The sequence below is a fragment of the Oculatella sp. FACHB-28 genome (assembly GCF_014696015.1).
GTDB lineage: Bacteria > Cyanobacteriota > Cyanobacteriia > Elainellales > Elainellaceae > JAAUTN01.
Window position 1 is genome coordinate 173,015 of sequence record NZ_JACJPJ010000047.1, and the last position, 57,671, is coordinate 230,685.

Here is a 57,671-nt window from a genome sequence, read left to right on the forward strand (position 1 = left end):
GGTTTGGGCAGCAGTCAACATCATCTGGAAAACTTGACGCGCTGCTGTAGAGGAATTTCAATTACAAATTCTGTACCTTGACCAGGAGATGAAATAAAGCCGAGCGAGCCGTCGTGATTTTTTGTCACAATTTGATAGCTAATTGACATACCCATACCTGTTCCCTTATCAGCAGATTTGGTAGTGAAGAAGGGATCAAAAATGTGATGCTTTACTTTTTCTGACATTCCTGAACCGTTATCAGCAATTTTAATAGTAACTTGATTATTATCAGTGAGTTTAGTGCGTATATGAATATAACCTTGAGAACTTTTGCTCTCACGGGAAGCGCATTGTTGGTTTTGCTCCTCTAAAGCGTCAATGGCATTGGTCAGGACATTCATAAACACTTGATTTAGCTGTCCTGCATAGCATTCAACTAGCGGTAACTCTCCATACTCCTTAATTACTTTAATAGCTGGACAGTCAGGTTTAGCTTTGAGGCGATGCTCCAAAATGATCAAAGTGTTTTCAATTCCCTCATGAATATCAACTGCTTTAAATTCAGCTTCATCTAAGCGAGAAAAGTTACGTAGGGAAAGAACAATTTGGCGAATACGTTCGGCTCCCATCTGCATGGATGACAACAATTTAGGTAGATCTTCCTTTAAAAACTCAAGTTCGATTTCCTCAAGTTTTGCTTGGATAATTGGTGACGAATTGGGATAATATTCTTGATACAAATCAATTAGATTAAATAGATCTTCAACATAATTACTAGCAGGTTCGATATTGCCATAAATAAAGTTAACTGGGTTATTAATTTCATGGGCAACTCCTGCAACAAGTTGGCCCATACTAGACATTTTTTCACTTTGAATAAGCTGAGTTTGCGTTTGTCTTAATTCCTCTAGTGTGTTTTCTAAGTCTTGAGTTTGCTGGCGAAGTTGTAAAATAACTTGCTTGAGCTGGTTAGTTCGCTCTTCAACCTGAATCTCTAAGTTGCGGTTATGCTCAGCTAACAAGTTTTCTGTTCTCTGCAAATCAGCATTCTTAGCTTCTAATTGTTGAGTGTAGGCTTCCAACCTTTGAAGTAGAGTGCGGTTTTCACCAAAAATGTAAGAAATTCTTTCAAACCAGGGCTGCCAAATTTTAGGCACCTCTAATTCATCAGAGATAATTCCTTGGCTCTCGGTTTCAATGTGTTCTACTAATTTTCGAGCGGGTAAGATAAATCTTTTGCGAGTGAGATGATTAGCAACGATAAGAATTAAACCTAGTCCAGGTAGGAGAGCTAGAAATAGCCAATTCGTTCCAGATAAAGCCTTTAAAGTAATTGCTGTTTTAGGAACCCACAGAACTAGCTTCCACGGTGCATTGTCTAGTTGATGGTGAAGTAATATATAGGAATTGACGGAGTTGATTTGGTCGGCAGGAGTTTGTAGAAGTTGCTTAAATTGGTTTTGTAAATCTTCTGGCAATGCAGCTTGAATAGACTTTACTTTAGCATCGGTTGAGTTAACTAAGTCGGGATGAGCTAATAGTTGATCGTATTGATTAATAATAAATGTATTTATTTGGCGATCGCGCTCAATCGCAGAGTTTTTGATCGTTTCATTCAGTACATCTAATGTAAAATCTAAAGCAATGGTACCTAAGAAATTATCTTTGTCATAGATTGGGGCGGAAATGGTAACCATCAACCCTTTGCCTGCTGTATCGGTATAGGCGTGAGTCCAAAAAATTTGGCGTTGAGGATTGTTCTCTGGTAGTCCAAGTTGATAAAAATCTTGATCGTAATCACTCTCCTTAATCAAGTACTCACTGCTTGAAACCCAGGGATAAATATTAACGAATCTGCTTTCTGATATGTAATATACCCAAGCGAGATTAGGTATATTTTCTCTGGACGCTTGAAAAAGAGGGTTGAGTGATAACGCCATCTCAATCTCTCGCTTGACATCGGGTGAAATCTGCTCCACTGAGCCTATTCCAGTCACGTTACCAACCATGTCCTTAGTAAAAGGAGGCTGAATCTGATCTAAGACGTAGTAATCTTCTTCTGGTAGATTCTGTAACTGAGAGAGGAGTAGGGAAGGTGTCTCCTCAGAAGAATGAGTTGCTAGATAAAACTCGGCTTCAGTTTTAAGGCTATGGACATGGTCAGAGGCTCCTTTCACAAGATAGTTTAGACTGGATGCCTCCTGTAGAAATCTTGCTTGCAGCTGCTCTAATTCATTTTGGTAGCGCGAACGGAATTGCAAGTAAAATAAGCTGGATGATACGACAGTGACTAACGAGAACGTGGCGAAGATGATACGAGTGTATCCCTCAAAGAAGTTTGTGCTAGGCAGTACTGCTTGGCTCTTCTGTCGCATAGGTTAAAGCTATTACTCTTCCATTCTTAGAATTCCCAGTCATCAAGTGCTCACACCTAAAACGACACAACTTAACCCTGTGCAGAAACAGTTAAGGATGTAAGTTCATCCAAAGCCAATTTGGACTACACAAATACTGTTAGTTCAGTGACTGGGTAATTGTTCTGCTGATAGCTGCAGTCACATACAATCCCAGCACTAAGCCCAGCGCATTTCTAACGATATGATACTTGCGCCCTTTTACCTGATTGAATTCATTAAAACCTTATTCCTCTTTCTTGTCCAAGTTGCAACGACTGACTATCGAGGTCAACTCAACTCGATTGGGTTTGCTGTCCTTCCTGAACCGTACCATTCTCATCAAACGGTACTGACCTAAGCAGATGCTGTCAGGTCTGCAACTTCCTGAAGAAGTCGTAGACCTGAGCTAAGCTTGTTCTAACCCGTTCACTTCCTATGGTCTGGGCACAAATAGCATTCGAGTGTAGTTAATGCCGCCGTCGTTGTCGCTGGCAAGCCAATAACCCTGCTCGGTTACGGCTAGACTTTCGATTTTTTCCTCGATCCAGTCGTAATCGGAGAGCAAATCCAGCACCAGGGTTTTCTCTAGCGTTGCGCCAGGTTCTGCGTCGGCTAGAGAAACGCGGTAGATGCGCTTGATTCGAGCATTGGCTGAGCCATTCTCACCGCCCTGATTGTCTCGCTCAACGATCAAGAAACTGCCGTCGGTGTCGCGGGCAATTTCGCTCAAGCCAACCCAGCTTTCTTCTACGTTGTCTGTGTCGAGCGGGTAGAAATAGTAATTCCAGGTTTGGTTTTCCAGGTCATATTCGGCAATTCGCACGGTGTTTTCTGGGTCGCCCTCAAACTCGCGCTGAATTGCGACATAGACTTTGGTGCCTTCGGCGTTGGTTGCGACTCCTTCGAAGCCAAAGCGGGTGATTGTGCCTGCTGCCGCTTCGGGTAGCGGAATTTCTTGCTGCACTTCGCCCATGCCGTTGACATAGCTGAGTAAGTTGGGGGCTTCTTGACCTTCACGATCATCTCCTTCGCTGACCACCCAGAAACCACCAGGAGGATGAAGGGTTACGCCTTCCAGGTCATAGCTGACAGGTTCGCCATCCTTGGTAATTGGCAGCGCACTGACAACTGTAGCGACTGAATTCTCCATTTCAATTCGATAAATGCGAGAAGGTGACACCGCGTTGTCGGGTACGGCGTACAGGGCATTCGGGTTATAGCGTACCTGATGTAGTCCACTAATGGCGCTAAAAGGTAAACCTAACCCTGTGCTGGTGATCAGCGGCTCAGTTGGGCTATAGGCTGATGCAGCTGGGTCAGTTGAAGCTTGAAAGAAGTCGATTGTACCATCGTCTTCATTGGAGGTTAGCAGCAGATTGCGCTGTGGAATTGCCAAAACTCCCTCGGGGGCCAGTCCAGTAGGCAGGAAGCTTAGCAGTTCAGGTTCCTCGACGTTGCTAATGTCGTAAGCGACGACAAAGCTACCCCGCTCAGAGGCGACGAAAGCAATGGGCTGTCCATCAAAGTCGGCCATGGTGCCACCTTCCATTTCAAGTCCACGATCTTCGGAGCGATCGTCAGGATATTGCCCTCTGGTAACTGCGAGTTCCTCAACGCTGCTGCCACTGTCGTAAACGACATTGCCTTCCAGGTCAAAGATTGTCCAGCCGCGTCCACCTGACCAAATGTTGTCGCCAAAGCTTTCTAACTCGGTGTCCCCTTCGTTGACGGTAAGAAGGTATTGACCATCAGGGGTGAAGGCAATCGCATCCGGCTCTCTGCGTCCTTCAAACTCTTCAGTGACAGTAATCTCACCATCCTCAGTCAGGTCAGCTAAATGGATGGAGTTGCCAGTAGAGAAGATACGAGTGATTTCTTCGGAAGCAACGTCGATTAGGGCGATCGCATTATTCTCTTGAATCGTTACAGCGGCCGTGCTGCCATCGGGACTGAATTTGACATACTCTGGCTGCGGGTCTTCGATATAGTTCACGCCTTCCACACCGCTTAGATCGATTTCTACTGCCGAAACGGTAGACTCACTCGGGTTGTCATAGTTAATCGTGACAAAGTTAATCGAGCCAGGACGAGAGCCAGGCAGGTTGTCAGTGTCTTCCTCGTCCTCAAGCGCCACAATTACTTTGCTGCCGTCGGGGGAAATGTCAATGCTGTCAGGTCCAATGCCCAGAAGCTGCACCTGTCCGACGATTTCGCGAGTCATCAGGTCAATGAAGACGAGGTTGCCGGGTTGCTGATCGGCGATCGTTTGCCCGGCATCTTCGTCAATGAGGGAAAGGACAGCGGCGATCGCATACTTACCGTCAGGCGTAACCGCAACCGAAGTCGGCTCCCCAGCCACCTCAATGATTCCAAGCGGCTGCGGATTTGTGGGATCGGTGATATCAACAAAGCCAACTTGCTGGTCGCCTGAGTTGGTGAAAACCAGCGTGTTTCCATCGGGGCTAGCGTCAATAATTTCCGCCACTGCGCCACCGACTACGTAGCGATTGAGCGGCACAAAGCTACGAATCTGCGCTTGAGCAACTCCAGCACTGCCCAACAGCACCGTTGAGACTAAAGATGCAGAAATAAGAGCATGAATTGAGAACTTCACCATAAACCCAGCACTCCTCACCAAGATGTCGATGTGACAGTTAATTCCAATCGATGGGAGTATAAAACGATGCAGATGGTGGCTGGTTTATGAGAAGGTTAAGCTCTCATTGAGCAGTGGTTGCAAAGAATGGTTAGTTAGAAATTCGATCTAGCTCAAGCTTAAATCCAGGCAGTACTTAAGCATCAGAACGCGATCGCTACTCTGCTTCGCAATCTCGATTGGAGAGGGAGCCATCGGGCATGACCGTTCGACAAAATTTGGCTTGCTCCATCAAAGCGCCTCTTAAACTTGCACCTTCAAAGGACGCTTCTGTGAGGTCTGCTCCGGTAAAATCAACTCCTTCTAGCCCCTCTTCACCGACTGGAGTAAATCCCACGACTCTGAAATCGGCGCGGGTAAGATTAGCATTTCTAAAGCTGGTGCCTGAAAGCCCAGTGCAGGTGCCCGCGCCACAGCGAAACTCCGCAGAGGTCAGGTCTGCACCATCAAAAACTGTGTTGTACAATTCAGCTTGCCGTAAAACTGCAAACCTGAGATTTGCTCCAGACAAATCAGCAGAACTCAGCTTCGCAGCTCCTAGAATTGCACCCTCAAGGTTAGCCTTTGATAAATCGGCTTCCTCTAATTCTGCAAAGGATAAATCTTCATTTGACAAATCACAGCCTGGGCAGTCACGCAGGACTCCTTCCAGGAATTTTTCTTGCCTAACTTCGGGAGTGTTGACCCATAAAATCACCGCAAGGGGAAGTGTGGCAAATCCAGCAATGTAACCGAAACCACCAACGATGAGGGAGCGGCGATTGATCCACAGTCGCCAGCCTGAACGTTGAGACGGTTGTTCTGTTTGCTCCATGTTTTGATCAAGGTTTGACATAGCTTCAGAAATACAACGCTATAAGGAAATGTCACTGATATAAGACCCTGGCTTATCTAAGGAACTCAGAATCTCGTCACTGTCATTCTGCTTAGGGATGTTTGAGACGTAGCGAATGTCTCCGTGAGGGCGTAGCATTCGGGCAAGAATCTTTGATCAACTCCAAAGACTGCTTGCCGAATGCTACGCCCCTACGTGTTGAACTCGGACTAGAGGCAAACATCCCTACAGTTTCTTCAAGCCCTGGCTGGATTATTTCTGAGAAATGGCTGGCGATCGCCCTCCAAAAATTCCCTTTACAGTTGGTACGCTAGAAAAGCTGTGGTGTGCTGCATCCGGCGATAACTGTTGTGTTGGGTGGGGAGAATGGTGTGTTTTTCAGCGTTGTGATTCCGACGTACAACCGTAAGCCAATTTTGGAGAAGTGCCTGAAAGCGCTGGAAAACCAACAGTTGGCAGCAAATACGATCCTTGAAGGTTATGAAGTGGTGCTAGTCGATGATGGTTCGACCGATGGCACGGTAGACTGGCTGCGATCGCCCACTACCCATTTTCCCCATGTACACCTGTTTCAGCAGGACCATCAAGGACCAGCAGCAGCGCGGAATCTGGGTGTGGAAAAGGCGGTCGGCGACACGATTATCTTTATTGATAGTGATCTGGTCGTGACGGAGAGCTTTTTACAGGCTCATGCCGATGCGCTGATTGAGGGAGAGAAGAAACTGAGAAGCGATCGCCTCTTTACCTACGGGGCTGTGATCAACACCAGCAACTTTGATCAGCCCACTTCCGAACCGTATAAGCTAACGGACTTTTCAGCAGCGTATTTTGCCACGGGAAATGTGGCGATCGCTCGCAAATGGCTCGACCAGTCCGGGCTGTTTGACACTCGCTTTCAGCTTTATGGCTGGGAAGATCTGGAGTTGGGCGTGCGGCTGAAGCAGCTTGGATTGAAGCTGGTCAAATGTCCTGAAGCCCCAGGCTATCACTGGCATCCCCCTTTCTCGCTTGACCAGATTCCGCTCATGATTGACCGTGAAATTCAGCGGGGACGTATGGGCGTGCTGTTTTACCAAAAACACCCAACCTGGGATGTGCGACTGATGATCCAGATGACCTGGCTGCACCGGGTTCTTTGGGGACTACTTTCCCTAGGCGGCAGGCTAAACGAACGCACCATGGCACCTTTTCTGCAATGGCTGATCGACAGCGGTAAACCCCAACTGGCACTCGAAGCCGCCCGCATTTTTCTCAACTGGTACAACGTACAGGGCGTGTATGCCGCCTATGCGGACGCTTTGAAAGATGAAGGATGAGGGGGGAACATCTTCTTCCCTAGCCCCCAGCCCCCAGCCCCTACACAGCTCAAGGTTTTTCGTCGGGCGCAATGCCGTCTTCAGGAAATACCCATTGCGGCGATTGCATTGCTTTTTTGCGAATGGCTTCTTCGGCGATCGCAATCATGTCATCCAACGATGTTTCTTGAACAAACTTTGCGGCCTGTTCTTTGTATTCCAGGTTGGGGCACTGATCGCCCAACACACACCCATTCACGCAAGCAACTGTGCAGTCAATTTGGCTAGGTTCCATTAGACACCTCTCCTCAGTTCTCATTCATCAAAGCGATTGGCAGACCTTTTCTGCTGTAGCTGCCAACTTGAGTCAGCATTTGTGCCCAGCTTTACAAAGTCTAAAAAAATGGTAGCGCAATCCGAATCAAAGGCATTCAGCAAAAGATTTCACCGAGTCCTAACTCCCAATCCCAAACTCCTAATCCTCAAAAAACGTCTCTGCCAACCCCAGATAGCGAATTCCGGCTGGGCTAATGTCAAAGCGGCAGGGAAGAACCTGTAAGCCGAGGGCGATCGCCTCCCTCAGCAGCTTTCCGTAAGTCGGATCAGCGCTGTCACCTGGGGCGAAATGGGTGCAGTCGCCGCGATTGATGAAATAGAGCATTACCGCTTTGGCTTTGGGCAAGAGGGCGGTTAGCTCAATCAGATGTTTTTGCCCGCGTGTGGTGACGGTATCAGGAAACAGCGCCAGTTTTCCCTGTGTCCAGGTGGTGTTTTTCACTTCTACGTAAATGGGTGGAGCGGATTCGTCACCCATCAGCAAAAAATCGACTCGGCTTTTTTGGTCTGCCCCATAGCGCACTTCTGGCAAAATCTGGCTGTAGTCGCTCAGGGGAAAGAGCTTTGCTTCTAGTGCCGATTTGATGACGCGATTGGGCAAGGCAGTATTGACTCCTGCCCAGGTTAGTGTGTCTTCAACCTGAATCAGTTCCCAGGTGTAAGGGAGCTTGCGAGTTGGGCTGTCGCTGCGAGACACCTGAACCCGGCTGCCAATCTTGCAAACGCCCGTCATGGGTCCGGTGTTGGGACAATGAGCAGTGATAGTTTCGCCCGAATCTAGCTCAATGTCAGCAAAAAAGCGCTTGTAGCGCTTCAATAAGATACCTGGATAAAGAGTTGGGTAAGGATAAAACCAATCGCTCGTTGTATCAGCTTGTTGCACGTTTACCAAAGTAGGGTTGTAGAGTAACTCTTGAATTCATCGTCTTTTGTTACCACGGGAATATTCTCGTCAAGCTTTGCGCGAGTATGAGTCGATCAAATGGATCTCTGTGATGAAAAGGCAGTTTCGTTAGCTCATCCAAGTGTTCTGGCTGTATTTCAAGCAGCTCAATGGCGTTACCATACACTTCTCGTTTAACTAGCTCAGTCAGTGTCATCTTGAGTTCTAGTTTGCCAATGCTACTCTTAATCGCTATTTCCCAAAGACTTGCAACACTCAAAAATCTCTGATTTGCCTGTTCCTCAATCAGATTTCTTGCCAGCTCACTGAGAGTAGAATTGCCTTCGATAAACCACAGAAACGCATGTGTATCGAGCAAGAGATTCACGGAGCATATTCCTCAAAGTCCTCCAGTGGCTGATCAAAATCCTCTGCCATCTTTACCAATCCTCTAGCACTACCAAATTTTGGAATTGCCCTTACAGTGCTGATTGGCATAATTTTAAAAGAGGTACCGTCGCTGCGGGTTATGATCACTTCTTCTCCATTTGCCGCTTCTTCAATTAGCTTTGCCAATTGAGTTTCAGCTTCTTTTAAGTTGACTTGATGCATGGGTGATTCCTAAAAAGAACCAGTCTCCTAATATAGTCGATGCTTGCTGTGATAAGCGTCTTTCTTGCCCAAACACTCCGTGCAAGGAATTGGAATGAAACTAAATGTTCATGGATTAGGGGCTTCTAGCTTGAAGAGTTCTAGCTCCTTTCCGTAATACTGTTGAGTGCGTCCGAGGGGAGACATACCTAGTCGTTGGGTGACCTGGATAGAGGCGGTGTTTTCGGGGTTGACGACAGCGTAGATGACGGGCAGTTTCAGCACGTTAAATCCGTAGTTCAGGACAGCCTGCCCTGCTTCAGTAGCGTATCCTTTGCCCCAGGCGGCTTTTTTAAGGTGCCAGCCGACTTCAATTTCCGAGGTGGGGTTTCCGTCGTTGTCGGGCAGTTGTTTGAGGATAACGGTTCCAAAGATTTCGCCAGTTTCTTTGTCGGCGATCGCCCAAAATCCAGTTCCGTTATTTAGAGCAGCAGTGCGGTCGGTTCTTTGTTGTAGCGATCGCCGCTGAGTTTCAACGTTCTCCTCTTTGCCGCCGCCAATAAAACGCATTACTTCAGGATCGCCATAAATCTCAAAAGCTTGCTCTGCGTCATCCTGGGGTATCCAATTCCGAATAACCAGACGCTCAGTCTCAGTCAAGACAGCCATTGTTTCTCACTCCCAACCCCTAATCTCCAAACCCCAATTCCCCTAAGCCAACAATTGAATAATTGCTTCAACTAACCGCTGAGGCTCAATTGGCTTTGCCAGGTGCATTTGGAATCCAGCAGATATTGCCCGTTGCTGATCATATTCTGCGGCGTAGGCAGTGAGCGCGATCGCTGGAATGTTTCCGCCTTGTTCTGGCGATCGCGCTCTGATTTGCTCGATCAACATGTATCCGTCCATTTCGGGCATTCCAATGTCACTTAACAGAATGTGAGGTTGAGCTTTGGGGGGGCACTGGTCTAGAATCTCCAGAGCGGACCCGGCAGAAGCGGTGGCGATCGCCGTTGCCCCTGCCTGCCTGAGCAGGAAAACCAGCACTTCTCGCGTGTCTGGCTCATCATCTACAATCAGCACTCGGATACCTGCCAAAGCAGTGGTAAAAGTTGGAATAGGTCCCTCCGAGTACGGGGTGGAATAGAGTCCTAGATTGGCTGGCGGGGTTGGTGCTGCACCTGAAGTTGCTTCGTCCTGCCACAACGGTAGTTTGACCTTGAAGGTAGCACCCTGTCCTTCTCCTGAGCTTTCGGCATGAACGGTGCCGCCGTGTAGCTCGACCAGATGACGCACGATCGCTAACCCTAATCCCAGCCCGCCAAATTTGCGTGTGGTAGCGCTATCAGCCTGACGGAAGTAGTCAAAGATGTAGGGGACAAACTCAGGGTTGATGCCAATGCCACTGTCGCTGACGGTGATTTGAGCGTATGGGTAGGCGATCGCTTCTTCCGTCTGCACCTGTTCCAGGCGGATTTCTACCCTGCCGTCGTTAGGGGTAAATTTGACCGCATTGGACAGCAGATTCCAAACAATTTGCTGGAGTCTGGCCGGGTTCCCCGAGACTTGAAAGTGCGAGCTTTGCGGTGGTTCGCTCAGGACGGTGAGGTTGGGCTGAGTTGCCGGATTGGTTGGGGTAGCTGCATCCGTTTCGACTGCTTGTGACTGAATGGGGGAAGGGAGGGCGATCGCCTCAGCCTCGGCTTGATCAGAGCCCGCATCCATCAGGTGAAAGCTAAGCTGGATAAATTTAGCTTCAGCAGAGAGACGCACCGTTTCGATTGCCGCTTCAATCACAGAAGCCAGGTTGACCGGACAGAAGTTGAGCTTGAGCTTTCCTTGCAAAATCCGCGATACATCCAGCAAATCTTCGATCAGTTGGGTTTGCAGTTTGGCGTTGCGCTCAATTGTATCCAGGGCACGGGCAACGGTTTGAGCGTCAAGTTTGCGGTTTTTGAGCAGCTGAGTCCAGCCTAAAATTGGGTTGAGCGGCGTGCGTAATTCGTGGGAAAGCACAGCGAGAAATTCGTCTTTGACTCGGTTAGCTGATTCGGCAGCACTGCGAGCAGCTTGCTCGGCTGCATAAAGCTGGGCGCGGGCGATCGCTTGGGCACACTGCTGTCCCAGAGTCAGCATAAAGGCTCGATCTTCTTCGTTAAAAGACTGGGCAGTTCTAAAGCTTAAGCCCATTGCACCCAGTGTGCGTCCCTCAACATTCAGCGGAATACAGGTGAATGCTTGATTGCCAGTTGTGGCGATCGCATCAGCAAGGTGAGGATAGTCTGCCAGCAATGCCTCTGCGTTTTCCAGAAAAATGGCTTCTCCCGTTCGCACCGTTTTTGCCAGGGGCGTGGAGGCTGTTACGGAAAAGCTTTGCCAGGGCTGCACGACCTCTGACGGATAGCCGATCGCATTCACCACCCGAATTGACAATCCCTGATCTGCCAATAGCGCCACCGAGCCAGCAGTAGCTCCTAGGGCCGCAATTCCCTGATTCATGACGACATCAGCGACTTGGTGAGGGGTTAGTGCTTCTGAAAGCGCCGCCGTAATTTTTTGCAGTCGAGCGGTGCGATTAGCCGTTTGTTCTGTAGCCCGCTGAGCTTCCTGGGTAGCGCGATATAGTCTGGCATTGTCGATCGCCAGGGCTGCTCGACGGGCTAAATCTTCTGCCAGAGACAGGTCGTCCATACTATAGCGTCGCTCTGATGCGGCTATAGCGAGTGAGAGGGTTCCTAAAATTTGCTGACGGGCAATCAGCGGCACAATCATTGCAGACTTAAGGGACAACGATTCGATTATTTGCAGATGCTCAGCGTTATGGCTTAACTGTTTTATCAGCGCATCAGGGATTTTGGCTAACAGAACAGACTCACCTGTTTTTAAGACCTGGGCGATCGGATTTTTCCCTTGTGGGTCGGGGGGATAGTGCTGAAGTTGCTGTGCCCATACTGCCTTTGTTGAGTCTGCATGAGCAATAGGCAGGCGAGAAATTGTGCCGTCAAGGTTGAGCAGGTCTACCGTGCACCAGTCTGCCATCTCTGGAACGGCAATCTGGGCAACCCGCTGTAGCGTAGTTTGGTAGTCGAGAGAGGTGGACAGGTCAATGCTGGTTTCGGCAAGGTAGCGCAGGGTTTGCTCAATTCGCTTGCGCTCTGTCAGGTCTACGATAAACCCAATTCCTGTCTTGGAATCTTCTAGCCGAGCGCCTGCAACCAGGACAGACACGCGGCTCCCGTCTTTACGAATGTATTCTTTTTCGTAAGGAGCGCAGGCATCAGAGGAAAGGCTTTGACGTCCAGCCTGTTCGTCCAGATGGTGATATTCAGGTGGAGTAATGGCCTCAAGCTGGAGCTGTCCCGCCTGCAAGTCTGCTCGCGTGTAGCCAATCAAGTTTAAGAAGGCATCGTTGGCATCGAGGATGTTGCCCTGCAGGTCGCCAAAGTTAATGCCAATAATGTTGGATTCAAACAGCCGCCGAAAGCGAGATTCGCTGGCTCGAAGGGCATCTTCAGACTGTTTGCGATCGCTAATATCGGTCAGCATGGTTAACGTTCCAGCAAACTCACCACGCTGATTCAAAATTGGGCTAGCCGAAACTAGCACCCATAGATTTGAGCCATCTTTGCGAAGAACGCGAAAGTCAAATTGCTCTTTAATTCCCTGCTTGCGGCGTTCGATGCGATATTCAGCCTCAACCCGCCCTGTCTGATCCATAAAATCAAACAAAGAGCGGTTTTGCATTTCTTCCAGGCTGTAGCCCAGCATTTCAGCTAACCGTTGATTAGCGTACTCGGTGCGTAAGTTGGCATCCAGTAACCAAATTCCCTCATAGGAGGTATCCAGGATTTGCCGATACCGATCCTCACTCGTTTGCAATTGAGCCAGAGCGGTTTTAGCTCTTTGCTTAGAATTTCGTAAATCGGCATTTAAGCTGCTGATCAGAAGTCCAACCAGCCCAAACGTGATTAGCTGAAAGCGGTCAGCCTGGTTGTCAACGACGAATGAATAGAGGGGTGGAATAAAGAAAAAGGCGATCGCCAGACAAGATAATATCGTTGCAGTCAGTCCACCCGTCAGCCCGCCAAACCAGGCACTCACCGTCACTGCCGCAAAAAACAAAATCAGAATTTTAGGCTGAATCAACGCTCCCAGCCAGATTGTGAGCACCAAAGCCAGCCCAACGGACAAAGCAGCTACGCCACAGCGCTGGAGTGGGGAACGGGTGACATTGAGCATAGTGACGAGTTGCCTAGTCCTCAAACTGTGGACGGGTGTAGCTTTGCTTACCTTAAGGGGGATGACAGGTTTTACACAGCGTTCCGAGGAAACATTTATCGATTTAACTCATAAGCACCCCTTCAGCCCGTAAGCCTGGTAACACGTTCGTTTAGCCGAGGTTTACCGAAGCGTCTCCAGGCACTGCCGCCGCGCAAAAATAGCTCCATCCAGCGGGTCGGTTTACCGTCGGAGCTTGACCATCCAGAGCTTCCTGGCGAAAAGGCTAACGTTCCTTCTGGTACTTTAAAGCTGCCATCTGAGTAAATTGCATCACTCACAACATCCCCAATCCGAATTACAACTTTTGTTTGGGGTTCCAAGTTAATGCTGTAATTGGGAATGGTGGTTTTGATGTTGCCGTAGCCGTCTACCCAAGCGATGCGATCGAGGGGAGCATCTGGCAACTGAGCAGGGTTGAGCGGCTCGCCCAACACGCTAAAGTCTTCCTGGGCGATCGCCGCTGCCGCTGGAGGAAACACATCTCGCGAGCGAAATTGCGACCCACCCCGTGACACGTTTACTGTCTGCAACACCTTGGCGTGATTCTTGATGAAGGAGAGGGTATAGCCTGCATTCACTCCAACTACTTTTACGCCATTGGGCAACAATGCATAGGTTAACCCTTCTCCTTCGTTGTCTTGCCGCGCATCTGGGTCATCTTGACGTGGCGCACAGTTGTGATAGATCAGACGCTCAGCCGGTCCAGGATTGAGCCCCAGTTGGGCAATCCAAAACCCGGTAGACAGCGTGTTAAACGGAGGCACTGAAAGAGGATGAATTTGAGCTTGTGGTAGCGATTGGAGTAACCGCTGTGTCACTTCGGTAAAGGCCGGATCGCCCGTACCATAATCTGCAATTAAGCAGATAAACATACTCCTCTCCTTTTGTCTCAAGTGATAACAAGTTTACTTGGGCAGTACGAACATAGAACAGACATATCAGCCGGTTGCAGCGCTATGTTCTGGCTTGAGCACCGTAACACAAATTGCTGCGACTAAAAGAGAAATTAGCCCAAGCCAAATTCCAGTCGTAACAGACAGTGCTTCTGGCTTGCCAAAGAATATACTAAATGCACTGGCAGTGGCTGCCGCTCCACCAAAAAACAAGCCGATCGCTAACCCTGCGTGCCTCGGAGAAACAACCGACAACACTAGGGGGAATGTTCCGTTGGATACCAGACTGTAAGCAATTCCTAAGCCGATCGCCAGGACGATTGCCATAGGAGAACTGACGGTGAGTCTGAGCAACACCAGCAAGGCCGCGATCGCCCCCAGTCCAACCAACATGGCTCTAGAATTGCCTATCCGAGCAGCAATTAAACCCGCTGGAATGGCAAAAGCGGCGATCGCCAGGAAAACCAAGCCAATGAAGAAAGGTGGATCGCTATCGGGCAGTTGTGCTTTGAGCACTTTAGGAAAAATTTCGATCGCCAGTCGAAACACTAACGTCACCGTTGCACCGATGCCAAAAATGAGTCCCAAAGAGAGCAGTGAAGGACGGATTGCAGCCGTATTTCTCAAGCCCGAGATTGCCATTGAAGGTGGGTTGAAAAACCTCAAACACGCTACCGTCACCAACAGCAGAATTGCTACAGCAATAAAGGTTGTCCCATAACCCAACTCACGCAGGGCTGCGCTTCCCAGTGGTGTTACGGCTCCGGCCAGCCCTGCTGCCAAGGTGAGTAAACTTGCTGCTTGAGGCAGGCGCACCGTAGCAGCATAGTGTCTCAGCAGCGCCAAGGCTGGACTGCGAAGGATGCCAATGGCGATCGCCCATAAAATTAACAGCACGGGCACCAACCAGCGGATAGAACCATTGGGTTGAGTTGCTCCTATGTTGGTCACAAGTAAGGGAATGATCGCAAATAGGGCTGCGGTCAACGCAGCGCCAACCCAAATCAATGGAAAGCGGTTACGTTGACGTTGTTGAGTTTGATCAGAGAGTCGTCCCGCTAGGGGTTCTAGGGCGATCGCCAGCAAAGTTTCAATTAACAGCAGTTGTGGCGCAAAGGTAGGCGCAAACCCCAATTGCGTCACAAGCTCTGCTAAATGCACGCGATACACAACCCAGCTTAAGGTAATTGAGCCATATACAGTAGCCAGTGCAGCCACAGGTAGCCATAAAACAACAGCTTGTGATTGAGCTAAAGAAAGTTGGTTCGCTTTCATAGTCTTGCACCATGTATTCCTCAAAGTATTTCTCAAAAAAGAGAGTGACGATCTATAAAAGGGTGCTACAAGTTGACCACACCTTATCACCGATTCATTGCTGTAAATATTACCTTTTACATTTTTCTGACCTAGTCGTTTAAAAAGCATCTGACCTTTTCTGACTTTCTCATGCTGATCAAATCAAAAAGGTGCCCTAACTTGTATTCATGGGTTAAACGAACCCGATGAACAAGCCTTCCACAGAGAGAACCTTCGAACAACATGGCAAATTACTCAGAAAAGTTTCTGAAACGAATTCGCTAACTAATGTTTGATTCTCTAATCTGCAAACGGTTTAGTCGAGAAATACCTTCAAATCCTATTTGTTCCTCTCACTCTCATCGTTAGCAGATATCTAAACGCTCTTTCCCCCAACGAAAGACCTGCAATCTCAGGGCAACTGTTGCCCACAGACTGACTTGCTTTCCTAACCCGACTAAATGTGAAAAGGAGAAACCGACATGACTATTAAAGGCACCAACAACGGCGAAACCATTATTGGAACTGATCTGGCTGATGTAATCTTGGCGTACGGTGGCAACGATACTGTTTATGCCAAAGGAGGCAATGATATCGTCAGAGGTGGCAAAGGAAACGACAAGATTTACGGTGGAGATGGCAAAGATGCCCTTTACGGAGAGTACGGAAATGATGTTGTCATAGGCAATCGCGGTGACGACAAAATGTATGGTCAAGCAGGCAACGATGTTCTCGTTTGGAACAATGGCGACGGCAGCGACCTGATGAACGGTGGTACTGGTTATGACGTGATTCAGGTGAATGGCGCACGTGAGCAGGGAGATGAGTTCACACTGAAAGCACAAGGTGGCAAAGCCATCTTTGACCGAGTTAACTTAGTTCCGTTCACACTCACTGTTGACGAAGCGGAAGCCTTCCATATCAATGGTTTGGGTGGCAATGACAGCTTGGATGTCGATAGCCTCACAGGTACTGATGTCAAACTGGTGAAATTTTCTGGAGGTGACGGCTATGATAAGTTAGATGCAAGTGATTCTGAAACCAAAGTCATCGCCTATGGGGATGCAGGTAATGATTTGCTGATTGGTAGTGGTGTTCACGACTACCTCTATGGGGGCAAAGGTCACGACGTAGTAGTGGGCGATCGCGGCAATGACAGAATGTATGGTCAGCAAGGCAACGACCGTCTCGTTTGGAACAATGGTGACGGTAGCGACCTGATGGACGGTGGAGTTGGCTACGATGTAATCGAAGTCAATGGCGCACGCCAGCAGGGAGATGAGTTCACCCTGAAAGCAGAAGGCGGCAAAGCTATCTTTGACCGAATTAACTTAGTCCCTTTCACACTCACCGTTGATAATGCTGAAGCCTTCAAAGTGAGTGGATTGGGCGGCGATGACAGCTTCGTCGTCGATGACCTCACAGGCACCGATGTAAGATCGGTAAGATTCTATGGGGGAGAAGGCAACGATACGTTTGACGGCAAGAATACCAAAACTCCGCTCACTCTTTACGGTGATGCAGGTGATGATACCCTGACTGGCGGCAAATACCACGACACCATCAAAGGTGGAGATGGAAAAGACTGGCTCACAGGTGGTGGTGGTGCTGACAAATTTGTCTACGACAATCCCTTCCAAGGAATTGACACCATCACTGACTTCGTAGCGGGCAAAGATACCATCGTTGTCTCTGCTGCGGGCTTCCGGGGTGGTCTAGTCGCAAATACGGTGCTTGCTGCGTCTCAGTTTACGTTAGGTTCGTCCGCTGGAGATGCGAGCGATCGCTTCATCTACAACAACAACACAGGTGCTCTGTACTGGGATTTGGATGGTACAGGAGCTGTCGGACAGATTAAACTCGCAACGCTGTCTGGCAAACCTGCTCTCAACTACACTGACATCTCTGTTGTAGCCTAAAGCGCAGACTAACTAATCACATTATCCTCTTGTGTAGGGGCTTGGCGATGCCAAGCCCCTATTTCTGTAAGTCAGATCTATATGTAGTCTTAACCTACACATCGTAGAAAGTAATTAACATAACTTTGAAGGAAACTTGTGTAAGTGAAGACTATTCTCAATAAGTAAGGTTTAGAATAGCTCAGACAAGTTTGCTGAGCCGTTGGTGTATATCAGGAAATAAAGAATGAGTAACCAAAATCTTCGAAATTTGTTGATTGGCGCAGGAGTTGTAGCAGTGGGTGCGATCGGCACTAAAGTTGCTACCGACTATCTGAGAAATCGTGGCAAGGAAGAAACACGAGATGAAAAAGAGGGTGATGTTGAAGCACAGTCTCCCCAAGAAGTTAGTTATGTCAATGTAGAGCAAAATTCAGTCCAGCAATTTCTAGATGCTAGCTTTGGCAAAGCTGGACGCTATGTACCAACCCGTCCCCCTAAAGTGTTTGATTACCAAAACAAACAATATATGGTGATTTGGGCACATGACAACGAGCAAAACAAAGACCAGATGCTAGCGTTCGTCTATACGGGGCAAGGGCGCGAAATGATTGCCAGTGTGGGATATACCTCTAGCAAGACGGACTATAACCTGGAGCTAGACGGGACTCCATTTGCGATTGAGGTAAATAACAACCAAATTAAATCTGGTAAGGGTGAAACCAGCGGCACCAATGAGGTTGACCTGGTTTTAGCAGCCTAAATTTTTAGCATCCTACTCCTTTCTTACCAAAAGATTAGGGATGTACCCCGCAACGCGGGGTACATCCCTAATCTTTTGGTACATAGTCTTTGGACGGGAAGGGAGTAACTACTTGTGGGATGAGCAAACGTTGCTTTGCCCATCCTACCTTTGGGCTAATTTAATAGCCAGAAAAATGATGAGTGACGGGTTCAAGCAACTGGTGCAAGTTCAACAGAAACAGGGGGGGTTGACCTTGAATCGACGTGACGAGAGCATGGACACAGCGAATTCCACCCTCGGCAAAGTGATTGGGAGGCAAGGGCGAAAAGGCTGACTGAGGCACTCGGCGTAGGCTAGGCTGTGAGTTTAAGAGAAGTCCTACAGGCTCTCCATGAAAGCTATCCACAATGACTAAATAGCGTTGCTGATTAACAAACTGAATTTGAGTAGTGGTGTGGTTAGGAGCAAGTGGTTCGTCGGGATTAGCTGCTTTGGCGATCGCCTCCCCAAAAATTCGCCGCCCCATATCTAACACTACCAGTTCTTCTTCTTGATAGAAAGCAACACTAGCCCCTGTGTTAAACAGTGAATCGTGTAACTTATCCAACAGAATGACTTTTTGAGCCACCAAAATAGGCAGCGCAAACCACTCATGATGAATCCGAAAGGCAATGAGCTGTTGGCTGGGCTCAACCTTGCGGCTGGCGCGGCGGTAAGCGAACGACGAAGGGAGTGCCATAGAGAAGGCGAAATGAGGAATGAAGGATGAGGAATGAGGGATGAACGATTTGTAGAGTGGACAGCGCCCACCATGCTGAGTTTCACCGTGATTAATTCACCATCATTTCATCGCCTCCTTGCCCGTTTAGCTAACTGCTCTGAAAGGTATCTGTCAGGTCAATGTTGGCTTCTTTGTTGCATTAGCGTTGAGCCGTTGGAGTATTGATCAGTTGTTCTAAGGTCCGCAGTAGGGCTTGTTCGTTATAAGGCTTGGAGAAGTATGCCGTTGCGCCTAAACTCATCGCAAGCTGGCGATGTTTGTCGCCACTGCGGGAGGTAAGCATGGCAATGGGGATGCGATCGCACGCCGGATTCGCCTTCACCTTCGCCAAAAATCCATAGCCATCTAACCGAGGCATTTCAATGTCACAAATCACTGCCTGCACCTGGAGTCCAGCCGCCAGTTTTTCCAGAGCATCTTGACCATCTTTGGCTTGCTCGACCCGGTATCCAGCCTTCTCTAACGTCAGCGCTAGGAAGCGGCGAACGTTAATCGAGTCATCCACAATCAGGATGGTTGGCTTAGAGGGTGGCATAGAGGGCGCAGTCGGAATCGGCAGCGCGGGTTCTGTCAGGGCTGCATAGTTAGACGAAAGCGCAGAAGCAGGGTAAGCCGGGCGTTGCACCGCAGGATAAGACGGCTGAGCCGGAACCGAGATCGCAGGCGGTTGAACGGGCTGGACAGGAGCCGCCGGAAGTTGAGAAGGCGGGTGAGCAGGTTGAGTCGGTGCAGCCGGAAGTTGAGAAGGGAAATGAGACGGCGTATAGGATTGAGGATACGCCGAGGGATAGGAAGGCTGCGACGTAAACAGATTGGGGGAGGAGGGAGGCACAGGCTGCTGAAAAGTGGGTTCTGCCACCGGCACAATGCTAGAGCGCTCGTAGCTGGTAATCCAGTGCAACAGTTCTGGAATATTAACCAGGGGAACGACACGACCATCGCCCAAAATCGTACAGTTGGTGAAACCACTGGGCATGGGCAGATTCCCCTCAACCTGCCGAATCGCAACTTCCTGTTCACCCCAACAGCGGTCTACTTGGATGCCAATAATTTGGCTTCCCTGGCTGACCATGAGAATGGTGGGCGAGTTGATGGTTGGGGGCGCTTCCAGCCGACTGATTTGACGGGGACAGCGAAACTCTAGCCAGCGGAACAGGCGAATCAGTTGCACCATGCTGCCTTGCCACTCAAAGGCTTCACTGCCTGCGGCGGAAATCACTTGCTCAGACTGGAGTGCCAGCATTTCCTCCACCGCATCTGTGGGGAATGCCAGCAGCATACCGTTGCTCTCGGCTAGCAGCACTCGTGCCACTGAGAGCGTGAATGGAACGGAGAGTGTAAAGGTGGTACCAACGTTTGCCTGTGTGTTGACGGTAATTTCGCCGCGCACCTGCTTCAGGTTGTCGCGCACTACATCCATGCCAACGCCGCGACCAGAGAGCGCTGTAACGCGATCGGTGGTGCTAAAGCCCGGTTCAAAGATGAGAGAGAGCAGTTCTTCGTCGCTGGCTGCCGCTAGCAGCATTGGGTCTAACCCCATTTGACGGGCACGAGCCCGAATCTTATCGAGCGGAATGCCACCACCATCGTCGCTAATCGTGATGATGGTGCGGTTGCTGCGGTGAGCGGCAGTAATTTCGATGATGCCCTGCTCTGATTTGCCGTGTCGTTTGCGAGTTTCAGGATCTTCGATGCCGTGATCAAAGGCATTTCGCAACAGGTGCATGAGCGGATCGTTGAGCGCTTCGAGAATGTTGCGATCGATCAGAGTGCTGCTACCCTGCAGTTTTAGCTCAACCTGTTTGCCGTACTGGAGTGAGAGTTCGCGCAAGGCTCTGGGGAAGCGATCGACTACATCTGAAAGCGGACGCATCCGCACCTGCGTCAGGCTAGTCTGAAGCTGACGGGAAGTTTTGTTGAGTTCGCGGGTGGTCTGTTCGGTGTCCTCTAGCCCTAGCTCAATGTCGCTGGTCACTTCCTGAATCTGGACGATGGTTTCCATCACTTCCTGAGACAGCAGGTGCAGGTCGCTGTAGCGATCCATTTCCAGTACGTCAAAGTTGCTATTGATGTCTGAGGAATCGGTGCTTTCATGGCGATCGCCCTCTTCCCTAAAACTACCGTCACCGCTATTTGACAAACCGCTATTTGACAAGTAGTTATCCAGATCACTGTAGCCATTCTGTTTAGCCCAACTGTTGGCTCCGACCAGTGACGGCGCGGCTTCAGAGGCGATCGCCTGCGTTGCAACCTTATCGTAAGCCGTCCGCAGTTGAGCATTTGACTGCTCCAAAACCTGTACTCGATGGCTGAGTGTTCGCACCAAAGCCCGCATCCGCTTCATATGCATATCCAGACCATTCCGTTCGATGGTCAGTTCGCCAAACAGGTCATTCAGTTGATTTAACTGCTTGAGCGGCACCCGCACCGTGTTTTCCTGGCTTTCTCGAATGGGGGGTGGCGTGGTGTCTGCCTTTGCCTCCAGCGCTCGAAAATTCATCGGCCGTGCTTCCGGCTCGGGTGCGGTCGGACGAGGTCGAACGACTTGAGTCTTAGGCTCGACAACAGATTCAGCAGAGCGGGGCTGACGCAGTGGGGGACGGGAACTCGGAGACTGTGACTGAATTGGTTGCGGTTGAGTGATTTGGGGCTGAACAGGCTGCGTCCGAACAGGCTCCAGTCGAGTAGGCTGCGTTCGAGTAGGCTGTGTTGAGAACTGAGTTGAATCAGATTGAGGTTGACTAAATCGCGCTTGTTCAACTCTCGGCTGTACGGGTTGAACCTCTGGGGAGGACTGGGTGGGACGATTAGGCTGAATGGGCTGGGTAGGCTGAGTGGGCTGGGTAGGTTGAATAGATTGAGCCTGATCCAACTGCGACGGAATGGACTCTGTCTGCATAAACGGCAGTTGAACGCTTTCATCTGCCGCCGTTAGTCCATTTCCTGCATTGTTAAATGCTTCTTCAAAAGAGGATTGGTCAAAATCAGCCTGCTCAAAACTCTGGTCAAAGGCAGCCTGTTCTGCGATCGCTTGATTAAAGGCAGCAAAATCAGCCTGCTCAAAACCAGCTTGGTCAAAATCAGCCTGAGCAAAACTCTGGTCAAAATCAGCTTGGTCAAAATCAGCCTGCTCAAAATCGGCTTGAGCAAAACCAGCTTGGTCAAAATCAGTTTGAGCAAAATCAGCTTGTTCAGAATCAGCCTGGTTAAAATCGGTTTGAGCAAAACCAGTAGCCTGGTCAAAATCAGTCTGATCAAAATCAGTCTGAGCAAAACCAGCCTGGTCAAAATCAACTTGGCCAGAATCGGTTTGAGCAAAACTAGCTTGGTCAAAATCAGTTTGAGCAAAACTAGCTTGGTCAAAATCAGTTTGAGCAAAACTAGCTTGGTCAAAATCGGTTTGAGCAAAATCAGCCTGGTCGAAATCAGCCTGAGCAAAATCAGCCTGCTCAACTTGCTCAACCTCAACCTCAACTTGCTTAACCTCGACTTGCTCGACCTCAACTGGGTAGAAATCTTCCTGTTCAAACCGATCGAGGTCGGCTGTTGACTCTGGAGCAAACTGGTCAAAATCAGTTTGAGCAAAATTAGCCTGGGCAAACTGAGCAAAATCTGCGCGGTCGAACTCGGTCTGACTTAGTGAATTTTGCTCAAATGGGTTGCTGAACCCAGCAGTTTCTATCGGATCTGCAAAAGTAGATTCTGTTAGAGAATCCATCTCAGCTTCCATTGCCGCATTCGTTTCAGCTTCTAGTGCTGCATCCGCTGCAAAATCTGAGAAAGTTTCTGTGAGAGATTCAGATTCAACCTCATTCGGAAATTCGGCTGACAGTTGATCGACCCAGAGGGCTTCCATCTCTTCGGTGATGATGGGCTGAGCCGGGGCAGTGCCGACCTCGATGCCAGCTATCTGAATGGCTTCCGGTAGGCTATCCAGGTTACCTGTTAAGACGAGGGCCTGCGATCGCCGCCATGCCTGCAATGCTTGTCGGGCGATCGCCTCCGTTTGATCAGGAGCCGCTTCTAGATAACCTGCCACCGATTCACACAGTTTGGTGAAGGACGCAAGCTGAAGCATTTCGCCCAGCCCGCCTAGCTCTTGCGCCAAAATCGCGATCTCTTCGTATAGGCATGGCATTTCTGGGTCTGCCAGCACCGACTCCAGTCGCTGCAAACACCCTTCTACCTCGGTTTGGAAGAACAGCGGAATAATGTCCTGACCTTCTTCGGGTGACAGCACAGAGGTTGCATCCTCTGCCTGAGGATCGCCCAATCGTTCATACAGTTGGTCAAAGATGGGGTTGGCGTGATAGTCCAGCCAGCGAGAATCGAGGGAAACATTGTGGCGATCGCAGCCAATGACATGCCGCAAACAGTCCACCGCAGAGAGCAGCAAGCCCTCCAGTTCGCCGTCAATTTCCAGCGAAGCCTTCTGCGTTTTCAGTACCTTAAACGAGTCTTCTAGCCGATGGGCCAGATGGCTCAGGGCATGAAACCCCATCATTCCCGCGCCGCCTTTAATCGAGTGAGCCGCCCGCAGCGCAGCATTGATCTTGCCTGTATCAATGCGACCGTTTGCTAGCCCCAGTAAGGCATCTTCCAGCGTACCCAGATACTCCAACGCTTCGTCGAGAAACTGGAGCTGAATTTCGAGTTCCTTGTCTTTTGACATTACTAAGCCTCAGAGCCGACTTTGAAGGTACCAACGGACGCTTGTAACTCTTTGGCAACTTCCACCGTTTGCCGCAGAGAGCCAGAAACCTGGCGAGACGAAACAGAGGTGCGCTTGGACACCAGTGCAATTTCTTGCATCAATTCTTTGACCGATTGAGAAGTTTGCACCTGAGATACCGTGGCGTGGGAGATAGACTGCACCAGTTGGTCAATCTGGTGAGACACTTCTAGGATTTGTCCCAGACTTTGCTTGGCATCTTCGACCAGGCGCGTGCCTTCGACCACCTGAGTGGTACCTAGCTCCATTGCTTCAACCACCTGGCTGGTTTCACGCTGAATGTTTTCCACGATTTGCTCAATCTCCTGGGTGGCAGCGGCAGAGCGGGCAGCCAGTTCGCCCACCTCTTCTGCAACCACTGCAAAGCCCTGTCCTTCTTCGCCAGCACGAGCGGCTTCAATTCCGGCGTTGATGGCGAGCAGGTTGGTCTGCAGTGCAATCTGATTAATCAGCGACACCACTTTGGAGATTTGTTGAGATGATTCACCCAGACGCTTCACCTTTTTGGCAGTTTCGCCGACTGTTTCACGCAAACTGAGGATGTTTTGCACGGTCAAGTCCATTGCTATGCCACCCTGCTCAGCACTCATCGAGGCCATTCGAGCGACCGTTTCTGCCTGCTTCGCGTTGCTTGCCACCGCCTGAATCGAAATCGTCATTTCCTCAACTGAGTCGAGCGTGCGGGTCGTTTCATCGGCTTGCCGCAGGGCTTCATCAGCCAGTTGGCGAATTGCGCCTTCGTTGTCGCCTAGGGCAGCGTTAACCTGCAAAGCAGAGTGTTTCACCTTGGTTACGATTTGCCGCAGGCTCTCCACGATGGAGTTGAAGAAGTCTGCAACCGTACCGATTTCTCCGGCGGTTACGTCTGCCCGCACGGTCAGGTCTCCTCTGGATGCGCCTTCTACGTCAGTGAGCAAATCAACCAACTGCCGCTGAATTTCTTCTTTTTGCTGACGCCGTTCTTCTGAAAGAGCTTCAGCCGCGATTCGAGCCTGTTCCTTTTGCTCAAACAGTTTGGCTTGCTCCAGAGCGAACCCAAGCTGGACGGCAACTTGATAAACAAAGTCAATGTCAATCTGCTGCCATTCCCTTGGTCCAGAGCATTGGTGAACCACTAGCAGTCCCCATAGATGGTCGTGGATCAGAATTGGGGCGACGACATTGGCTTTTACCTCAAAGGGTTCTAGCTGTCCGAGATAGCATTTGTCGAGGTTTGCTTCGTAAATGTTGTTGAGTGCTTGTACCCGTCCCCGCTTGTATTTCTCAATGTAGGACTGGGCAAAGCAGGGGTCGTTGATATTGGCATTGAGGGCAACAGGGAAGCCACGGGCGACTGATTCTGCAATGACTTTGCCTTTCCAGTTTTCGTCAAACAGGTAGACGATCGCGCGATCGACCTCTAGAGCTTCGCGAGTGTTCTGTAGTAATACTCTGTAGATGTTTTCCGGCTCTAGAAACTCTCGCATTTGGGAGGTGATTTCGTTGAGCTGTTTGGCGCGAGCGGCGACAGTCGCCTGCTGCCTCAGCAGTTGTGCCTGATCAAGCGCAAAGCCAATCTGAATAGCAACCTGCCGCATGAAAGTGATATCGTTCTCTTTCCAATCGCGTGGACCAGAACATTGGTGGCTAATCAGCAGACCCACTAGCTTTTTGTCGGTTAGAATCGGCGCAACCAGGTTTGCTTTTACGCCAAACGGCTCTAGCTGCTTCAGATAGCAGTCGGTGAGTCCGGCTTCGTAAATGTTGGGAGTGGCGTGAACCCGACCTTTGACGTACTTGCTGATGTAGCTTTCGGCAAAGCAAGGATCATCAATTTCTGCACCCAGGGCTACCGGGAAGCCACGGGCGACTGATTCTGCAACGACTTTACCTTTCCACTTGTCGTCAAACAGATAAACGAGGGTGCGATCGCATCTCATTGCTTCCCGGACGCCGCTGACGGCAGTGCTGTAAATCTGCTCAAGCTGAAGTGTTTCTCGAATGCGTGAGGTAATTTCGTTAATTTGCATTGCTTGACGAACTGCGACCGTTTGCTGTTCAAGCAGAAACGCCTGGTCAAGCGCAAACCCAATCTGGGCGGAAAACTGAGAAAACAGATCGACTTCTGAATCTTGCCAAATGCGCGGGTTAGAACACTGGTGCCCGCACAGCAGAGCAAACAGCTTACCGTTTCGCATGATCGGCGCAACAATATTTGCCCTGACCTGGAGCTTTCGCAAGATCTCGCAGTGGCAGTCGGTCAATCCTGCTTCTTCAATGTTGTCTCTTGTCCAAATGCGTCCACTGTTAAAGCGATCGATGTCACCTTCGCCCAAGGGGTCATTGATAATTTGCCCCATTGCTTTGATCCAGCCAGAGACAATTGATTCTGCGATGACGGTGCCACTCTTCCAATCGGGGTTGAACTGGTAAATCACCACGCGGTCGGTTTTGATGGCTCGGCGCACCTCATCCACCGACATTTGCAGAACGTCGTTGGTGTTGAGCGACTGCCGAATTCTCAGGGTGACATCCTTGAGGATCTGTGCCCGCTCAGCCTCGGCTGCTTTTTGGGCTGCCAGAGTCATTCCTGTTAGCGCCAGCCCAACCTGAGCCGCCAGTTCTCGTAGGTAACCAATTTCAGACTGCTTCCAGACTCGCGTGCCAGAACACTGGTGCGCCACCAGCAGACCCAGCAGCCGTTCACCTGCTACGACTGGCACAACCAGGTTTGCTTTCACCTCTAGCCGCTGCAAAAGCTGCTTGTGGGCAGGGGAATAGTCGGTTGCCTGAAGGTCACTCGTGGGCACAAAACGACCGCGCCGATATTCCTCTAAAATCTGCTTGGGAATGCAGGGGTCGGTAATTTTATCTTTGAGCGCACGCGGCCAACCCGGATCAACCGCCTCGGCAGCAATGATACCGCTGTAGTCTTGCTCGAAGGCATAAATCACCACCCGATCGACCGTCAGTTGCTTTTTCGCAGCCTGTACAGCCTGATCAAACACGCGCTGGTTGTCGCCCCGGCTGGCAGCACTGGCCATATCGGTAAAGAACTGGGCCTGTTTAACTGCCTCAGCTTGCTTTTGCAGCAAACTTTTGACCTGTGTAATCAGATGGTTAAAACTGTGGGCCAGGCGACGGGCTTCAGCGGGGCCTTTTGCCTCGGCGTAGACGTTGAGATTTCCAGCGGCAACCTGCTCAGCCACCTGGGTAAGCTGATTCATCGTGCCGGACAGCCGCCGTGCCAGATGGGTGGCGATCGCCGCTGCCACACCGCCCATAATCACAAACAGCGAGGCAAACAGCAGCACCCAGCCACGCCCAGAGCTATCGGTCGCGCTCTGGTCAACCGAGGCGACGGCGATCCAGTTGGTGCCAGGAATGGTGGACAGGCTGTAGAGTCTGCCGTCTGCCACCGCATTAGTTAGTAGGGTGCGATCGCCATTCTGATTTGCCACTGCCTCTACAACTAAAGTGCCACCCGGAGATTGAGTGCTAGTTGCCTGAGAGCGTGCCACCAGATTTGCCACCTGCTGCTTAACCGCGTCTCCTCCCAGAACCTCAGCACCATCGCTGCTGCCTTGGGCGGTGAGGGTGCTAAGGGCGATCGCATTGCCATCGGCAGTGGTCGCAAGAATCTGTACCTGCTCAGAACCAGATAGCGCCGCATTGCCTAATGCTTGGAGTGCCCGGTTGAAATAGCTGGCAGGCAAAACACCGCGCACGGTTCCCAGAAACTCACCCGTGTTGGGGTCAGCGATCGCTTGCGTCAACGCCACACTCGCTGTATTCGTTGAACTATCAAAACCCAACTCAATCACCGGGCTATCGCCATCCTTTGCTTGCTGCCACCAGCCCTCATCGCTCTGAACAAAATCAGAGGGCTTGCGATCGTAAGCAATGTTAAAGCCGTAGCGCTCAGTCACCGAAAATTCGACAAACTGCCCCACCTGCGCGGCACGGCTGACATAATCATTCATGCCGCTGTCAAGCACCAGTTTTGTTGCGCCAAACCGCTGCTCTGCCTGCTCAACTGGCTCCTGAGTTAGCCCAATCAATTCCGCTTCCTGGGCTGCCGTGTTAGCAAAATCAATTACAGGCGGATCAGTTGCCACAACCGTGGGAATTTTGAGCGCCTCTTGCAGCAAATCGTTTGCCGATTCACCCGCTGCCAATACCCGATCCTGTAAATCTCGCTCGACGACCTTGGCTGCTCGCTGGTTTGTAATGCTGTAGCCCATCAAACCCACCACACCCAGCGGCACCAACATACTGGGTAATACAGTGGTTAGAAGCTGCTGGTTTAGCGATACACTGCGTGGCTTTTCAGGAACACTTTGGGATAAGGAATCTTCTGGAAGAATGGACTCATTCGCCTCATCTTCAACCAGAGTTGCCTCAGGAAAATCTGCGAATAAATTGGTTTGATCATCAGTGGGAGCGATCGCTTCCAGTGGATCTTGACCAGCCTGGTTTGCCTGACTTGCTGAATCATCCGAAAAGATAGCTGACAGGGGAGTAGTGATTTGGGAGGGGTTCAAATCACCATTACCATTGGAATGCGTCCGATTAGCCATAGCGTAGATCTTGGGTAGGTAAGTGGACAGAAGTGAATATCAATGGATCAGACTAAATACGGTTGGTGTCCTGGGGGTCAGGCAAAAGCCAACTCACTTGCTATCTGTCCACTCACTGGCAAGCGAGCTAGTCAACTCAAACAAGACAAAGGCAAAACCAATCGGGGGCAAAAGTTAAGAATGCAAAATTGACGATTGCACGATGGCTTCAGCGTTTAGCACCAGCGAGATTTCCTGCTGCTGCAAAACACATCCACGCAAATAGGGGAGCAAGCTAGATGGAGCCTGTCCCGGTGGAGGTTGGATAGATTCAGCGGTTAACCAGGCAATTCCTTCAATTTTTTGCACCCCCAAACCCAGCGGGATCGAACCCACCCGAATAATCACCAGGCTATATTGCCGCACACTCGTATCTAGCACAGGCAGTCCTAAAAGCTGCGCCAAGTCAATGACCCACATGACGCGACTGCGGCGATTCATTAACCCCAACATGCAGGCAGGCATATTAGGCATGGGTGTAAGGCGATGCACAGGTAGGATGAGCGCTTCCTGAACGTGTTTCATCGAAAACACCGCCGGAGTTTGTTGCCCCAGGCGGAACCTGAGGTAAGCATCTCCTACAGGCTTTTGTTGACGGCCTGGCTGTAAATTAGGCAGCGAATTGGGCGTTATCAGCGCCGAATTGGGCATATCAGCCTGCGATGGACTTGACGGCACGAATAAGTTGCTCTCGGGTAAACGGTTTGGTGACATAGGCGTCGGCTCCCTGCTTCATTCCCCAAAGTCGGTCGATTTCCTGATTCTTTGAGGTACAAATAATGATGGGTACTTGGGCTGTAACGGGATGTTTTTTGAGGCTGCGACATAGCTCAAAGCCACTCATTCCAGGCATCACCACATCGGTGATGATGATATCTGGTTTTTCTTCGATCGCTTTGTTGAGCGCCTCTTTTGCGCTGCCTGCATTGATGATGACGTAGCCGCTCTCCCGCAAATAGTGGCTCATCAACTCCATCTCAGATACGGTATCTTCGACGATCAAAATCGTGCCCATCAAAGTAATGCTCATCCTTGATTGTCCTCAAACCAATTAACAGCGATTGTGGTTGTGATCCGGATCGACTTGGACTTTATTTAGGGGGGCTAGGGGCTGGGGGCTGGGGGCTAGGGTTGGAAAGAGCCGTAGGATAGGTTAGCGCAGCGTAACCCATACAGCTCAGAGGTTTAGCTATTTGAAGCAACTCCAATAAATTGGATCAAACGCGGAATTGAAGACGCTGTTAAAGGGTGATTGAACAGTTAAAGTGGTTGCACTCAATCCTCTCCTCGCCCCTCTTGGGCAGGAGGAATCAGAGCTATCTCTACTGAAAGTCAAAGTCCCCTTTTTAAGGCGAATTTAGGAAATCTTGAAGGATAGCAACAGAAACAGGGAAACTTTTCAAACTTCCTGCCACTATCCCTTAAGTTGGGTTCCGCTATGCTTCACCCAACCTACAACTTCACCCAACCTGCGACTAGCTCCCTGCCCCTACCTGATCCCTAATTCGCAACTTCTAACCCTTAATCAGGTCAAATGCTTAAATACCATCTTCAGCAGATCTGACTGAGTGAAAGGCTTGGTTAAGTAGCCAGAAGCTCTTACAAGTCTGGCTTTTGCCCGGTCGATAAAGCCAGTGTTGCCCGTCACCATGATGATTGGCGTGTCTTTAAAGGATGAGTGGCGACGCAACAGTGAACACAACTCATACCCATCGAGGTTAGGCATTTCTACATCCAGCAAGATCAGGTCGGGTTTGCTCCGCACGATTTGCATGAGGGCTTTGACTGGATTGTTGATCATCAAAACCGAGAAACTTTTGTCATCCAAGAATGAGTTGATTGCATTTAAAACTGTTGGGCTGTCGTCAATGCAGGCAATTGTGTAAGTGGTTTTTGGAGCAGGCTGGGCAGGTTGAGTGGGAATGGATGCTGGAGGGTAAGCTGCATTGGGTTGAACGACAACAGACGGCTTTTGTGGGGTTTTGGGGCGATCGCCACCATTCCGATTGAGAAAATCGGGACGCACGACTGGAGAGGCAAAGGTTGAGCCTGACTGCCGTTTGCGCAACTGTTGCTGGCAATGCTCAACCAGTGAGCGTAGGTCGAGATGGCAGAAGATCGGAAACTCATTAAACCGTTGGCGATCGACTAATTCATAATTGCCTTCTTTAATCGCCAGAAAAGATTCCACAACTTCTTTAGCCAAGTCTTCGATCAACATGGCAGCTTGAGCCGTAGTGAGATACTGTTGCTCAACTAACCAGCAAACTGCTTGGTAATCACGGCTCTGAGTCGGCTGATGCTCCATTGCCGTTTCAAACAGCAGGCGCACCTGGACGCGAATCGCGCTAACTAAAGCCGGAACCTGAGCGCTGAGGCGACGCAAGTGGCGATCGAGCCGATCAAATGGATCGATCGAGTTAGAGGCATAAGTGAGTTTGCCATGCTCTAAATAGATTGACCATGAGGCAGAGTTAGTTGCCACTTGTAAGCAACCACTTGCTTGCCGGCTTGAAAGCTGTGCCAGTAAGCTCAGGGGATGCAACTTCTGAAAAGGTCTGTAGCTAGACATAGAAAGGGTGTTCATTGATTCCACTCTGCTTCAGTTCAAGGAGTAACGATTAGAGAATTTTGAGTTTTGCTGCGAAAACCACACTTAAAACCTGTTTGAATCTTGTGGGGAATCTCCAAAAAACGCTTTGGCTTTGGCGATCGCTGACCGAGTGAAGGCTAAGTTAAATGCTGCTTAAACCCCTGCCTTCAGTCGTCTAGCAACCCCTGAATGTCTCTGTGCAAGCTCCAATTATTGGCAAAAGAATTTTGTTGAATTTACATCAGAGATAACTTTGGCAACTGCGGAACTCAGAGTTTGCCCCGTTGGTGCTGACAAGTTCAATTTTGCTTCATTAGAAGTAGACTGCTTGCAACTAGGCTGCTGAGAATTCTGATTGAGCCGAAGAAGAACATGGGTCATCAAATCGCTAGCGACAAGTGACAAGTAATAAAAGATTCAGTCTTTGTTGGGTCACATCACAACAGTTTGAGAGGCAAATGCTTAAACCCTGTGCAGCTTTGAGCTGGATACTAAGTCCGTCTGGTAGAACTCAAAAGCGGCAGTGCATCCTCTGAAAACTGAAATACTTCGCTTAGTCCCAAAATAAAGATAGGCATCCTGTTTGTTGTACTCAATGCTATCAGGATCTCATTCAAAGTTGATAAAATACGGGTAAAGAGGCAAAAGCTGTATGTAAAGTTAAAGCAATTCCTATGTTTCTATCTGTATGTAGAAAATTCAGGAACTTTTTTATACAGTTAACTTAGTTTTTAAGTTGAGTTTAGCTAACTAGATCAGATTTTCCGCCCTAAAAGATTGGGTGGAGGGCGATCGCCTCTTTTATCGAAGAGTTGCAAGAAGCTAGAAAACTGAGTAGAAGCGTTTGCCCATACCATTTTTGCCGCTTCCTGGTGCTTTAGTTTATACATTTCTTGCTGAAACCAGAATACTAATTTCACGACCAAACTTAGCGCGAACTAAAAGAATGATTGGTTGACACCACCATTTTTTAAAGCTGCATCTGAACGTAAATGGAAGTCAAACTCAAACTTGAACGGGTTTACTTGATCTAATTTCCGCTAGCAGTAATAGCACGGCAGCGAAACTACTCAGACTTAAAACCTGACCGAAGAAATAGAGTTAAGTTTGCCAGCTCTTACTGACGATGGAGCGCACCTTGCTGCGGCTCAAGTATGGTGACAAATAGTCGGTTGCGAGTTCTTGCAGACAGCCGCTTGATGCGAAATAGCTGTGGGGCGATCGCGCTGACTGTAATTTATTGCAATAATAGGACCTATTTATGAGTGATCCAATGAACCGTAGAGAAGCCGCTACTCCTGGAGATCCGAGAGAGGCAGAGCCAGGACGTGGCGCTCCGGGCGACCAGTGGGCGGTTCAGACTGCCCAGGCTACTGATGTAAATGCGCCTGACGCGGAAATTCCTTCTAATGTAGATGTGGAAAAGAACATTCGCAACATTAAGGCAGAAGAAGAGCAAGAAGAAGGTTCAGATTTGCCAACCACGCACGGCTATGTGCTAGACGAGTCAGGACGACTCGACAATTTTGCGGTTGAGCCACCTATGTACGTAGAAGGACAGGACAAATAGTAGTGAGGGAATAGAAGTAATAGATTATTTCTATTCCCTCTGTTCCTTTATCCATCCCCTACCTTTTATGGATGTCAAATGCTTTTCTCTCAACAATAGTTGGAGTAAGCATATGAATAAAAAGTTTCTTTCACGAGTGGACGATTAGCAGGAAAAGTGACGAGCATTACCGGAGCCGCAACTAAAACTGGTGAAGCGCTCGCCCATAAGTTCTGCAAAGAAAGTGCAAAGGTTGTTATTAAGGGTTACTTGATGACCCTGTGCAAGATGTAGTTGCTACGATTACCGAGAGACTGTATCCTCAGAGACTTCCTTGAGGAAAGGGAAATAGGCTGAGTAGTCCCAAACCTGCAAGCGTCAGCGAGAGCGAGAGCAACAACAGTTTTAGCTGATTTTGCCAGGGTCGAGGGGAAGTCGAACTAGTTGAATTTCCTTTAGCAGCGGGTTTTGCTCCAGCGGGTACTAAAAACAGCAGCAGGCTACCGAGGGTCATCAGGCTACCGAGGATTAGGGCTGTTCCACCAATCCAGGCGATCGCAATCCACAAAAGCTGACTCATAATTTGTGCTCACGGTTCACCGAGTGGGAATATCGCAGAGATGGCGATCGCTTTCACTCAATCTGCGGTTGGTATGCAAATAATCCCACACCCAGGAGCAACTGCGAGCTAGTAGGTCATCCAGGTTCAGGTTCCACAATACTACGGTGCCTTCACCTGTGCTAGCGGCAAGGGTTTGCCCGTCGGGGCTAAAGCTCAGTCCTGCGATGGTAGATTCTCCCTGCACGCCAAGTTTCAACGTAGATAAGAGCGAACCGTTGAGGCTCCACAACATCACTTTGCCGTCTATGCTGCTTGAAGCCAGAGTTTGACCATCGGGGCTAAAGGCAACATTGCCAATATTTGACTGGTGTCCTCTAAGCTCCAGCAGAGGAGTGCCGTTTGGTCGCCACAGCCGCACGTCTCCATCCAGGCTACCCGTTGCTAGGGTTTGACCATCCAGGCTAAAGCTGACATCTTTAACAGCACTGGCATGTCCGGTCAAAGTTGCAATCGGGTCGGGTGCAAACCTACCGTTTCTTAATCGTCGCCATAGCTTTGCCGTTTCGTCATCGCTGCTCGAAGCCAAGGTTTGACCATCAGGGCTAAAAGATACGACGACAACGTGGTCACTGTGTCCACTCAAGCTTTGAACGGGATTTGCCAGAAATTCGCCACTGCTGCTGCGCTGCCACACTTTGATCGTGTGATCTTCTGCTGCCGCTGTGAGGATTTGACCGTCAGGGCTGAAGTTCACGTCGCGCAGAATTGCCTGCCCATCTAGAGTTTGTAGCAGGTTGCCTTCTAGCGTCCAGATTTTGACGGTACGGTCGGCGCTGGCGGTGGCGATCGCCCGACCATCGGGGCTAAAGCTAACGCTGTGAACTCGCTCCTGATGTCCTTTCAGAACAGCAAGTTGGGTACCATCTGCCCGCCAGAGTTTTGCTACGTTGTCAGCCCCCGCTGTGGCAAACATCTGTCCATCCAGGCTGTAGTCTAGATCGCTGGCTCGGTCTTGATGTCCCTTGAAGGTAAGCGGCTGCAAACTGTCAGGATGCCAGAGCCGAATGGTTTGATCGGCACTGGTGGAAGCGAGAATGTCTCCATCCGGGCTAAAGCCAACGCTATAAACTGGGGCGCTATGCCCTTGCAAAGTTTTAATCGGTGTTCCGTCTAGCTGCCAGAGTTTAACGGTGTTGTCTGCGCTAGCAGTGGCAAAGGTTTGACCATCGGGGCTAAAGCTGATCCGCCACACTCGATTCAGGTGAGCTTGCAGGGGTGTGGAAAAAACTGGCTCAAACGTTTCCCCCTGCCGCCTCCAAAGCTGTACGGTGCCATCCTTGTTGGCAGCAGCGAGAATTCGCCCATCTGGGTTAAAGCTAAGGCTGACCAAATCGTTGGGAATAGGTAAGAATGCCACCGGGCTACTATCTAGCTTCCAGATCCGAATGCCATCTACGCCTGCTGATGCCAGAGTTTGACCGTCGGGGCTAAAGCTGACGGACAAGACCCAACCCATGTGTCCTGACAGCGTAATTGGTTCACCGCCAGCATTCTGGTGCCACAGTTTGACAGTCCCGTCTGCACTGGCTGAAGCCAAAAGCTGACCGTCAGGGCTGAAACTAACCGCGTTTACCTTATCCTGATGCCCTTCCAAAACGCCGACAGCAGTGCCGTCTCGCTGCCACAGGCGAATGGTTTTATCGTCACTAGCAGAAGCGAGCAGTTGCCCATCGGGGCTAAAGCTGACGCTGCGAACGTTGCTGCTGTGCCCTTCCAGTGTTTTGAGCCAGGTGCCGTCTCGCCGCCACAGGCGGATGGTTTTATCGTCGCTGGCAGAAGCGAGCAGTTGCCCATCGGGACTGAAGGTGATGTCGATGACGGTGCGATCGTGTCCGTCCAGACGGTTATATTCTCGGATGCCGTAGATAATTTGCTGAAGCGAAGTGACAACTTTAGCGCGGGTTTCAGGATTTTCGCTAAAAAACCAGCTGAGCTGCCGACCTGCTCTCAGGGATGCCAGCAGTGCCTCTAACTCTTTGCCGGAGTTAAACAATTCCATTGAGGAAGTGCTTAGCGTATTCAGTTGAGCATTCGCCTGCACGACTTCGGCGCGATGCCACTGCCAGGTGGTCATCCCGACTAAAAATAGGGCTGTAGCTAGACCGCTAGAGAGCCCCCAGATCCGACGACGACGCAGGCGATCGCGCAAGTTCTGTTCCTGAGTTTGCAACTCCAGGCTGACTTGAATGAACTGTTGCTCGATCGCACTTAGGTCAGGCTGACGGTTGTGCAGCCAGTGTTCTGCCTCTAGCAGGGTTGCGCCACGCAGCAAAGCGCCCTGATCGCGCTGGCTGGTTTTCCATTGGCGAATGGTGCTGCGGAGCCGCTCTTGCCAGGTGCGAAAACTGCGGTCTTCTTCGAGCCACTGGCGCAATCGCTGCCATTCCTGAATCAGTGCCTCGTGAGCGAGTTCAACGATTTCTTCACTTGTGGCTTCGTCCTGTCGGCTAACGATCAGGCGCGCATCTGCCAGGTAATTCACCAGATGCCAGTGATTCTCGTCGATTTCCTGGCGGGTCGCCAACCGGCGAGTGTCAGCAGTGCCTTCACCCGGATGGACAAGCTGAATAAAAATTCGCTGCGCCTGACGTTGAGCGGTTGGGGTTAGAGCAGTGTAAATCTGTTCGGCGTAGCTAGCCAGGGCTTGCTCGACTCCACCGATCGCATCATAAGCAGCGTGGGTCAGGTAGCCATTGCTTTGCTTTTCCCATAGTAATGTCAAGGCAAATTCTAACAGCGGCAACTGTCCGGGGGAGGCATCCACCGCATCCAAAATTCGCTCGGTCAGCCCTTCTGCCAGGTGAACTCTCTGGGCGATCGCGGGTTTCTCAATTGCTGCCTGGAGATCTTGTCGAGTCATTGGGCTGAGCAATTCCGGCGGAAAGCGCCCCAGTGCTTCAGCAAAGGGACGATAAGCCAGCGCATGTTCGCAAAAGTCAGCCCGCAGGGTCAACACCAAAGTAAAGTTTTGGCTGCGCTCCACGGTTGTTAGCAGTTCGTCTAAAAAGCGCTGCTGTTGACGGATGGTTTCCTCAACAGAATTCCCTTCTTCGTAGAGCGTGTAGAGTTCCTCAAATTGGTCAGCGACCAGGAGTAATCGCTTGGATTGGGGAAATTTTTGCAGGATGCGATCGCTTACATCCGCTAAAGTCAAGTGATTTTGCTGAAGGGCGATCGCCAGTTTGTTAATCTCCACTAGCTGCTCGGTTTCGCTCAGCGTCGGTTCCAGCAACGGGACTAATTGTTCTGCCAGCCGAAAATAGGGACGGTTGCCAGGACGAAAGCTGATGACCAGCCAGTCCAACTGCCGCAGTCGTGGGATGAGTCCGGCAAAAACGAGGGAAGATTTGCCGCTGCCTGATGCCCCGATGATGGCAACTAAGGGACGCTGATGAACGACTTGGGTGAGTTTTTCGGCTAGGGCTTCTCGTCCAAAGAAGTGGGGCGCGTCGGTTTCCTGGAAGGCGGAGAGTCCTTTGTAGGGGCTGAGGGCTAGGGGCTGGGGGTTGGGGGTTGGGGGTTGGGGATTGGGGGTTGGAATGGAAGGAGTGAGGGAGTGCCAGGTGAGGAGGGGGGCAGTGGGGTTCTGGTGCAGGATAGGGAGCCAGGTGGCGCAGGGGCAGTGAGTTTCGAGAGATTGAAGCTGTTCTCTGGCTTCTCGCACCGCAGTGTAGAGGGGCTGTCCGCCAGAAAAGCTGGTGAGGAAGTGTTTGAGGAATTCTTGGGCGACGCGATCGGGAACGGGTTCGCGCATCACGATCATTTGGGGCAGGTGCAACCGCTCTAACCGTCGGGCGAGCCCGAGTCCGTCACAGGAGTTGAAAATAGCCAGCTTTAAGCCACGAGCGATCGCCTTCCGTAGTGCATAAGTCAACTCATCGGGGGAAAGGCGATCGCCCCGATTCAACTCAATTTGTCCGGTTTCGCCTTCTGGGTCGCTGGTGCTATGTCCAGCAAAGAACAGGATGTCCCAACCCTGAGCATCCCACAGATATTTTTGTAGTTCCTGGCGTTCTGGCTCAATCAGAAAAACGGTTTCAGCACCGTCGGGCAGGTTGGCTAGAAGCTGGCGATCGCTCTCTACGTCAATGCCGGTGCGATCGCCCAACACAGCCAAAATTCTGGCATGGCTTCGGGTTGGGCTGGTCGATTCTACTCGTTCGTAGGCAGGCGCACTCAGAGCAACTTCGGCTTTTGGATAGCGCTGGAGCAAATCCCACAGATGCCAGGGCAATCGTCGCAGTTGGGTATCTTCTGCCTGGAGAATCAGCCTCACCGCTTCGTGTACCGATAGCTTTTCTAAAAGCTGCTCTCGGATGGGGCGAAATGATTCCGCTGACAGCCAGGTGTTGAATTGGTCGGATAAATGTTCTGCTGCTTTTTGGCAGTCTGTCAGAATGTTTGTCCTGGAGCCGGAGGTAATGGGGTTTGGGCGATCGCCCAGCCGAAACAGCAAACTCAGGCTGCGGTAAAGTGACTGCCACTGGTGATATTGCTCCAGCAAATGAGTCGCCGCAGGCAGTTTCCCCTTTACCCGTGACTGAATGCTGGCTGGAGGCTGTCCCTCCACCATTCCATCGGTGCGAATTTCTAATGTGACAGCTATGCCCTGATGCAGGTCGCCATCTAGATCAAGCGTCACCAACTTAGCCATCGTTACTTACCTACTCCCCTGTTTCTTGTGGAGATGCATAGAGGGGTGGATCAAACTACAAAGGATTCTGTGACGTAAATATCTTGCCAAGCCAGTTCGACTTGAAATTCTTCTGCTAATTGGGCAGTGAATTCGTACTGAAGGAAGGTATCAGTGGCTCCAGCGGTCACTTCTCGGAAGACTTCTCCAGCCGCAGTCAATACCTTTAATTGAAGATGGGGCGGCAACTCAGCAGGTTCCCCACTGGAGTAAACCTGTAAGTGGATACCAAACTGATTTTCAGTTTCCGGAGAAATCGTCACCACTAGCGCCAGGGCTGTAGGCGGTTCCTGAATCTCTGTTGTTGCAGTAGTTTTCTCCTTCGGTTTTTCTAACTCAATCCGCTTCACTCGCTGAATCGCAGCACGACGAAAGGCAAAACTGGGCGATCGCTCCCCAAACAGTTCTTCAACGGCTTGCCAACCTGCTTCAAAATTTCGCTTTAACCAGTCGCTCAGATGCACGGGTGAAACGGACTGGGGTAACTGAAGTGATTGAGGTGCTTTGGCTGCGGCTTCCAATTCACTCAGGTGTTCGAGTAGGGTATCAAGCGATCGCAACGTTCCCAACGTCAGCACCTCTTGTTGCTCAGTCACCTCTGCAACCGAAGCAAAACCCAAAAGCTCCACCTCGTTGAGCTGTTTGCCAAACTGGACTGGCACATAGCCAATGCGATCAGGGCTGGATTGTAAGGGGAGGGCGATCGTTTTTTCACCGGGCAACACGGGGCGACATTCCAACCGTCCTAAATCAGGTAGCACCAGATCTGCCACGTCAAACAGCGCCCTTAGTACCGCATTCCAGCTATTGCTGCGCTTCAGGTCAGACTCAATGTATAGCCACTTGAGATAACGATGAACTGCCCAAACCGCCAATGTATTTAAGTAAACTCGTTTGCCCTTGTGAGCATCAATCTGTTCACTCGCAAACTTTCGCGCCACATCATGAGCCTTGGCACTGATGGGAATCGTCAGCCGAGGGGGGGCAATAGAAGGACTCATAGGACTGTCTTCGTGCATCTACAAAATTTTGGGTTAAATCTCTATATCTTTATCGGGCTGATAGCCTAAATTTTGGGCGATAGTTTGCAATAGCGGCAAACCTCGATTTTTCCAGTGCCAGTTCAACGTGTGGTAGTTGATCTCAAATTCACGAGCAAGCTGCACCATCCGGTCGGGTGGATGCTTGAGCAATAGCCGTTGGCTGAGCATCTGACAGTTGCAGTCTGGATAGGCTTGGGGATGGCACTGCCGCAGCTTTTCCTCCGGATCGGTCTCAATATATTCAGCCAGTTGCAGCCCAATCCGATTTCGCTGTTGCGCTGCCTGTGCCTGACGAACCTCTTCCTCTAATTCCAAAATCGTACAGGCACCGGGAGCAACTAGCTGATCGGCAAACGTGGTGCTGGCATCCTCACTTAAAGGCTTATCTATTGATATAGGAGTCTTTTGAGCTTGCCGCTGAAACTCGATTTTTGGGTTTTGGGTTTTGGTGCGGGGAGGACGTTGGGGCGTCACTAAATCTTTAATCCGATATTTCAGCCGCAATTTGCCATTGATCCAGGCAATCAGACTTTTTTGCAGGGAAGCCTGTTGCGGCTCAAATTCGTGAATCTCGTTAGCCAAGCGCAAAAACGTGTCGTTGAGTGCTTCGGGATAGTCTGGATGATTAGATTTTGCTAAACCGGGAAGTTGCTGAATCTCTAGCAGCAGTTGGTTCATGGCTCGTCGCCAGGTCAAGCTACTACGAGGATGCTGCTGAACTGCAAAAATGAGCTGCCGCAGCCGATCTTCACAAGCTTCTTCCTCGTTGAGTGGGTGTACCGTCATCTGGTCTGCCGACGTAATGGATGCTGATGGAATGGATAGGTTTAGCGGTGGAGGAGTACAACTCTGAAGCATGAGAAGGGACTGTCTGAGAGGTTAGCAAATATTCTTTCTAGGGTTAGCGATCGCCAGACACAAGGTAAGCATCACCTACCCTTAAGCGAGTATTCCTAGTATTCGTAGGTTGGGTGAAGCGAATGCGGAACCCAACAACGCCTCAGATATAGATTAAGTTCAGGGAACAAAGACCACCGAACAAAGATTGTGTTGGGTTCCGTGCTGCTTCACCCAACCTACAGAAGATGTGCAATTTGGGAAGACGTTGAAGTGATGAATACCTGACAAACGATTCATTGCCTCAATCTTATACCCATTCGCAGTAAAACCTCAGAGATTAACAGCCCCTTGTTAACCAAGGTTTGCTTGTAAAGTTTCTATGAAGAATTCCCTGAATCGTCCAAAAAAATAGAGGGTCTTCCGAAAGAGCAGTGAGTCTAAATTCGATCGCTTGATGCGCGATCGCTCACCCCGGAAGAACCATGAATTACTTTGCCCTGCTGATGCACTTTTTGCGCGATCGCCAAACTTTCCTGAACGAAGTGTACAAAGGCATCAAAATCAACCAGAAAGTATTTTCCATGCTGGTTTGCAGCACTGTGTTTTTGGCGTTTTATGGCATCATCATTGGCTTGTCGAGCAGTTGGGAGCAGGCGATCGCCTCTGCGATTAAGCTGCCTGCTCTGTATCTGATCACATTACTCATTTGTCTGCCAACGCTCTATTTCTTTGATGTGATTTCTGGCTCAACTCGCACCTTTGGGCAATATCTGGCACTCCTGTTAGCCTCAACTTCGGTAATTAGTGTAATGCTCTGTGCCTTTGCCCCGATTGCACTATTCTTTCACCTTTCAATTAACGACTATGTATTTTTCAAACTGGTGAATGTTCTCATCTTTGCCTTCACAGGTTTTCTGGGTATCAACTTCTTCTACAAAGGGATGATGGCGATCGCCAATTGTGACCCTGGAGCCAGTTCTCATGAGCCTTCTATTATGCGAGGCTGGCTAATTCTCTATGGCTTTGTCGGCAGTCAGCTTGGCTGGTCACTTCGTCCCTTTTTTGGCGCACCTGATCAACCCTTCTCACTATTTCGAGAACAGGAGAGTAACTTTTATCTGCATATCCTCAAAGTGTTTGTTGAGGTGCTGGGATTTAGTTAAGGTGTACCATTCATCATTAGAGTTCCTTAAGAAACAGCTCAACTTTGAACATAGAAAAATCACCTTATGATGACTGCCCTAACTAGTAGAATAAGCGGCATAACGGTTGCGGTCAGCATTTGCAGTAACCTTTAACTCATCACCAGTGGCTTTCTTTAATCCATTGCACCGCAATTATTAGCCTGCTGTTGGTCTATAAGAATTGCCCCCAGTATCTCTCCAACGCTCGCCTCGCATCGTTCTCTGGTAAGCCACGCTCAATACGAAACTTCTCTCCCTCAGGCCAAGCATCATCAAGTTCTTCTGGAGAAAAGCCTTCTTTTGACATGGATTTCCGCCACTGCTGTTTGTACGCTATTTGAGCAGCGTCTTCGCGTTCTGCTTCAAACACAAGGAAATGCGCGATGGCTTTGGCTTGTTCAAGTGTAAACAGTTTGAACTTTGAGAGATAATACTCTCCTACGTCGTCATGAACCCCTGCTGACAAATGGAAGATAACAGAGGAGAACGTATTCGACCAAAATTCGGGGTCTTCATTATCAATGTTGCGGAGATACCACACAACGTAAGCCGGAATGTAATAGTGGAAGCCTTTTGGGTCGAGAAAGCTGAGAACCGCGTTGGTAAAGCGAATATCTCTGTCAGGAACATTCTGCCATTTGTCTTCGGTATCTTGTGTTCTAGCTAGGGCGCGTTCTTCGAGGCTCCCATAGTTATCTATGACTGTTGCTTCATGCAAAGTAACGCCTTCCTGGCGCGAAACACCATCAAACGCCGCTGTGATTTCTTCAATCAGCGCCGTTTTTCTCTGTTCGTAGGAAGAACTTTTCATCGCTTTTACTCTAGCGTATTCGGGCAAGCTACGTGCAGCAAGCTAACGGTTCGGGTCAGCGGTTTTCGGGATCTTTACTACACAAAAGCGGCTTTGGAAAATCCGCTGACCAGGGATTATGTTGGGTGGCGATCGCTTATTAACCAGATTCATTTTGCATTGGAGAATAATGCTCTCTGTGATACCGCAAGTTCTCTATGTGTATTTCATGCTGCATGACGATTGTAAGAGTACCCTCTATGCCTAACAGTGATAGATCGTCTGCTATAGAAAACGTCCCATAGTCAAATAGCACATGATGATTTGGGCAAAGGCAAAGGAGATTATTTATAGCATCTGAACCATTATGAGGAATACCTAATGGTCTGATGTGAGCTGCTTCTGCGTACGGACCAGCATTACTTTCTAAGCGAGTGCCGCAAACTTGACAGCGGTAGTCATACAAAGCTTTGATTCTTCGTGCTTGTTTCGTATCACGAACAATCCTTAAAATAGTTGTTTCTTGACGTCGTGGTGCTGAATAAGCCCCAGAACTTTCAGTGACTCTTGAAAAAGCAGAAATTTCATCTTCAACAATTTTGACCAAACGATAACGCCAGATGTAATACCCCGCCCTACCTCTCTCTTGCCAATAATCTTCTACCCGATATAGACCATCGTAACGATAACCTGTAGAAGGCGCATAATCAGATTTGTGTGTTGAACCACGAATCACTCGAACTGATAGTCCTTGAAGTTTGCTTTTTGCTAAAGCTAGATTGCCACGACTTAAATTTTGGTTCGCGACCTGCCTACCAGTATCTTGGTCTCTTCCACCATGACCTGTATAAACGATTTCATTACCTAAATCTTCATCGTCTTCGTATCCTCCAGATAAAACAATCGAATCTGCTCCTTCAGACTCGGTCCCACTAATCCCCGCTACAAGAGGACGATGTAACCCCACTTCCGCTAAAGCTGCTCTAGATTCAAACCAACTACCCTCCGGATAACCCGAAATATGTCCAAAAAATCGCTCAGGCATGTTCTAAATTATTAAGCTTAATGTTTTTTATTTTCTATCATCTTTGGAAGTAGACTCAGTTTGAAGGTTTCTGAGCGAACGGTATTTTGTCATCTTGACAAAATACAGAATTTTTGAGGGAACGAGGGAGGCGATCGCCTCTCACACCAGTATTTTTTCTAGAAAATGTAAACAAAAACAGGTTTACGAGTTTTAAATCAAGTTTGCGAGTTTAAAACCTTATTTTTAAAGTTCAAAACCTGGTTTACGAGTTTTGAATTAGGTTTTTGAGTTTTAAATCAGGTTTCCAACTTCAAAATTAGGTTTTTGAGTTTTGAATCAAGTTTTTAAACTCAAAAAGCTTTAAGAGCAGTGCAAGGACAGGGCTGAAATACAATGGGTAAGTAACTCAGTTTAAGGCAGCAACCTTGGCAAGTAGCTGGTGGGAAATTCAAGTTCTCTGCGATCCGGTTTTGGAAGATTTGGTATTTTGGCGGCTGGAGGTGTTTGGCTGTCGGGGTACCTCCAGCGAGATTAAGGGGCATTCCTGCCTAATTAAGGCTTATCTGCCGCAAATGCAGGCGCAGTTGCTAGATTTGGCGGCTTTATCGCTGTTGTTGCGACAGGATGCGCTGTGTGCCGAGTCGCCGATTCCTGCGATGCAGTGGCATTTGATTGAGGAGGAAGATTGGTCTAGCAGTTGGAAGGATCATTGGCAGCCTCAAGAGGTAGGCGATCGCTTGCTGATCAATCCTGCTTGGTTGCCCAATCCTGAAGCTAGCGATCGCAAAATTTTGCGGCTCGATCCGGGGGTTGCCTTTGGCACTGGGGCACACGCTACTACGCAGCTTTGCCTTGAGTCTTTAGAGATGCGTTTGGGTGAGCCAGGTAATGCCGTGATTGCAGACATTGGCTGCGGCTCTGGCATTCTCTCGATTGGCGCACTGTTGCTCGGTGCAAAACAAATTTATGCGGTTGACAATGACCCCTTGGCGGTGATGTCTACCGAAAGCAACCGAGAACTAAATCAAATTGAGCCACACCGTTTAGTTGTCGTTGAGGGCAGCATCGAGCGACTGCCGGAGCTTACGTCTGAGCCAGTTGATGGAATTCTCTGCAACATTCTGGCGGAAGTGATCATTGATTTAATTCCGCAAATGGAAGCGATCGTCCAACCCACCACCTGGGGAATTTTCAGCGGCATTTTGCTTGACCAGGTGAAACCCGTCGCTGACACGCTAGAGCAAAGCGGCTGGATTGTTGCAACGCTCTGGCGCAGAAAGGATTGGTGCTGTTTGAATGTACGGCGTTCCTAACGCTATGGAGTGTGTGAATGCAGCCGCTTAGAGGTACATTCACACTTTTTAGATTTAGACAAAACGAGTCAACTGCACCCGATAGCGTTCCTTTTTGGTTACGGCGACTTCACCAATTTCCAAGCGCCCTTTGCCCCGAATCGCGACCAGGTCGCCCGATTTAAGCTGATGGCTGGGCTGGGTAACGTCCTTCCAATTGACCCGCACGTCTCCGCCGCTAATCATCTCCGCCATTTTGCTGCGCGACATGCCAAACCCAGCAGAGGCAACCGCATCTAGCCGCAAAGAAGCTTCTACGGTCGTCAGTTCTTTCTTTTTGGGTTCCCGAATTTTCAGTTCGCTCAGGTCAATCTGCCGCGTTTTGACGGGAACTGAGCGTACCTGCGTCAGACTCATTTCCAGAAATTCGACCAGTTCGGGAACGACGATCGCCTGTCCACCCCGCTCTCCCAAAACAATGATGTCGCCCACCTTGTCGCGCACCAGTCCCGTGCCTAGCAGTGACCCCAAAAAGTCGCGATGAGTCGCTGAGTCAAACAGAAAGTTTCCGGCAATGTCTAGCGCGGCGATTGCCACCTGAGACTGATCTAAAGGAATTTCAGGACGAGCGATCGCCACACGCTGACGTTCGGCTTGCGGATAGCCTCCCCAAGCCAGCAGTTGCACCTCAGTCAGCCGTGCAAACATTTGCTGCACTTCAGCTAACTCAGGCGGCGAAAGAAAATCGGTACAGACCACCTCCCAGGTTTTAATAGCCTGATCAGCCTGGTCAATGACCCGTGCAGCGCTGTCTCGATTTTCGATTCCCTGAAGCAGTTCTTCTCTAGGCAGCATAATTGAGCGATCGCCTTAAAACTCTAATTTTAATACTGTTACAGCTACAGCGTTTTTCCAGATGAATGACACACAGTTAAGGGCGAACGCGGCCGTTCGCCCTTACAGCGATTTGTTCTAAGAATTGCATCTTCCAAAGAAAAAGGGGCGCATCGCAAAGCGATCGCCCCTCACGCTGGTCAAACTTGACTTGAGCAACAGACTTGGTCAGGCAGCAGCTTATAGACTACTGCTCAGTTCTCTACCTGACTCAGCCCGACAGACGCAGGAAAAACCCCGCTGCTCAAACGTTTGAACAGACACAGCAATGGTGCTGAAGCCTGTTCAGGATCATGATTAGATCGGTGCATTGTGAAAAAATGCTGACCTTTCAATCTCCCCTCAATGCCGACGAAGTTAGCTGACGGGCTAGGACTGAGAGATGTCCTTCTCAATTAACCTCAGAGATAAGCCCCAAATTTGGTTCCTCCGTTCCAGGAAGTGCGTTAAAGAAAATCGCAAGACCTGGATTAAGCTGACCTATTCAGTTTGATGACAGGATAGCCTCTAATTAGATACTTCGTCAACCCAATGTGTTGAATATGTATCGAATAGCCCGAATATGTAATCTAAAAGACAATTGCAGATCGAGATAGATTGGCGATCGCTAATTGGCTCAAACGCCTCACCCGTAAGGCATCTACCGCAAGATAGTTAGAAGCTCACCCGAAACATGTTAATTTATCAAACGTTGTATGAGTTGCGATGGGCATTTGCCCAAAAATCTCGTACTCTAAATGAGTGGTGAATGCATTCTGTAGATTCACTCACGTTTGGTTCTATTTCAGTTCTGTTTTAGTAGTTGAGTGGGAGCCTAATCCAAACCTATTGGTAGGTTTGAAGCGGAGGAACCAATTGTTTATCGGGGCTAATCTCAATATGAGAGAGACACCTTCCAGTCTTAGCCCGTCAGCTAACTCCGTCGGCCTTGGAAGGAGAACTCAAGGATTTGACTAAGCTATCTGTAGAAGTGGTTGTTTAGGCTTACAAGGTTGTAAAACCGGGAGTATTCCTAAACTTGCTAATGCAGCTAGAGTCGCTGGAGTCTCCTCAAGCAGGGTGTTTCTGTTTGGATCAAGTCTATCCAGATGGGTACAGTCCTTCTTTCCTGACCCACCTCTCATTTCTAGTTCACTTCGTGGAGAGGTCAAAGCTGTGAAAATCAAACCAATGTTAGCTCGTCTGCAAGGTACGCTAGGTCAACGCAACCTGGTCGAGCAAATGCTGCTGTTACCAGAGCCAGAAGTGTCTGCGGCAGCTAATTTTCAGTCGCAGGAGCTAGCTCAAGAGTCGATTAATCTGATGGTTGGCTATACGGGTTCTCCTTGTAGCCAAACGGCTCTAGATCTGACTTTTTGGATGGCGCACCAAACTCGTTTGGCGACCCAAAAGCAAGTAACAGTGCATGTGGTTTATGTAGTCGATGAGGTTGCAACCCTAACCAAAACAACTCGATCGAACTCTAAAGGAAATGGTGGGAGACAATTGCTGCATGCTTCCAAGACAGAGCGTTCTAGTACCGCAACGTTGACCCGTCCTGAGACTCCATTTGAGCAAGCAGACCGGATTCTTTGGCAGGCTCGGTGCCTAGCTGAGGAATGGCGCGGATCACTAAATACCCATCTACGGATTGGTAATTGCGCTGAGGAGTTAAAGCAGGTGGCGATCGCCGAATCTGCTGATGTCCTCGTTCTGGGTTGCCGTTCTGTTCGCCACCCCCTAATTTCGCAATGGTCCAAAGGGTTTCCCTGCGCGGTTTTAGGAATTCCGACGATCGCCAATCTAGATTTGTAGCTACACCTCTTCCTGCATTGCAAGAAGTATGGCGAAGGAAACAGCGATAGACGAAATTGCTAAACAAGTCATAGATCTGTACGAACAGATTGATCAGCAGACCCGCGCATTTCAGGCAGCTACTCAGCTTCACTGTCCAGCGGGCTGTGGTCGCTGCTGCGAAAATCCTCATGTGGAAGCTACCCCTCTAGAAATGGTGCCATTGGCAGTGGAGCTATTTCGGCAAGGTGAAGCAGCGAAATGGCTGGAGAAGTTGGCTGAGGTGAATGAAACAAATGCCTGCCTCTTTTACGAGCCTGATTCGGACGTACCTGGAAATGGGCGCTGTCAAGTTTATCTTTGGCGACCATCCATTTGCAGGTTATTCGGCTATGCAACGGTGACAGATCGAGAGGGTCAGCCCAAGTTTGCTGCCTGTATGCGCCACAAAGCAGATATTCCAGAAGTCGTGGCAACGGTTCAAGAGGCGATCGCCAATGGTTTACCTGCTCCCAGTTTTGCAATGTCCCAGCAAATTGCTCACCTGGCTCCCCATTTGAGTGGTGAGCGAATGCCGCTCAATCAAGCGCTCACCATAGCTTTAAGGTGGGTTGGGCTGCGTTTGCAGATGGAACAAGTTGAGCGATCGGATATCAATTCGGTTCAGCGAAGCAGTTAGTCCTGCTTCAATTCCACGTCCCTGCTAGGATCAAGAAGGATGAGTATGTTTCTTGATGAATAGCTATGTCATTGGACAATCTGCGCGATCTTTATCAGCAGGTCATTCTAGAGCGCTACAAAAAGCCTCGCAACCGGGGCAAAACTGATCCAGTCGATCGCTACCAGAAAGGACACAACCCTTCCTGTGGCGACACGATTGAGTTAACCCTGCAACTGAATGACGCAGAAGACCGGATTCAAGACGTAAAGTTTGAGGGAGAAGGCTGTGCGATCGCGATGGCATCGGTTGATCTAATGGCTGATGCATTGCGAGGCAAAACCACTGCCGAAGCTCTGGAAATGGTGCAAAAGTTTCAGGCAATGATGAAGGGCGAGGCAGAATTTCCTTCTGAGTTGCGAAAGCTTAACGTGATGCAGGGCGTTGCTCAGTTTCCAGTGCGAATTAAGTGTGCCAACCTGTCTTGGCATACAGTCAAGGCAGCTTTGGAACTAGCGAAGGACGTTCAGCCTGCTGGGTTTATCAGCAACGAGTAAAATTAAAATTCTGTTTTGAAGGTTGGGTGCCATTGTTCCATAATCTTCAAGATATTAAGTTGAAGTGCCATCAAGAATTACAGAAAACATGCCAACCAACGTTGACTTTTTTCAATTTGCTCAATGGGCGGGGATCGCAACCCTGGTATTTGGAGCGATCGCCCTGCTCGGCTTTTTATTCAAATGGGGTATCCGGTTTCGGCTGGTTGGTGCGACAGGTTTGCTGGTGGTGCTGACAGTGGGGCTGTTTGGGCTGGGATTATTTCCCTTTACCCGCACGGTGATTCCAGGTGCGGTGCGGTACTCCACCATTTATGACTCTGGCGCTGATCGGGTGGTGATCGTGGTGCCTCAAACCATTACAGAAACAGAATTAACTGCCACTTTGCAGCAAGCAGCCAGCAATCTGTTTTCTCCCGGTCGTCTCAGCCGAGGCGATGACAAGCTAACCATTCGGGCGCGGACAGTACTACATCCCCAGCCAGGAATTTCCCAACCGTTGTACTTAGGACAAATTAGGCGATCGCTCTTTATCCGCGACGATGAGCAAATGGAAATCAAACTCTACCCCGAAAACTTCGCCCAGCTTCCCCCGCCCGAAGTACCTTCTGAAGTGGAGCCAGCCAGTATGTCCAATATGTAACGGACTTCCTGATGCAAGTGGGAGTAAGGGGAGCGAGGGAACTAGGAGTGAATAACAGCAAACTCCTCTACCCCCAACCCCTAATCCCCACTGTTCTATACAGCTTTATGAAAATTGGTATAAAGTGATTCTTACTAAATTTTTGCCTTTCGCCGCTGATGGTGATGGTTGCTTTGCCCTATGACCCATTCATCCTTGTCTCAAAGTTCGGATGTTGCAAGTTCTGCTCCACTGCTTACGCTAAATTTGGCTCCTGCTACGGTAATCCGGGGGCAGGATGCACTGGACCAATCGGGAGAAGCGATCGCCCGTTTGGGGAAAAGACCGCTTTTAGTGGGGGGCGATCGCACTCTAGCCGCCGTACAGCCCTTTCTTCAACCTGTTCTAGAGCAGCGGCTAGCAGCAGCTCAAGCCTCTTACGGAGCAGATTGCAGCGAGGCAAGCTTAGCGGCATTGCGGCAAGCAGCAACCGACCATGACGCAGATCTGATCATCGGGGTGGGCGGCGGCAAGGCGCTGGATGCAGCCAAGCTGCTAGCCTATCAGCTCGATCTGCCGATTGTAACGATCCCTACTTCTGCGGCGACCTGTGCTGCTTGGACTGCGCTGTCAAACGTCTACTCTGACCAAGGTGCGTTTCTTTATGATGTCAGTCTGGCTCGCTGCCCTGATTTGCTGCTGCTGGACTATGGGCTACTCCAGACTGCTTCCAACCGCACCCTAATTGCTGGGATTGGGGATGCCCTAGCGAAATGGTACGAGGCATCGGTGAGCAGCGGACACTCTGACCAAACTTTAGTGATTGGGGCAGTGCAGCAGGCGCGTGTTTTGCGCGACATTCTATTTCAAAAATCGGCGGTGGCACTTCAAGCTCCGGGCAGCGCGGCTTGGCGAGAAGTGGTGGATGCAACGGTGCTGCTGGCTGGGGTAATTGGCGGATTGGGTGGTGCTCAATGTCGCACGGTAGCGGCTCATGCCGTTCATAACGGTCTAACCCATCTGCTTGAAAGCCACAGTACGCTGCACGGCGAGAAGGTTGCTTACGGCATTTTGGTGCAGCTTCGCCTGGAGGAAATGGTGCAGGGCAATCAGCTAGCCGCAACGGCGCGCCAACAGTTGCTCAAGTTTTATGCAGAAATTGGTTTACCTCAGAGCTTGTCTGATTTAGGCTTAGCGGAGGTGACGCTGGCAAATCTGCAACGCGCCGCAGAAGTTGCCTGTTCAGTCGGGTCTGATATTCATCGGTTGCCCTTTGAGGTTACGCCCGCTCACCTGATGGCAGCAATGGTATCTACAACAGCGCCATGTCAGGGATTTAGAATTTCAGAGCCAGATGGAACTTCGACCAGGCAAGCGCTGTCCAATATAGCTCATTCTTCTAATGAGGTGCAGGCATGAGCTTAGACTGGATTACCCCCGCCGATCGCCTCAGTGCTCTGCCGCCCTATGTCTTTGCGCGGTTGGATGAGCTGAAAGCCCGTGCCCGTGAGCAGGGGCTAGATTTGATTGACCTGGGAATGGGCAACCCGGATGGACCTACGCCGCAACCCGTCGTGGATGCCGCTATCGCCGCTCTGCAAAATCCGGCAAACCACGGTTATCCGCCCTTTGAGGGAACTGCCAGCTTCCGTCGCGCCATTACTGATTGGTATGGTCGCCGCTACGGAGTTGAGCTTGATCCCGATGGTGAAGCTTTGCCGCTGCTAGGGTCTAAAGAAGGACTGACGCATTTGGCGATCGCCTATGTCAATCCAGGTGACTTGGTTTTAGTACCCAGCCCTTCCTATCCGGCTCACTTTCGCGGTCCGCTAATTGCAGGGGGCAGAATTCACAGCATCATTCTGAAGCCAGAACAGGATTGGCTGATTGACCTGGGATCGATTCCAGACTCGGTAGCAGAACAGGCGAAAATCCTGTATTTTAACTATCCCAGCAACCCAACCGCAGCAACCGCTCCCCGTGAATTTTTCCAGGACATCGTCAAGTTTGCCCGCAAGCACGAAATTCTGCTAGTTCACGACCTGTGCTACGCAGAACTGGCGTTTGATGGCTTTCACCCTACCAGTCTGTTGGAAATTCCCGGTGCCAAAGAAATTGGTGTGGAGTTTCACACGCTCTCTAAAACCTACAACATGGCAGGTTGGCGGGTCGGCTTTGTCGTCGGCAATCGTCATGTGATCCAGGGTTTGCGAACCTTAAAAACCAACCTGGACTACGGCATTTTTGCAGCGCTCCAGTCGGCTGCTGAAACTGCGCTGCAACTACCAGATGTTTACCTGCATGAAGTGCAGGCCCGCTACCGCACCCGTCGCGACTTTTTGATTGACGGTTTAGCAAAGCTGGGCTGGACAGTGCCCAAAACCAGAGCCACGATGTATCTCTGGGTGCCCTGCCCACCGGGAGTTGGCTCTACTGACTTTGCCCTCTCGGTGCTACAGCAAACTGGAGTTGTAGTTACTCCCGGCAATGCGTTCGGCGCAGGTGGCGAGGGCTATGTGCGAGTTAGCTTGATTGCAGAGTGCGATCGCCTCCAGGATGCACTCCAGCGATTCCACCAGGCAAACATCCGCTATCAGCCTGAAGCTGTAATTTCGTAAAATATTTGATTCAAGATTTGATTTCAGGGGTGGTAGGTTGAGCTTGCCACCCCTGAAATTTTATTTATAACGTTCCTCTAAATGAAAGGGCACTCCGTAGAACGGGTGCCCTTCCATCTGTAGACCTAATCTTGGGAATTGGTATTAGACGCAACCGTACAGCCCGCATTCGCTTGAGAATCAGACTCAGGTGGCACTAACCCAACCACATGAGGTACAGGGCGGGGCGTATAGCCCACTAATGACTCGCCCCGATAAGCCAAAGAAGTGCTTGCTCCAGAGTCGAGCATGACCGCATCCTGAAGCCCTGACTGGTACAGCATTTCGCCCAGCGAGATGGAATCGACGTAAGAAGTGGACACCCCAATTACAGGTTGTCCATCCTGGCTGATTCCCCAAAAAGCTCGGTGTCGTCTGGCATCAAAATCAAACAGGCTACCAAAAGTACTGGCAGGCTGAGGCTCACCGTCTTTGACCAACCACGCCGCTGCCACAAAGGCATCGGTGACATCCGCCATTTCAGCCTGAATGCCTTCCAGAGTATTATGTTTGTCCGCGTCAAAGGGAACGAAACGCACCTGAGTTGAACTGATTAGCACGAGCGGTCGCCCGTTTAGCAGCGGATTCTCACTGGCGTTTCCAGGAACGAAAACGCCTACGCTCTGGCTCAGGACGGGACCGACCATCACGTTTGAGTCGAGATATTTGAGTGAGAAGAAGCCTCCATCTACAGCAGCGGCGACTTCGCTGTCGGCAATAATTTCCTCAACTTGATAGCGGCTATCGGCATGAATGGTGACAGGCTTGCCGCCAGAAATGAGAATCAGCGGCACGTCGTCGTAAGTCACTTCGTTCACCTGGATGGGAGCGGCAAAGTCAAACGCGGTTCCCCATCTTCTAGGTGAAGGTCCGCCCCATGCATCAGCAATCACCTCTTCGATTTGCGATTGCCCGATCCGATCGATCGCCATCAGATTGGTAGACTCTCCTGCCATCAGATTTTCTTCATCGTTCATGGTCAAAGCCGCTTCAAATCCGGCTTTGCGAACTTCCCCAGCAACTCGCGCATCGTACTTGCCTTCCGGGTAGGTGAAATAGCGAATCGGGATGCCCAGCCGTTCTTGTAAAATTTGGCGAGACTCGACAATTTCCTTTTGCAACTCCTCGTCTGACAGTTCGCGCAAGTCAGGCGGATGCATGACGCTGTGAGCGGCGATTGTCACTAGCGGGTCTGCTGCCATTTCCTCTAGCTGCTCCCAGGTTAAGCCGGGTCTGCCATGATCTCGGCTAACTTTGTGCGTATAGATGGAAAATAAGCCGGGATAGCCATATTCTCTCAGCAGCGGCAGAACGTAGTCGTAGTGGCCCTTGTAGCCGTCATCAAAGGTCAGCAAAACGGGCTTTTCGGGCAACGGCAAACCCGTTCGCAGATGTGCCACCAGTTGATCCATACTGACAGGCGTTAGCCCATTCTCTTTGATTAATTCCAGATGTTCTCGAAATTCCTCTGGGGTGACATCAAAAAATACCTCTTTTTCAGGCAGAATGTCGTGATACATCAGGATCGGCACTCTGGCTAACCGGGCACGCTGATGAATTTCAGGCCAAGCCGCAGGGGTCAGTTGTGCGGCTAACTGAGGTCCAACGCTCTGCAAGATTGCGCCCAAACCGCTTTCTGGCTCCTCCATCCAGGTTGCAGCCTGCATTAGGTTTTGAGTCAGGTCACTAATTTGCAGGGCAGAGCGGTTAGGTTGCAGGGAACAGGCTTGCTCAGGCAAGAGTTCGGTTTCATCTTCAAGGGCTTCGTCATCCAGGCTTGTACTGGGGAGTTGAGCAGTACGAAGCAGTTCCCCCTTTGGGGTAATCGCCCCCTGCGAAAGAGTAGCAGCATTAGACGAAAACCCCAGAGGAGTCAAAATGACTGCAAGGCTAAGGATCAGGCTGCGGTTCAGGAACTTTATCGTTTTGCAGCGGCGCAACAGAGAATCCCGATCAATCGGCATCATACGAGTCTTAGAGATCTACGGGTATCGTTGTTAGGTTTAACCGATTTTCTCAACTTTCTCAGGTTTTGTAGGTGACACTGACCCAAGAAATTAGAAACTTTATAGAACTTACGTCAGAATACAGCAGATTCGGGATAGGAATTATGGTCTTTCAAGGTACACCCTAATTCTCAACTTCCAGCAAAAAATTCTTCAATAACTGTTTCCCAGAATCCGTAAGAATGCTCTCTGGATGAAACTGTACGCCTTGAATGTGGGGATAGTCTCGGTGACGCACGCCCATAATTGTGCCGTCTTCTACCCAGGCTGTCACCTCCAACTCATCAGGACAGGTTTGGGCATCAATCACTAAACTGTGATAGCGAGTTGCCGTAAATGGATTGGCTAACCCTTTGAACACCCCCACACCTTTGTGCTGCACAGGGGAGGTTTTGCCGTGCATAAGTTCTGGAGCGGAGGTAATCTTGCCGCCAAACACTTGACCGATTCCCTGATGTCCTAGACATACGCCTAGAATGGGGGTTTCAGTCCCCAATTCTTTAATTAAAGTGGGAGAAATTCCGGCATCTTCGGGGCGACCTGGACCAGGGGAAATCACGATCGCGTCAGGCTGCAATTGCCGGATCTGCTCCAGGCTAATTTGGTCGTTGCGATAAACCTGAATATCCGCTGCGACGGGCAACTCAGCCCCCAATTCACCCAGGTATTGCACCAGGTTGTATGTAAAACTGTCGTAATTATCGATAACGAGAATCATAGTGAGTCGATGATGAATAATTTAAACAGGATTAAAAATTTCTGCTGATATCTGCTTTAGAGAAATTTACAGCACCGTAGTAGCGAAGTGAGTCTGCAAGCAAATTTAAAGTGTTGGGTTGCGCTCTGCTCCACCCAACCTGCGGGGCTACTGCCTGTAGTTGGGTGGGTTGGGTGAAGCGCAGCACAATCTACGTTCTAATCTTGACGTGCTGTTACCAAGAATAGACTAGTCGTATTTAGGGTGAGTATTGCTACTCCTCCTAAATACAACAGTGTTACCTATCGTGCCAAAGTGGTTTGAATTAACGCTATCAGAGGCGGCAGCAACAAAGAACCTGCAACCAGCAGCGATGCCATTGCAGAAACCAGAACAGCTCCAGCAGCGCAGTCTTTGGCGATTCTGGCTAGATCGTGATAGTTTTGCTTGACGGTCAGGTCAACCACAGATTCGATCGCCGTATTGAGCAATTCCATCGTCAGGACAGCCCCAGTCGTTAGCCCAATAATGGCGATTTCAACGGCGCTGAGATCGAGGAAGATGCTGAGGGCGATCGCCACTAGCCCCACGACGAGGTGAATCCGAAAATTGCGCTGCGTTTGAAACGCATAGCTTAGCCCTGCCCAAGCATACTTAAAGCTGACCACCAGGCTAGACGCAATCCGCCAAGAGAGTTCGCGATTTGGCTTAACCAGCTTAGGAGCATGAGGTGGTGTCTCTGTCGATAATTCTTGGGACATAGGCAGAAAAATTAAGGGAACGAGAGCGGCCAGGGCAGATCTGTAATCAAAGCAGATCTGCTCAATTTTAGACCCTATGCAAGACTGCGCTGTAAGATTCTGCACTGTCCTGTGCCAATTGGTTCCAAACAGACCCTGAGTGACCTTATGTTACAGCTTACTCAGTCTAGGTCAAGATTTTTCTGCTAGATATTGAGTACTCAGCCCCACCGATTGCAGCAAAGTTTCTTGCTGAACCAGCATGTCCCTTAAGCTGTCATCATCTGGATGATCCCAACCGAGCAGGTGAAGCAGCCCGTGCGCTGACAACCAGGCTAACTCTTGCTGCAAGGAATGTCCCTCTTGTTGAGCTTGCGATCGCGCCGTCTCAACCGAGATTACAATATCTCCCAAATACAGCGGCATTTCTGCCTGGTGTTCAAACTGGGGAGTTTCTACTTCCAATGCTGCAAACGCCAGCACGTCTGTCGGCTGATCTTTCTGGCGATATTGGGCATTGAGGGACTGAATTTCGGCATCGTCGGTCAGCCGCAGACACAGTTCGTAAACGCCTGTAGCTGCCAGATCTGGCTGCAAATGCTCTAGCCAGCGACTAAACCAGTCCTGCCAAGTTTCATCCGAGATCGGCGATTCTGAAGCTGGCTCAGGTTCAAAAAAAACGTCCTGGATGCTGATTTCTACCTGCACAGGTTGATTGGCTAATTTCACGATGAAATCAAGCCTCCTAGCGAGTCAGGTAGGACAAACCTACCAGCACAACTATCAACCCCACTGTGGTCAAGGCAAAGTGAAACAGGGATGTTCCCCGCTTCCTAACCATGTTTCGCATGGCTAGCTTGACGTAGCTAGGTTTGGGTTCGGTAGGCTGGGCTGCAGCTTCAGCAGGCTGCATAGTGGGTGTTTCTGCCTCTGCTGGGGCTGAAGCAACCTGGGATTCTGGAATGGAAGGGGAATCGCTCATATTACACCGTACTTTCCTGCAACATTTGATTTTCCTGACGCAAACAGGCTTCGATGAATGGGTCAAGGTCGCCGTCCATGACATCGGCGATCGCTGCCGTCTCAGTGCCCGTCCGCAAGTCTTTCACCATCTGGTAGGGATGGAAGACATAGTTGCGAATCTGGTTACCCCAGGCAGCTTCGACCATATCTCCGCGAATGTCGGCAATTTCCTTAGCGCGTTGCTCCTGAGCAATAATCAGCAGCTTGGCTTTGAGAATAGCCATTGCCTTTTCTTTATTTTGAAGCTGCGATCGCTCCTGGGTACAGCGCACCGCAATTCCGGTCGGTAGGTGAACGATTCGCACTGCCGTTTCTACCTTGTTGACGTTCTGACCGCCTTTGCCACCCGCACGAGAAGTTGTAATCTCCAGATCCTTCTCAGGAATGTCCAGGTGTACAGAACTGTCGATAATTGGCATCACCTCTACCCCGGCAAAGCTGGTTTGCCGCTTGTCGTTGGCATTGAAGGGCGAAATCCTCACCAGACGGTGAGTTCCCTTTTCCACCTTCAGGTAGCCGTAGGCATATCGCCCTTCGACTTCCAGCGTCACAGACTTGATTCCCGCTTCGTCTCCCTCAGACAGTTCAGCCAGATGAGCCTTATAGCCATGCTTCTCAGCCCAGCGGGTGTACATTCGCAGCAGCATCTCGGCCCAATCTTGAGCGTCGGTACCGCCTGCACCCGCATTGATCGTCAAGACTGCGCCTCGCTGGTCATAGGGTCCAGCCAGCAATTGCTGAAGTTCCCACTGATCTAGCTCCTGGCTCAAATGCGTCACGTTGTGCTGAGCCTCTTGCAGCAAAGCTTCGTCTGCCTCTAGCTCTAGCAATTCCAAAACAGCTTTTGTGTCGTCCAGGGCGGATTGCCAGTCCTGTAGCTGCTGGAGATGCGACTTGAGGTCGTTTAATTCCTGTAGAGTCTTTTGCGCTTGCGTCTGGTCATCCCAAAATTCGGGTTGGGCAGCAACTTGCTCTAAGTCCTGAATCTTTGCAGTCAGAGCCGGAACGTCAAAGATAGTCCTGGGTTTTACCCAGGCGCTCAGATAACACTTCTACGTTCCGCTTAATATCTAAAGCCTCTATCATAAGATCCCTAGGAGATAGCGAAATCCTTTCGCTGTGTGGTTTAGAGACTATTTTATCACAGACGCATAAGTTGTCTCTTGTCCCTAAGTTCCTGGTCGTCGAAGGCTAATTGAGGTGCTTTTCAGCCAGGAACTATAGAATCAGATTAGACTCACCGCCAAAATGTAAGCGATTCTGCGATGAAAACATTAGCTAAGTGGTCTATTGATGACTATCACCGCATGGTCGAAGCAGGTATTTTGCAAGGTCGCCATGTGGAATTGTTAGCAGGCGAAATCGTTGAGATGAGTCCAGAAACTCCGATTCATTACACCACAGCCAAACGAGGCGCAAAATATTTAGAGGAATTGCTCTCCGGCAAAGCGGATGTTCGCTTCAATGGCCCAATTACCTTGGCTGACTCAGAACCCGAACCGGACATTGCAATCGTTCGGCTTCCAGAATCAACTTACCGCGATCGCCACCCTGCTCCTCCAGATATCTTTTGGGTTGTAGAAGTTGCTCAGACGAGTTTGAAGAAGGATTTAGAGATTAAGTCTGCGATTTATGCAATGGCTGAGATTTTAGAATACTGGGTTTTAGATTTATCCACTAAGCAGGTGATTGTATTCAGGAATCCTCAAGCAGGTCGTTATGTCGAAGAATTCACTATGGGTGAAGGAGTAATTGCACCACTATCTTTTGAGAACGTTTTAGTGTCTGTCAAAAGGTTAGTGTCATGAGATAACCCTCCTCAGATAAACAGGCGAACACCAGTGAAATTTCTGCTTACGGACGCACGATTATTTAAATGCGATCGCCCTTTTGTAGAACGGTATTATCCTGCTAGATATTGTATCCGTGGAATAGATGAAACTACCTTTTCATCCAGTTAAGACCCTGTTGGACTGGCTACCAGACCTAAAGCGGGAAGTTTGGCTTTTGGCAGCAGGTCAACTGCTGCTGTTCATTGGGCATGGCTTTACCCTGGTCTACACCTCCATCTATTTCGTCAACACGTTAGGCTTCTCCCCCACCCAGGTTGGACTGGCGCTAGGAAGCGGAGGTATTTCCGGTACTTTAGGGCGATTTTGGGCGGGTAATGCAATTGATTCTGAGCGATTGGGGCGGCGAGGCACTTTGCTGAT

Annotated in this window: 46 protein-coding genes and 2 riboswitches (1 of these 48 cut by a window edge); of the genes, 15 read left to right on the forward strand and 31 right to left on the reverse strand. The window is 49.9% G+C overall.

What is annotated here, in order from left to right:
• Positions 1-20 precede the first annotated feature (20 nt).
• The 3 genes from H6F88_RS09110 to H6F88_RS09120 form a co-directional block, all read right to left on the reverse strand.
• Positions 21-2,357 (reverse strand): ATP-binding protein, encoded by a 2,337-nt coding sequence (locus tag H6F88_RS09110; protein WP_190642428.1) that lies wholly within the window; start codon positions 2,355-2,357, stop codon positions 21-23.
• A 454-nt stretch (positions 2,358-2,811) separates the two neighbouring features.
• Positions 2,812-4,995: an esterase-like activity of phytase family protein gene (locus H6F88_RS09115; protein WP_190642429.1), complete on the reverse strand. Its 2,184-nt coding sequence runs from the start codon at positions 4,993-4,995 to the stop codon at positions 2,812-2,814.
• Positions 4,996-5,191: 196 nt separating this feature from the next.
• Positions 5,192-5,869: a pentapeptide repeat-containing protein gene (locus H6F88_RS09120; RefSeq protein WP_190642430.1), complete on the reverse strand. Its 678-nt coding sequence runs from the start codon at positions 5,867-5,869 to the stop codon at positions 5,192-5,194.
• Between the two features lie 101 nt (positions 5,870-5,970).
• On the opposite strand from H6F88_RS09120, the gene H6F88_RS09125 reads away from it, so the two are divergent.
• On the forward strand, positions 5,971-6,183 hold the full coding sequence (locus H6F88_RS09125) for a hypothetical protein (protein ID WP_190642431.1): 213 nt from the start codon (positions 5,971-5,973) through the stop codon (positions 6,181-6,183).
• Positions 6,184-6,240: 57 nt separating this feature from the next.
• Positions 6,241-7,185 carry a glycosyltransferase gene (locus H6F88_RS09130; protein ID WP_190642487.1) on the forward strand — a complete coding sequence of 315 codons (945 nt, stop codon included), beginning with the start codon at positions 6,241-6,243 and terminating at the stop codon, positions 7,183-7,185.
• 49 nt (positions 7,186-7,234) lie between these two features.
• Here the strand turns inward: H6F88_RS09130 and H6F88_RS09135 are convergent, their stop codons facing one another.
• The 8 genes from H6F88_RS09135 to H6F88_RS09170 form a co-directional block, all read right to left on the reverse strand.
• Complete coding sequence (locus H6F88_RS09135; RefSeq protein ID WP_190642432.1) at positions 7,235-7,459, reverse strand: hypothetical protein; 225 nt, start codon at positions 7,457-7,459, stop codon at positions 7,235-7,237.
• Between the two features lie 180 nt (positions 7,460-7,639).
• The gene (gene sfsA, locus H6F88_RS09140) at positions 7,640-8,392 is read right to left on the reverse strand and encodes a DNA/RNA nuclease SfsA (protein WP_199333520.1); all 753 of its coding nucleotides are present in this window, start codon (positions 8,390-8,392) and stop codon (positions 7,640-7,642) included.
• Positions 8,393-8,432: 40 nt separating this feature from the next.
• Entirely contained in the window at positions 8,433-8,771 is a 339-nt protein-coding gene (locus H6F88_RS09145; protein ID WP_347277679.1) for a type II toxin-antitoxin system VapC family toxin, read from the reverse strand.
• Positions 8,768-8,995, reverse strand: a complete 228-nt coding sequence (locus H6F88_RS09150) for a type II toxin-antitoxin system Phd/YefM family antitoxin (RefSeq protein WP_190642433.1) — start codon at positions 8,993-8,995, stop codon at positions 8,768-8,770. Before H6F88_RS09150 ends, H6F88_RS09145 begins: the two co-directional genes overlap by 4 nt.
• A 108-nt stretch (positions 8,996-9,103) precedes the next feature.
• The gene (locus tag H6F88_RS09155; RefSeq protein ID WP_190642434.1) at positions 9,104-9,643 is read right to left on the reverse strand and encodes a GNAT family N-acetyltransferase; all 540 of its coding nucleotides are present in this window, start codon (positions 9,641-9,643) and stop codon (positions 9,104-9,106) included.
• A gap of 42 nt (positions 9,644-9,685) precedes the next feature.
• The gene (locus H6F88_RS09160; protein ID WP_190642435.1) at positions 9,686-13,213 is read right to left on the reverse strand and encodes a PAS domain S-box protein; all 3,528 of its coding nucleotides are present in this window, start codon (positions 13,211-13,213) and stop codon (positions 9,686-9,688) included.
• Positions 13,214-13,335: 122 nt separating this feature from the next.
• A complete protein-coding gene (locus H6F88_RS09165) occupies positions 13,336-14,127 on the reverse strand; it encodes an SAM-dependent chlorinase/fluorinase (RefSeq protein WP_190642436.1) in 792 nt (263 codons plus the stop codon).
• 66 nt (positions 14,128-14,193) lie between these two features.
• Positions 14,194-15,423 (reverse strand): PucC family protein, encoded by a 1,230-nt coding sequence (locus H6F88_RS09170; protein WP_190642437.1) that lies wholly within the window; start codon positions 15,421-15,423, stop codon positions 14,194-14,196.
• A gap of 503 nt (positions 15,424-15,926) precedes the next feature.
• On the opposite strand from H6F88_RS09170, the gene H6F88_RS09175 reads away from it, so the two are divergent.
• A complete protein-coding gene (locus H6F88_RS09175) occupies positions 15,927-17,363 on the forward strand; it encodes a calcium-binding protein (protein ID WP_190642438.1) in 1,437 nt (478 codons plus the stop codon).
• Between the two features lie 226 nt (positions 17,364-17,589).
• Positions 17,590-18,105, forward strand: a complete 516-nt coding sequence (locus H6F88_RS09180; RefSeq protein ID WP_190642439.1) for a hypothetical protein — start codon at positions 17,590-17,592, stop codon at positions 18,103-18,105.
• Positions 18,106-18,265: 160 nt separating this feature from the next.
• Here the strand turns inward: H6F88_RS09180 and H6F88_RS09185 are convergent, their stop codons facing one another.
• The 7 genes from H6F88_RS09185 to H6F88_RS09225 all read right to left on the reverse strand — a co-directional run bounded on the left by H6F88_RS09185 (position 18,266) and on the right by H6F88_RS09225 (position 31,711).
• Entirely contained in the window at positions 18,266-18,826 is a 561-nt protein-coding gene (locus tag H6F88_RS09185; protein ID WP_190642440.1) for a chemotaxis protein CheW, read from the reverse strand.
• Positions 18,827-19,007: 181 nt separating this feature from the next.
• Positions 19,008-23,540: a response regulator gene (locus H6F88_RS33210; RefSeq protein ID WP_242050469.1), complete on the reverse strand. Its 4,533-nt coding sequence runs from the start codon at positions 23,538-23,540 to the stop codon at positions 19,008-19,010.
• A gap of 2 nt (positions 23,541-23,542) precedes the next feature.
• Positions 23,543-28,159, reverse strand: a complete 4,617-nt coding sequence (locus tag H6F88_RS09205) for a GAF domain-containing protein (RefSeq protein WP_190642441.1) — start codon at positions 28,157-28,159, stop codon at positions 23,543-23,545.
• 174 nt (positions 28,160-28,333) lie between these two features.
• Positions 28,334-28,876: a chemotaxis protein CheW gene (locus tag H6F88_RS09210; protein WP_347277680.1), complete on the reverse strand. Its 543-nt coding sequence runs from the start codon at positions 28,874-28,876 to the stop codon at positions 28,334-28,336.
• On the reverse strand, positions 28,851-29,228 hold the full coding sequence (locus H6F88_RS09215) for a response regulator (RefSeq protein WP_190642442.1): 378 nt from the start codon (positions 29,226-29,228) through the stop codon (positions 28,851-28,853). Before H6F88_RS09215 ends, H6F88_RS09210 begins: the two co-directional genes overlap by 26 nt.
• A gap of 495 nt (positions 29,229-29,723) precedes the next feature.
• Entirely contained in the window at positions 29,724-30,785 is a 1,062-nt protein-coding gene (locus H6F88_RS09220) for a response regulator (RefSeq protein WP_190642443.1), read from the reverse strand.
• 761 nt (positions 30,786-31,546) lie between these two features.
• The gene (locus H6F88_RS09225) at positions 31,547-31,711 is read right to left on the reverse strand and encodes a hypothetical protein (protein ID WP_190642444.1); all 165 of its coding nucleotides are present in this window, start codon (positions 31,709-31,711) and stop codon (positions 31,547-31,549) included.
• A gap of 341 nt (positions 31,712-32,052) precedes the next feature.
• Here H6F88_RS09225 and H6F88_RS09230 point away from each other — a divergent pair, with 341 nt between their 5' ends.
• On the forward strand, positions 32,053-32,361 hold the full coding sequence (locus H6F88_RS09230; protein WP_199318273.1) for a hypothetical protein: 309 nt from the start codon (positions 32,053-32,055) through the stop codon (positions 32,359-32,361).
• Between the two features lie 301 nt (positions 32,362-32,662).
• On the opposite strand, the gene H6F88_RS09235 is transcribed toward H6F88_RS09230, so the two are convergent.
• Genes H6F88_RS09235 through H6F88_RS09250 form a run of 4 tightly spaced genes read right to left on the reverse strand, consistent with a single transcriptional unit; the run spans position 32,663 to position 39,556 of the window.
• The gene (locus H6F88_RS09235) at positions 32,663-32,920 is read right to left on the reverse strand and encodes a hypothetical protein (RefSeq protein WP_190642445.1); all 258 of its coding nucleotides are present in this window, start codon (positions 32,918-32,920) and stop codon (positions 32,663-32,665) included.
• Positions 32,921-32,936: 16 nt separating this feature from the next.
• Positions 32,937-37,616 (reverse strand): CHAT domain-containing protein, encoded by a 4,680-nt coding sequence (locus tag H6F88_RS09240; RefSeq protein ID WP_190642446.1) that lies wholly within the window; start codon positions 37,614-37,616, stop codon positions 32,937-32,939.
• A 50-nt stretch (positions 37,617-37,666) separates the two neighbouring features.
• A complete protein-coding gene (locus tag H6F88_RS09245; protein WP_190642447.1) occupies positions 37,667-38,656 on the reverse strand; it encodes a DUF1822 family protein in 990 nt (329 codons plus the stop codon).
• Between the two features lie 33 nt (positions 38,657-38,689).
• Positions 38,690-39,556 carry a hypothetical protein gene (locus H6F88_RS09250; RefSeq protein WP_190642448.1) on the reverse strand — a complete coding sequence of 289 codons (867 nt, stop codon included), beginning with the start codon at positions 39,554-39,556 and terminating at the stop codon, positions 38,690-38,692.
• Positions 39,557-40,020: 464 nt separating this feature from the next.
• Here H6F88_RS09250 and H6F88_RS09255 point away from each other — a divergent pair, with 464 nt between their 5' ends.
• Positions 40,021-40,701 carry an actin-binding WH2 domain-containing protein gene (locus H6F88_RS09255; protein WP_190642449.1) on the forward strand — a complete coding sequence of 227 codons (681 nt, stop codon included), beginning with the start codon at positions 40,021-40,023 and terminating at the stop codon, positions 40,699-40,701.
• A gap of 193 nt (positions 40,702-40,894) precedes the next feature.
• On the opposite strand, the gene H6F88_RS09260 is transcribed toward H6F88_RS09255, so the two are convergent.
• Together H6F88_RS09260 and H6F88_RS09265 are read right to left on the reverse strand one after the other, a co-directional pair.
• Positions 40,895-41,533, reverse strand: coding sequence for a DUF6714 family protein (locus tag H6F88_RS09260; protein WP_190642450.1), 639 nt, complete (start codon positions 41,531-41,533; stop codon positions 40,895-40,897).
• 139 nt (positions 41,534-41,672) lie between these two features.
• Positions 41,673-42,557: a YDG/SRA domain-containing protein gene (locus H6F88_RS09265; protein WP_190642451.1), complete on the reverse strand. Its 885-nt coding sequence runs from the start codon at positions 42,555-42,557 to the stop codon at positions 41,673-41,675.
• 407 nt (positions 42,558-42,964) lie between these two features.
• On the opposite strand from H6F88_RS09265, the gene prmA reads away from it, so the two are divergent.
• The gene (prmA, locus tag H6F88_RS09270; protein WP_190642452.1) at positions 42,965-43,852 is read left to right on the forward strand and encodes a 50S ribosomal protein L11 methyltransferase; all 888 of its coding nucleotides are present in this window, start codon (positions 42,965-42,967) and stop codon (positions 43,850-43,852) included.
• Positions 43,853-43,906: 54 nt separating this feature from the next.
• Here the strand turns inward: prmA and H6F88_RS09275 are convergent, their stop codons facing one another.
• Positions 43,907-44,686, reverse strand: coding sequence for a photosystem II S4 domain protein (locus H6F88_RS09275; protein ID WP_190642453.1), 780 nt, complete (start codon positions 44,684-44,686; stop codon positions 43,907-43,909).
• Positions 44,687-45,056: 370 nt separating this feature from the next.
• Positions 45,057-45,212: riboswitch (cyclic di-AMP (ydaO/yuaA leader) on the reverse strand.
• Between the two features lie 314 nt (positions 45,213-45,526).
• A riboswitch (cyclic di-AMP (ydaO/yuaA leader) is annotated at positions 45,527-45,668 on the forward strand.
• Between the two features lie 212 nt (positions 45,669-45,880).
• Here H6F88_RS09275 and H6F88_RS09280 point away from each other — a divergent pair.
• The 6 genes from H6F88_RS09280 to H6F88_RS09305 all read left to right on the forward strand — a co-directional run bounded on the left by H6F88_RS09280 (position 45,881) and on the right by H6F88_RS09305 (position 50,953).
• On the forward strand, positions 45,881-46,519 hold the full coding sequence (locus H6F88_RS09280; protein ID WP_347277681.1) for a universal stress protein: 639 nt from the start codon (positions 45,881-45,883) through the stop codon (positions 46,517-46,519).
• Positions 46,520-46,547: 28 nt separating this feature from the next.
• Complete coding sequence (locus tag H6F88_RS09285; protein WP_190642454.1) at positions 46,548-47,177, forward strand: YkgJ family cysteine cluster protein; 630 nt, start codon at positions 46,548-46,550, stop codon at positions 47,175-47,177.
• A gap of 65 nt (positions 47,178-47,242) precedes the next feature.
• The gene (sufU, locus tag H6F88_RS09290; RefSeq protein WP_190642455.1) at positions 47,243-47,713 is read left to right on the forward strand and encodes a Fe-S cluster assembly sulfur transfer protein SufU; all 471 of its coding nucleotides are present in this window, start codon (positions 47,243-47,245) and stop codon (positions 47,711-47,713) included.
• An 88-nt stretch (positions 47,714-47,801) separates the two neighbouring features.
• Positions 47,802-48,356 carry a Ycf51 family protein gene (locus tag H6F88_RS09295; protein WP_190642456.1) on the forward strand — a complete coding sequence of 185 codons (555 nt, stop codon included), beginning with the start codon at positions 47,802-47,804 and terminating at the stop codon, positions 48,354-48,356.
• A 180-nt stretch (positions 48,357-48,536) separates the two neighbouring features.
• A complete protein-coding gene (locus tag H6F88_RS09300) occupies positions 48,537-49,754 on the forward strand; it encodes an iron-containing alcohol dehydrogenase family protein (RefSeq protein ID WP_190642457.1) in 1,218 nt (405 codons plus the stop codon).
• Positions 49,751-50,953, forward strand: coding sequence for an aspartate aminotransferase (locus tag H6F88_RS09305; RefSeq protein ID WP_190642458.1), 1,203 nt, complete (start codon positions 49,751-49,753; stop codon positions 50,951-50,953). Before H6F88_RS09300 ends, H6F88_RS09305 begins: the two co-directional genes overlap by 4 nt.
• Positions 50,954-51,078: 125 nt before the next feature.
• Here the strand turns inward: H6F88_RS09305 and H6F88_RS09310 are convergent, their stop codons facing one another.
• From H6F88_RS09310 to prfB, 6 genes are all read right to left on the reverse strand, one after another.
• A complete protein-coding gene (locus tag H6F88_RS09310) occupies positions 51,079-52,959 on the reverse strand; it encodes a polysaccharide deacetylase family protein (RefSeq protein WP_242042559.1) in 1,881 nt (626 codons plus the stop codon).
• A 163-nt stretch (positions 52,960-53,122) separates the two neighbouring features.
• A complete protein-coding gene (locus tag H6F88_RS09315; RefSeq protein ID WP_190642459.1) occupies positions 53,123-53,716 on the reverse strand; it encodes an aminodeoxychorismate/anthranilate synthase component II in 594 nt (197 codons plus the stop codon).
• A 281-nt stretch (positions 53,717-53,997) separates the two neighbouring features.
• Positions 53,998-54,456: a diacylglycerol kinase family protein gene (locus H6F88_RS09320; protein WP_190642460.1), complete on the reverse strand. Its 459-nt coding sequence runs from the start codon at positions 54,454-54,456 to the stop codon at positions 53,998-54,000.
• 171 nt (positions 54,457-54,627) lie between these two features.
• A complete protein-coding gene (ybeY, locus tag H6F88_RS09325; RefSeq protein WP_347277683.1) occupies positions 54,628-55,167 on the reverse strand; it encodes an rRNA maturation RNase YbeY in 540 nt (179 codons plus the stop codon).
• A 13-nt stretch (positions 55,168-55,180) separates the two neighbouring features.
• Entirely contained in the window at positions 55,181-55,417 is a 237-nt protein-coding gene (locus H6F88_RS09330) for a DUF3285 domain-containing protein (protein ID WP_190642461.1), read from the reverse strand.
• A gap of 1 nt (position 55,418) precedes the next feature.
• Positions 55,419-56,541 (reverse strand): peptide chain release factor 2 gene (gene prfB, locus H6F88_RS09335; protein ID WP_190642494.1). Its coding sequence is split into 2 segments (ribosomal slippage): positions 55,419-56,468 and positions 56,470-56,541, totalling 1,122 coding nucleotides; the frame shifts between segments, so codons are not numbered across the junction.
• A 182-nt stretch (positions 56,542-56,723) separates the two neighbouring features.
• On the opposite strand from prfB, the gene H6F88_RS09340 reads away from it, so the two are divergent.
• Together H6F88_RS09340 and H6F88_RS09345 are read left to right on the forward strand one after the other, a co-directional pair.
• Positions 56,724-57,266 (forward strand): Uma2 family endonuclease, encoded by a 543-nt coding sequence (locus H6F88_RS09340; RefSeq protein ID WP_190642462.1) that lies wholly within the window; start codon positions 56,724-56,726, stop codon positions 57,264-57,266.
• Between the two features lie 127 nt (positions 57,267-57,393).
• Positions 57,394-57,671 carry the 5' end (the start) of an MFS transporter gene (locus H6F88_RS09345; protein ID WP_190642463.1) on the forward strand. The gene runs 1,018 nt beyond the window's last position, so 278 of the gene's 1,296 nt are visible here — the first part of the coding sequence; it begins with the start codon at positions 57,394-57,396; its stop codon lies beyond the right edge, outside the window.

Bases quoted from the DNA above. Each gene is read 5' to 3' on its own strand.
- H6F88_RS09315 (WP_190642459.1), bottom strand. From the start codon at position 53,716: ATGATTCTCGTTATCGATAATTACGACAGTTTTACATACAACCTGGTG.
- H6F88_RS09165 (WP_190642436.1), bottom strand. From the start codon at position 14,127: ATGTTTATCTGCTTAATTGCAGATTATGGTACGGGCGATCCGGCCTTT.
- H6F88_RS09245 (WP_190642447.1), bottom strand. From the start codon at position 38,656: ATGAGTCCTTCTATTGCCCCCCCTCGGCTGACGATTCCCATCAGTGCC.
- H6F88_RS09295 (WP_190642456.1), top strand. From the start codon at position 47,802: ATGCCAACCAACGTTGACTTTTTTCAATTTGCTCAATGGGCGGGGATC.
- H6F88_RS09110 (WP_190642428.1), bottom strand. From the start codon at position 2,357: ATGCGACAGAAGAGCCAAGCAGTACTGCCTAGCACAAACTTCTTTGAG.
- H6F88_RS09305 (WP_190642458.1), top strand. From the start codon at position 49,751: ATGAGCTTAGACTGGATTACCCCCGCCGATCGCCTCAGTGCTCTGCCG.
- H6F88_RS09340 (WP_190642462.1), top strand. From the start codon at position 56,724: ATGAAAACATTAGCTAAGTGGTCTATTGATGACTATCACCGCATGGTC.
- H6F88_RS09185 (WP_190642440.1), bottom strand. From the start codon at position 18,826: ATGGCACTCCCTTCGTCGTTCGCTTACCGCCGCGCCAGCCGCAAGGTT.
- H6F88_RS09240 (WP_190642446.1), bottom strand. From the start codon at position 37,616: ATGGCTAAGTTGGTGACGCTTGATCTAGATGGCGACCTGCATCAGGGC.
- H6F88_RS09300 (WP_190642457.1), top strand. From the start codon at position 48,537: ATGACCCATTCATCCTTGTCTCAAAGTTCGGATGTTGCAAGTTCTGCT.
- H6F88_RS09250 (WP_190642448.1), bottom strand. From the start codon at position 39,556: ATGCTTCAGAGTTGTACTCCTCCACCGCTAAACCTATCCATTCCATCA.
- H6F88_RS09150 (WP_190642433.1), bottom strand. From the start codon at position 8,995: ATGCATCAAGTCAACTTAAAAGAAGCTGAAACTCAATTGGCAAAGCTA.
- H6F88_RS09235 (WP_190642445.1), bottom strand. From the start codon at position 32,920: ATGAGTCAGCTTTTGTGGATTGCGATCGCCTGGATTGGTGGAACAGCC.
- H6F88_RS09215 (WP_190642442.1), bottom strand. From the start codon at position 29,228: ATGAGCATTACTTTGATGGGCACGATTTTGATCGTCGAAGATACCGTA.
- H6F88_RS09180 (WP_190642439.1), top strand. From the start codon at position 17,590: ATGAGTAACCAAAATCTTCGAAATTTGTTGATTGGCGCAGGAGTTGTA.
- H6F88_RS09170 (WP_190642437.1), bottom strand. From the start codon at position 15,423: ATGAAAGCGAACCAACTTTCTTTAGCTCAATCACAAGCTGTTGTTTTA.
- H6F88_RS09255 (WP_190642449.1), top strand. From the start codon at position 40,021: ATGAATTACTTTGCCCTGCTGATGCACTTTTTGCGCGATCGCCAAACT.
- H6F88_RS09285 (WP_190642454.1), top strand. From the start codon at position 46,548: ATGGCGAAGGAAACAGCGATAGACGAAATTGCTAAACAAGTCATAGAT.
- H6F88_RS09205 (WP_190642441.1), bottom strand. From the start codon at position 28,159: ATGGCTAATCGGACGCATTCCAATGGTAATGGTGATTTGAACCCCTCC.
- H6F88_RS09275 (WP_190642453.1), bottom strand. From the start codon at position 44,686: ATGCTGCCTAGAGAAGAACTGCTTCAGGGAATCGAAAATCGAGACAGC.
- H6F88_RS09310 (WP_242042559.1), bottom strand. From the start codon at position 52,959: ATGATGCCGATTGATCGGGATTCTCTGTTGCGCCGCTGCAAAACGATA.
- sufU (WP_190642455.1), top strand. From the start codon at position 47,243: ATGTCATTGGACAATCTGCGCGATCTTTATCAGCAGGTCATTCTAGAG.
- H6F88_RS09265 (WP_190642451.1), bottom strand. From the start codon at position 42,557: ATGCCTGAGCGATTTTTTGGACATATTTCGGGTTATCCGGAGGGTAGT.
- H6F88_RS09160 (WP_190642435.1), bottom strand. From the start codon at position 13,213: ATGCTCAATGTCACCCGTTCCCCACTCCAGCGCTGTGGCGTAGCTGCT.
- H6F88_RS09120 (WP_190642430.1), bottom strand. From the start codon at position 5,869: ATGTCAAACCTTGATCAAAACATGGAGCAAACAGAACAACCGTCTCAA.
- H6F88_RS09135 (WP_190642432.1), bottom strand. From the start codon at position 7,459: ATGGAACCTAGCCAAATTGACTGCACAGTTGCTTGCGTGAATGGGTGT.
- H6F88_RS09155 (WP_190642434.1), bottom strand. From the start codon at position 9,643: ATGGCTGTCTTGACTGAGACTGAGCGTCTGGTTATTCGGAATTGGATA.
- H6F88_RS09175 (WP_190642438.1), top strand. From the start codon at position 15,927: ATGACTATTAAAGGCACCAACAACGGCGAAACCATTATTGGAACTGAT.
- H6F88_RS33210 (WP_242050469.1), bottom strand. From the start codon at position 23,540: ATGTCAAAAGACAAGGAACTCGAAATTCAGCTCCAGTTTCTCGACGAA.
- H6F88_RS09260 (WP_190642450.1), bottom strand. From the start codon at position 41,533: ATGAAAAGTTCTTCCTACGAACAGAGAAAAACGGCGCTGATTGAAGAA.
- H6F88_RS09320 (WP_190642460.1), bottom strand. From the start codon at position 54,456: ATGTCCCAAGAATTATCGACAGAGACACCACCTCATGCTCCTAAGCTG.
- H6F88_RS09330 (WP_190642461.1), bottom strand. From the start codon at position 55,417: ATGAGCGATTCCCCTTCCATTCCAGAATCCCAGGTTGCTTCAGCCCCA.
- H6F88_RS09115 (WP_190642429.1), bottom strand. From the start codon at position 4,995: ATGGTGAAGTTCTCAATTCATGCTCTTATTTCTGCATCTTTAGTCTCA.
- H6F88_RS09220 (WP_190642443.1), bottom strand. From the start codon at position 30,785: ATGAACACCCTTTCTATGTCTAGCTACAGACCTTTTCAGAAGTTGCAT.
- H6F88_RS09230 (WP_199318273.1), top strand. From the start codon at position 32,053: ATGAGTGATCCAATGAACCGTAGAGAAGCCGCTACTCCTGGAGATCCG.